Source organism: Pseudogemmobacter lacusdianii, from assembly GCF_030848395.1.
In the GTDB taxonomy this organism is placed as follows: domain Bacteria; phylum Pseudomonadota; class Alphaproteobacteria; order Rhodobacterales; family Rhodobacteraceae; genus Pseudogemmobacter; species Pseudogemmobacter lacusdianii.
The window spans coordinates 1-57671 of the sequence record NZ_JAVDBT010000018.1 but is presented as its reverse complement, the minus strand read 5'-3'; the positions used below and the strand labels follow the sequence as shown (position 1 = coordinate 57671).

Sequence of the window (57671 nt, the reverse complement as noted above, 5' to 3'; positions counted from 1 at the left end):
TATGCTGGACGCCCGATTGCGGGTGGTCCGGGCGATCCGCTGCAGATCACTCCTCAGCACGGCAGGTGGTCGCGCGCGGGACTTCTTTACATCGATCTGCCACAGCAGGTCGGCCGAGTTCGCCAGATCGATGCGGATGCGGGCGAGCTTGAAATGCTCCTCCTTCTGCATGCCGAGTCCGAGCCAGTCGCCGGCTACGAGCAGGCGGCGGTTGCGGTAGATGTAGAAGCCCTGGTGGGCGTTCCACCCATTTGGACCGGCAGCGGCAGCATGCTGATCCGGCGTGAGCCGGCTGTGGTGAGGCAGGACAAAGGGCTTGATCTCTGCCCGCTCGCCTTCGGCGTTCAGCGTTTCGGCAGAGAGCGGTTCTGTGAAATTGATGTCTTCCAAGAACGGGTCCCAAGGCTCGATGGGACGTCCGTTCATGTGGATCGTCACCGCCCCGCGTCCCTTGAGAAAGCGGTGGAACACCATCGCGAGATGATGTTTGACCGCGTCCGCCCGCTCGCGAAAGTGCCGCTGCGCGGTTTCGTCGTCAGCGGGGGCGCTGCCGACAAGCGCGTCGAGACGGTCCCAGAAGAGTATGGTGCCGCTCTTCTGGCAATCCAGACGGGCATGATCCTCGGGAGAGAGGAGATCGGGACGCTTGAGCAGTCGCCACTCCCCTGTTCCCGTCGAGGCGATGTAGTCGAGATCCCATCGACGCAGCACTGCTGCGGAACGCTCCGTTCTGCTGAGCACGGTGAGGCAGCGGCATTGGGATATTGACGCGGTCTTCATGCCGAGCCCGAAGCGACCGAGATCATCCTTCGGGCGATCGGCCAGCGGACTAAGGCTGCCCGGCTTCATCGCCTGCCGCAGGGCATCCTCCGTCATGCCACAACCATCGTCGCGAATCATGATGCGCGAATGTGGACCGGCCCAGTGCATGTCGACCCACACATTCCTCGCACGGGCCGTGATGCTGTTGTCGATGATGTCGGCCAGTGCGGTCGGAAGATCATAGCCGAACGCGCGCAGCGATTCGAACAGCTCGGTCGCACCGGGACTGGCGAGGTCATAGTCATCCGACATGCCTGAGCCTCGGTTCCTGTTGAGTCAGGACTGCTGTCGGTCGGGCGCTCAGGATTGTGGCGAGCGCCTCGCCGATCCACTTGGCGAGAAGCGGCGGCACGGCATTGCCGACCTGGATGTACTGCTGCGTGCGATTGCCCTTGAAGAAATAGTTGTCCGGAAAGGTCTGCAGGCGGGCGGCCTCACGCACCGACAGGGCGCGGCACTGCAGTGGATCGGGATGGATGAAATAATGTCCATCCTTCGAGATGTGGCTAGTGACGGTGGTCGACGGGCCCCCTGACAGCTGGACGCGGAAACGGTCCGCGAACTTGCCCGAATTCCAGTTGTCGTGGTCGGGGGCCAGATCCTCGGGGAAGTCGGATGCCTTGGGCGAACGCCCGGCGACCTCGGCAAACACAGCCGCGAAGAAGTAGCGCGCCAAGTCGCTGGCCATGTGGCTGCGCGACGCATGGTTGGGCAGATTCTCCAACCGATCGTCGACTAGCCAGCTTCGAAGGTCGGCAGGGCAGTCGGGAGAAATTCCGGTGCCCGAGCTCTCGCGCCCCGGAACGACGTTCATCCGCCTGAGGCTGGCTAGGCAGTCGCGTGCGCGCTTCTCGAAGGCCAGTTGTTCGGCTTCCGGAAGACCGGTTTCGATATCTGCCACGAAATCTATAGCAGTGGTGACGACCCTGAGCCACTCCTCGTTACTGTCGAGGCCGCGACTGAGGCCGCTGCGCAGGCGGGGGACGCCGTCGAGGACATGGCCGACCGTAGTCTTGAGCGTATGCCGGACCAAGAGATCGGCAAGCGATGAGTCCGGTATGCCTTTAGCGAGGTCGTCGCGCAGACCGACGACGATAACGCGGTGGCGGGCCTGCGGAACACCGAAATCCTCCGCTCGCACGATGAAGTCGGAGGCGCGGGGCTCGAATGGCGTCAGATCGAGCTGACGCCGTGAGCGCGGGTCAAGCGCTATCAGCCGATAGCGCGTCGCCCCGGGGCGTTCGCCGCTCAGATCGCGCAGCACCTGATCGAAGATGCGATTATGTCCGTCGACCGACGAGGACAGCATGCCCTTGACGTTCTCCATGACAAAAGCCGCGGGCTGCAGGCGGTCGAGGATCCGGATGTATTCCCGATAGAGGAAGTGCTTCTCGTCCTCGCTGGGCACATAGTCCTTCTTGCCCCGATTTCGGGAGCGGCCTACCAGCGAATAGGCCTGACAGGGAGGTCCGCCGATCAGGATCGTGCTGCCCTCGCTCTTCTTGCGGATCGCGTCCAGTCTGGCGTTGAGGCGCAGCTCGGGATCTTCCTTGCCAAGTTCGAGCTGCCAAGCCTCCTCGACCGCCGCCGCCCATTCGGCGGGGTGGCTGACGGACCAGTCGGGTTCCTCGCCCCCCTCGTTCAGGTAGGCGTAATAGGCATCGGGATATCCGTCGCCGAACTGCCGTAGAAAGCTTCGCAGCCGCAGGGTGGCCTGAGCAGACGGTTCTTTCTCGATCGAGAGGGCAATGCGGAAGACGCGTTCGCCGTCGCTCGCGGAAACGCTGGAAAATCCTTCAGCCAGCCCCCCCGGGCCTGCAAAGATGTCGACGACGGAATATGTAGACAAGAATCGTACGCTCTCTGGCCCCGGGACAAGTAACATCATGATTAGCGTTTGCCGTCGGAAATGACAGTGCATAGTCCATGGCGGACGTAGTTGATCCGGCGACCAGATCGCCGATGATGGCCGGCATAGCCAACTTTGCCGAGATCATGGCGAAGCTCCGCCGACGATGCGATCGAATTTGGCGTCGTCGCTTTGCGCGCGGATCAGATCAGATAGGGCATGGACTACGAGGGTGTTCGCCTTCGAACCACCGCATATCTTGAAAGGACGCGCATTCCGCTGACCGTCGACATCGCGTTCGGTGATGCGGTCGCCCCGAAGCTGGAGCCGATGAACTATCCCTCGCTCCTCGGCATGGAGGAGCCCAGCATCCAAGCTTATCCGCCCGCAGCCGTCATCGCCGAGAAGCTCCAAGCCATGGTCGCGCTTGGCATGATCAACGGGCGCATGAAGGATTTTCACGACCTCTGGGCCATTCCGAGAGCGCTCCTCATTTGACCTCCCGATCTGGACGCTGCCATCGCAGCGACGTTCGAACGCAGGAGGACGGCAATCCCTACCGTTCGGCCAGAAGGATTGTCCCGCGCGTTCGTCGATGATGCGGCAAAGCAGCGCCAGTGGCGTAACTACGCCGACTCTCTCGGGTTGCAGGTGGTCACGCTAGCCGAGGTGATGGAGGCTGTCACCTAGTCGGTCCGTCATGCGGGTGACTAACCTCCACCAGTACCGGGGGCTGATCGACCGCGGCACTGTGTGTCGTCAAGCAGATCCAAGGATGTGGTAGCTGCTGTCGCCGGCCCTGTAGAGAACGACCGTTGCCGATTGCGACGTCGGTTTCGAACGCATAGCTGTCCTCATACTCCAGATGAACCCACGTCCGCTATAGCCACCTCGTCATCCCAAAGCAGCCATTCCGTTTCCCACCCAGTTGTGAGCGCCAATCACTCCCTCGAATGACGACTTTCGGGCTCAGCGATCGGCTCGGCGAATGGCCGGGATGGGGCACAGAAGCAGACACCGGTTTGGGACCGATCAGTTGGCGGCTTTGGGCCGAAATGAAACATTTGTAGCCACATCGGAAAACGCCAGATTAGTTTTGTATGGCACGCGCGCATGAGCTCAACTGGCAGGGATTACTGCTCGCCCGATCTACGACGACTTTGTTGCAAATGATTGCACGTTCAGGCTGCCAGAGCAGACGTGGTTGGGATGGACCGAAAGCGCGATCTTGCGCTTAAGACAAGGTGGGCGACCCGCCCATTAGAATTGGCGAAGGATGGTTGCGGGGGAGGACCCGCCGCAGTCCTTCGCCCTAGCGAAATCAGTGAGATAACCGGCGAAGGAATAAGCTGCTTCCCGTCCCCGCAACCAAAAAACACAGACAGAGCAAAGCACACTCAAATAAGACGCATAATGGCGTTCTGAGAAGGCTTAATGAGTGAGGCCGAGCTAAGCCAACGCGTTGAACTGGCTCTACGCGCACGCGCCGCCGATCCGGCTTGGCCCCAATCCTCACCGTGAAGAAACCGTCGCGGGCCTTTCCTTTGCCTTCCCAGCTGTTAGCTGTTTCCTGTCTTCATCGCGGACTTCACCAAGGATTCAAACCTGGTGACCTCATCCTCGTTGGGGTTCTCTGCCCCAAATGCGCGCAGATAGGCGCGGGTGCGGGACAGGCGCAGCGTGAGATCTTCTCGGACGTCGAGCGTGTATTGGCCGATCTGCGTGAAATAGAGCACGCGTGCGCGCACCAATGCGTCTTCTTCCGAGAAGTTATGACGGAGGAACATGCCCTTGATCGCTTCAAGCCTTTGCTGATCGGCGCCTTCGACGACCTTCAAGACGGGTTCAGCGCGCCTGGCCCAGAGACGGACAGCCACGTCCAGATGGGGGTCAAAGAGCTCCTCATCGACCCAGCATTCAAAGACGTTAAGGATGGCTTCGGTGATCGAGCCGCTGGGGCGGAGGGCGCGCTGGATGATCGGGCCGGTGTTCTTGGTCAACCAATGCTCAAGCATCTGGTTGTAGAGGTCCTGCGGGCTTTTGAAATACCAGTAGAAGCTTGAACGAGATACGTTGAGCTGCTTGGCCATGATCTGGATCTTCACCCGGTCGATGCCATCCTTGATCAAAGTCCGCAGCGCCAGGTTCAGCCAGTCTTCATGGGTCGACCGCCCCTGATGTAGGGGATCTTGGGCCTGTCCTTCGATTGAGCTGCTCACGACCGATCTCTCCTTCCGGGCAAGGGAAACAATAGCGGGGCATTGCACGCGTTAACAAGCTTGTCACATAGATATGCTGGCGTTATATCCTAACAATCCTGTGGACACAAATGTCTACACTGTATGGTTGGGAAACAAGCAGAGGGAGGTTGGCATGGAACAGCGGCAGAGTGAACGGCAAGGACGTTCGCGGTCTCGGCGCAAGACGGGAGAGGCCGGCCCGGTTGCAACGCCCTATATCCATCTGCGCAATCCTTTCGTGCCGCAAGAGGCCTATTCCGCGGATGAGATAGCGGCCATCCATGAGGGGGCCTTGCGGGTCTTAGAAGAGCTGGGCATCCGAGTGCTGCTCGATGAGGCGCGCGCGCTTTATCGGGCCGGGGGGGCTTTGGTCGACGAGACCAGCCAAATGGTCCGGATTGGCCGCGAGATGGTCAGCGCGGCCTTGGCCACGGCGCCTCGCTCGATCCGGCTGCGCGCCGCAAACCCTGAGCGTGAGCAGGACTACACCCTTGGCTCGATGCTTTTCATGGCGGGGGCTGGTTGCCCCAATGCCTTTGACAAAGAGCGCGGCCGTCGGCCGGGGGATCTGAAGAGCTACCTCGAGACCTTGCGGCTGCAGCAGAGCTTTGATGTCATCCACATGCATGGCCCCTCGGTCGAGCCGCAGGATGTGGCAATCCATCTGCGACATTATGAGATGATGCGCGGGCAGCTTGAGAATTGCGACAAGCCGCTTTTCGCTTATGCGCGCGGGCGTCAGCAGGTCGAGGAAAGCTTTGAGCTGATCCGCTTGGCGCGGGGCTTGGATGAGGCCGCGTTCGCGGATGGCGTTTGGGCGACCACGGTGATCAACTCAAACTCGCCGCGGCAGTTGGACCTGCCGATGTCGCGCGGCATCATCGACTTCGCGCGACACGGCCAAATGTCGATTATTACGCCGTTTTGTCTGGCAGGGGCCATGGCGCCCATCACCGTTTCTGGCGCTTTGATGCTGCAACATGCCGAGGCATTGGCCGGGATCACTTTGGCACAATTGGCGAAAGCCGGGGCGCCGGTCAGCTACGGCGGCTTTTTGTCGAACGTGGATATGAAGTCGGGCTCGCCGGCCTTTGGTACGCCTGAGCACATCCGCGCCTGTATCGGCTCGGGACAATTGGCGCGCTATATTGGGCTGCCTTGGCGCTCGGCCACGGGGGCTGCGTCGAACACCGCGGATGCGCAAGCGGCGACGGAAACTGTGATGGCGCTTTGGGGCGCGGTCTTGGGCGGCGCGACGGTTACCGTGCATTCGGCCGGTTGGCTCGAAGGCGGGCTGACGCTGGGCTATGAGAAGTTCATCCTCGATATCGAGGCGCTGCAAACCGTGGCGGAACTTGTGCGCAAAGATCCGGCCGATGAGGCGGCGCTTGGCTTTGACGCGATCAAAGAAGTCCAGCCGGGCGGGCATTTCTTCTCAACCGCCCATACGATGGAGCGCTATCAGACGGCGTTCTATCAGCCTTTGGTGGCAGATCTGTCGAACCATGGCAGTTGGACCGAGGCTGGAGCGCTGCGCGCAGATGAACGCGCCACTGCGATTTGGAAGCAAAAGTTGGCTGATTTCGTGCCGCCCGCATCCAGCGAAGGCGTTGCAGATCGTATCGCAGATTTCATTGAGCAGCGCTCGGCTGCTGGCGGTGCAAAGCCTGAAGATTAAGGCTGCACCAAGGGCGGGTTTTGGCGGATCGGTGTGAGGGGCCGGCCTGCCAGTGCGCCTGGAGACAGGCGCGACAACTATGGGCATTCCGGGCTTAGGTGATCTTTCCTTCGGGCGCCCCAAGAAACATTCTATACAGATATGGCTATGTGTGCATTGATGTACACCACTAGGCTTGGACCTCGGTCCGGCGGGCACAGGGAGGTGCTTTATGAACAAGGTTTGTGGTTTGTCTCGGCGTGGCTTCTTGCAAAGCGCAGGGGTTACGGCATTGATGGCCGCCGCTCCGATGGCGGCCTTCGCACAGTCGGGCCCTAAGCGTGGGGGCACGCTGGCGATCGGTATTGAAGGGGCCTCAACAGGCGACAGCCTTGATCCGCGCAGCTTCAACTCGCCCTATTGGGGCGTTGTCTCGGGCACGATCTTCAACACTTTGGTTGAGATCTATGGTCCCTCGAATGAGCTGCGTCCCGGACTGGCCAAATCTTGGGAAGAGAGCGAGGGCGGCAAACGCTGGACCTTTGATCTCGTCGAAGGCGCCACCTTCCACGACGGCCGTCCGGTCACCTCGGCCGATGTGATCTATTCGATCATGTTCCATGATGCGGAAGATTCGCGGTCGAACTCGCGCGCGATTGCGGCATCCGTGGCCGAGGCTAAGGCGGAAAGCCCGACCCGTGTGGTCTTTGATCTGAAAGAGGCCAACTATTTCTTCCCGGCGATGCTGAGCAACTACCCGCTTTGCATCATCCCCGAAGGCACCACGACCTTCGATGGTATCGGCTCCGGCCCCTATAAGATCACCCGTTTCTCGCCCGGCGAGATGATTGAGGCGGTGCGCCACGAAGGTTACTTCAAGACCGATGCCGCTTGGGTCGATCAGGTTGTGATCCTTGCCGCCAATGATCCGGCGGCGCGGGCCAGCGCCTTCCAAAGCGGGCAGTTGCACATTGCCAGCATGTTGGAAAGCCGCACTGCGGCCCTCTTGGGCCAATTGCCGGGCAAGCAGGTGCATTCGTACCAAACCTCGCAATTTGCTGGCTTCAACCTGCGCGCCGATAGCGCGCCCTTCGACAATGCCGATCTGCGGATGGCGCTGAAGCTGGCAATCGACCGCGAGGATATCTTGGCGCGGGTCTATGGTGGTCTGGGCCGGATTGGCAACGACACGCCGATCCCGCCGAATGATCCGCTGTTCGCCGCGGATATCCCGCAAAACAGCTATGATCCTGAAAAGGCGGCGGAATATTTCAAGAAGTCGGGCTTCACTGGCACTTTGACGCTGCAAACCTCGGAAGCGGCCAGCGCGGCGGCGGTCGATATGGCGGCGCTTTTCCGTGAACATGCGGCCAAGGCGGGCATCACCATCGATGTCGTGCGCGAGCCTGCCGATGGCTATTGGAGCAATGTCTGGGGGCAGACGGCCTTCCATTCCACGCTGTGGGGCGCGCGTCCGACGGCGGATATGATCCTGACCACGGCTTACACTTCGGGCTCGCCGGGCAATGACACGCATTGGTCGAACGCGGACTTTGACGCTGCGGTGACCGCCGCGCGGGCCGAGCCGGATGAGGCCAAGCGCCGCGCATATTACACCGAGGCGCAGCGGATTCTGTCTTCGGATGGCGGCGTGATCGTCCCGGTCTTTGGCGATGTGGTCGAAGGGCTGAGCGTCGAGGTGCAGGGCTATGTGACCGGCACCCAGCCCTTGGCCAACTACCGTGCGGCCGAGCAGGTTTGGTTCGCCTAAGGCCTTTGATGGCAGTCTAACGCACCGGCCGAAGAGCGAAATCTTCGGCCGGTGCTGATTTCAGCGCCCCTGATCCAAGGGGCCTTCCCTTCCCGTCACGGTATCCCTGCGCCATGAGCACCGCCAAACGCCCCCCGTCACGGCCGATCCGAGATTTCGTGATTTCACGATCGCTGTCGGGCCTTGTCTCATTGATCCTTGTCACAGCTTTGATCTTTATCGGCACGGCAATGTTGCCGGGCGATACTGCCAGCGCGCTGCTGGGTCAGAACGCCACGCCAGCAGCGCTTGAGGCGTTGCGGCAGGATCTGCGTCTCGATGATCCGCTTTACCTGCGCTATTTCGGCTGGTTCTGGGATGTGCTGCACGGCGATCTGGGCGTGTCGCTGGCCAGTGGCCGCCCGGTGTCTGAGGTGCTGCTGCCACGATTGCAAAACTCGATGCTTTTGGCCTTGGTCGCATCGCTTTTCCTGCTGCCGGTGGCGATTGGCGGCGGGATTGCGGCGGCGATCTGGAAGGACAGCTGGTTTGATCGCGCGCTGGGGTTCACCTCGATGCTGTTTCTGGCCATGCCGGCGTTTCTGGTCGGCTATATCCTGATCTATGCGCTTTCGGTGCGGATGGGCTGGTTCCCGTCGATGTCGGTGGCGCCTTTGATGGGCGGGGTCGGCCCTTGGGTGAAGGTGCTGGCGCTGCCGGTTCTGGCCTTGGTGATCATCGGGCAAGCCCATACGATGAAGCTAACGCGGACGGCGATCCTGTCGGTTTTGTCCACCGATTACATCTTGATGGCCGAGGTGAAGGGGATTTCGCGGCGGCGGATCATCTTGCTGCATGCGCTGCCAAACGCGCTGTCGCCGATCCTCTCGATCAGCATTTTGACGGTGGCCTATCTGATCGTCGATGTGGTCGTGGTCGAGATTGTCTTTAGCTATCCGGGCCTTGGTAAGCTGATGGTGGATTCGGTCGCGTATCGAGACCTTACCGTCGTGCAGGCCTGCGGTCTGTTCTTCGCGCTGATCTTCGTGGCGATGAACTTCCTGGCTGATTTCCTGGCGATGCTGGCGAACCCACGCCAGCGCGTTCCCGCGCGGGGGGCAGTCTGATGCGCAACTTTGGCTTTATCGCCGCGGTGATCTGCTTTGCGCTTTTGGTGCTAGCGGCGATCTTCGCTCCGCTTTTGGCGCCCTATTCCCCCAGTGAGCCGGTGCATATGGCCTATGCTGCGCCGGATAAAAAGGCGCTTTTGGGCGCGGACTCGCTTGGCCGCGATATGCTGTCGCGCATCCTTTTCGGGCTGCGCTACACGCTTGGCATCGCGCTTTCGGTCTCGATCCTCGCGGCGGGCGTTGGGGTGACTTTGGCCTTCCTTGCAGCCTTCCGCAAAGGTTGGACCGACCTTCTTCTTGGCCGCTTGGTCGATGCGGTGATGTCGGTGCCGCAGATCATCTTTGCGCTGGTGGTGCTGGCGGTGGCGGGGGTGTCCTTGCCGGTGCTGATCCTGACCATGGCGGTGCTGGAGGCGACCCTCTTTTACCGCGTCATCCGCCCCGTCGCGGGCGATATCGTGGCGATGGATTATGTCGAGGTGGCGCGGCTGCGCGGCGAGGGGATCGGCTGGTATCTGTTCCGTGAGATCCTGCCCAATGCCGCCCCGACGCTGATTGCCGAATTTGGCATTCGCATCGCCTATGCCGTGCTGTTCATCAGCGGGCTGAGCTTCCTTGGCGTTGGCGTGCAGCCGCCGGATGCTGACCTTGGCGGCTTGGTGCGCGAGAACGCTTTGGCGATCTCGGTCGGGCAGCTTTCTCCTTTGGCGCCAGCGGTTTGCATCGCGCTGATCACGCTTTCGGTCAACGGCATCGTCGATTGGTTCATCCACAAATATTCAGTGCGGGGGGAGTTAGGATGATGACAGAGCCTGTTCTGCGCATTGACGGCCTGAAGATCGCGGCCAAGACGACCACGATCCTTGAGGACATCTCGTTGCAGGTGCAGCGGGGCGAGATTTTCGGCATCATCGGGGAATCCGGGGCCGGGAAAAGCACGCTGGCGATGGCGGTGGTGGGGCTGTTGCGCAGCGGTTGCCAGCGCAAGGCGGGCAGCGTCACCCTTGCCGGCAATGACCTTTTCGCTCTGCCGCAGCCCGAGTTGGAGCGGGTGCGGCGGCGCAAAGTCTCTTATGTCGCGCAAAGTGCGGCGGCGGCCTTTAACCCATTCTATCGGCTCAGCGATCAGATCACCGAACTGGCCGCACTGGAGTTGGGCACGCCCAAGGCCGAGCGGCACCGCATGGCGGCCAAGCTTTTCGCTGAATTGCAGCTGCCGGACCCCGAGAATTTCGGCAAACGCTACCCGCATCAAGTCTCGGGCGGGCAGTTGCAGCGGGCGATGATCGCGATGGCGCTGATCAATGAGCCCGATCTGATCATCTTTGACGAGCCGACCACGGCTTTGGATGTGACCACCCAGCTTGAGGTGATCCGGCTGATCCGCAAGATCGTGTCGGACCGCAATTGCGGTGCGATCTATATCTCGCATGATTTGGCGGTGGTGTCGCAGCTGGCCGATCGGGTGATGGTTTTGCGTCACGGCAAGATCGTTGAGACCGGCGAGACGCGGGCTTTGATTGAGAACCCGCAAGAGGCCTATACCCGCGATCTGGTGGCCAATAAGACCACCACCAGCGCGGCACAGGTGGCGGGTGAGGCGCAAGCCACTGTAACGGTGCAGGGTCTGGCGGCGGGCTATAGCGGCGTCTCGACCATTTCGGGGATCTCATTGGATCTGGCGGCGGGCAAGATCACCGCTTTGGTGGGCGAATCTGGCAGCGGCAAGACCACGCTGGCGCGCACCATTGCCGGATTGGTGGATCTGCATGCCGGGCAGATGCTTCTGAAGGGCAAGGCGCTGCCGGGCCGGATCGAGGATCGCAGCCCCGAGGCGCGGCGGCGGCTCCAGTATATTCACCAACTGCCCGATCTGGCGCTGAACCCGCGCCAAACCGTGCGCGACATTGTTGGACGCCCCCTGACCAAGTTTGGCGGCTTGCGCGGGGCGGCACTTGAGGCGGCGTTGCAGCAGCTGATGCGCGATGTTGAGCTGCCGGAGAGCTTTCTTGACCGGGTGCCGGGCTCGCTCTCGGGCGGCCAGAAGCAGCGGATCTGTATCGCCCGCGCCTTGGCAGCCGAGCCGGATGTGCTGATCTGTGACGAGGTTACTTCGGCGCTCGACCCCTTGGTCGAAGAAAGCATCATCCAGCTTTTGCTGCGCCTGATGGGCCAGCGGCCGCTGAGCATCCTTTTCATCACCCACAACCTGTTGCTGACGCAGCGCTTTGCGCATGAGGTTGTGGTGATGAAGGAAGGGCGGATCGTCGAGGCCCGTCCCGCCGCCGATCTCTTCGCCGCACCGCAAGAGGATTACACCCAGCGCCTTTTGGCCGCGACCCCGCTGATGGAGCGTGGCTGGCTGGAAGCGCGTCTGCACGCCAACGAAGCCACAAACTGATCTGAAACCAGCCCGGAGGGGCCAGCCTATGCGCTGGCCCTTTCGGCACCATAGCAACTTGCTCGCTAAAAATTCCTGTACATTTGTGTACACCATGCTAGGGAGGCGAGCGTTCTGAGATGAGCCAGAGGAATTGAGATGAAAGCCAAGTACCGCGTTGTCATCATTGGTGGTGGTGTTGTTGGGGCTTCGATTGCCTATCACTTGACCAAACTTGGCTGGACCGATGTTGCGATCGTTGAGCGCAGCGTGTTGACGGCGGGTTCCAGCTGGCACGCGGCGGGCGGCATTCACACCCTGAACGCCGACCCCAATATCTCGGCGCTGCAAGCCTATACGATCGATCTTCTGCCCGAGATCGAAAAGGAATCCGGCATCAATATCGGGTTGCATCTCACGGGCGGCATCTTGATGGCGCGCGACCCCGACCGCTGGGACTCGCTGCGCAGCACCTACCGCATCATGCAGTCGATGGGCATCGATGACAGCCAGCTGGTGACCCCCGATGAGATCAAGGCGATGTGCCCGCTGATCAACACCTCGGACCTTCTGGGCGGTATGACCTCGGAGCGTGAGGGCTATGTTGATCCTTCGGGCGTGGTGCATGCTTATGCCCGCGCCGCCAAGAACCGTGGCGCCGATATCATCGAGCACAACCGGGTGATCTCGCTCAAGCAACTGCCCTCGCTGGAATGGCAGGTTGAGACCGAAAAGGGCGTGATTTTGGCCGAGCATGTGGTCAACGCGGGCGGTCTTTGGGCCAAGCAACTCGGCCGGATGGTTGGGGTTGAGCTGCCCGTCACTCCGATGGAGCACCATTATCTGGTGACCGAAGCGATCCCCGAGATCGCTGAATTGCCGAAAGAAATGCCGACGGTCGTGGACCTTGATGGCTTTTCTTACATGCGCCAAGAGCAGCAGGGCATGCTTTTGGGGATCTATGAGATCAACCACAAGCATTGGCAGATGGACGGCGCGCCGTGGGATTACGGCATGGAGCTGATCCAAGAGGATACCGACCGGATCTCGGATGAGCTGGCCTTGGCCTTCCACCGCTATCCGGTGCTGGAAAACGCTGGCATTCGGCGTTGGGTCAACGGCGCCTTCACCTTCTCGCCCGATGGCAACCCCTTGGTGGGGCCGATCCGTGGCATGCGGAACTATTGGGTCGCTTGCGGCGTGATGGCGGGCTTCTTGCAAGGCGGCGGCGTCGGCAAGAGCTTGGCCGAATGGATGGTCCATGGCGAGGCCGAGGCCGATATCTTCGGCATGGATATCGCGCGCTACGGCAAGTTTGCCGAGAACCGCGAATATATCCGCCAGACCACCGGCCAATTCTACTCGCGCCGCTTCATCATGACCTACCCGAACGAGCAACTGCCCGCCGGGCGGCAGCTGAAAGTGCCGGGCGCTTATGAGGGCATGTCGGCGGCTGGCGCGGTTTGGGGCGCCAACTGGGGCCTTGAGATGCCGATGTATTTCGCGCCCAAGGACTTCGCGGAGAAGCCCAGCCTGCGGCGCTCGAACGCCTTCGACATCATCGGGGCCGAGGCTCGTAAGGTGCGCGACAGCGCGGGTCTGCTCGATATCACCGGCTACTCGCGCTATGAGGTGACGGGCGAGGGGGCTGAGGCTTGGCTTGATAAGATCTTCGCCAGCCGCCTGCCGAAACCGGGCCGCGCGCGGCTTGCGCCGATGCTGGGCGAAGATGGCCGCTTGAAGGGCGATCTCACCGTGATGAACTGGGGCGATGGCTCTTGGTGGATCATGGGGTCTTACTACCTGCGCGAATGGCATATGCGCTGGTTCGGCGATCACATGGCCGAGGGTGTCTCGTTGCGCGACATCTCGGATCAGGTGACGGGTTTTGGCCTCTCCGGCCCGAAATCGCGCGAGATCTTGCAAAAGCTGACGCATCAGGATGTGGGCGCTTTGCCGCTTTTGGGCTGCACCGCGATGGATGTGGGCCTGATCAGCGCCCGCGTGGCGCGGATGTCGATCACCGGCGAGTTGGGCTATGAGATCAACTGCTCGGCACTGGAACATGCCACCTTGCGCCGCATCCTGTTGGAAGCCGGGGCCGAGTTTGGCATGACCGAGTTCGGCTTTGCCTCGGGCAATGCTTTGCGGCTGGAGAAAAGCTTCGGCATCTGGAGCCGCGAGTTCACCCAAGGCTATACGGCGGGCCAAACGGGCCTCGATCGCTTCATCGATTGGAACAAATCGGGCTTTATCGGTGAGGCCGCTGCCCGCGCCGAGAAGGATGGCAAGCTATCCAAACAGGTGCTGGTGACCTTGGAGGTTGAGGCGCGTGACGCCGATGCCAGCGGCTATGAGCCGATCTGGCAGGGCGACAAGCGCGTGGGCTATGTCACCTCGGGTGGCTATGGCCATACCATCGGCAAAAGCCTTGCGATCGCCATGATCGACCGCAGCTGCGCTGAGGTTGGCACCGTGCTTTCCACCCATATCGTCGGCGAAGAATGCCGCGTCACCGTGATCCCAACCTCGCCCTACGATCCCGAGGGCAAGGCGATGCGGGGCTAAGGAGCGGATATGACCCGGCATTACTCGGCCATCTCGCTGCTCAAAGAGGGGCTTAACGGCCAACAAGGCTGGCGTCCCGCTTGGCGCAGCCCCGAGCCTAAGAAGCGTTATGACGTTGTCATCATCGGCGGCGGCGGGCAGGGCTTGGCCACGGCCTATTACCTTGCCAAGACGCATGGCCTGCGGAATGTCGCGGTGATTGAGCGCGGCTGGTTGGGCGGCGGCAACACCGGCCGCAACACCACGGCGATCCGGTCGAACTATTACTACCCGGAAAGCACTGCGCTTTATGACCTCTCGCTCAAGCTTTACGAGGGGTTGGCCAAGGAGCTGAACTACAACATCATGCTGTCGCAGCGCGGCATGATGCAGGTCATCTCTAGCCCCGGCGAGATGGAGATGGCGGCGCGGCAGGTCAATGCCATGCAGGTCAATGGCATCGAGGTGGAGCTCTTCGACCGCGGCGAGGTGCAGCGCCGCGTGCCGATCTTCAACTTCGCGCCGGATGCCCGCTATCCGGTTTACGGCGCGATCTTCCAGCCGCGTGCCGGTGTGGCGCGGCATGATGCGGTGGCTTGGGGCTATGCCCGTGCCGCCGACCGTCTGGGCGTCGACATCATCCAGCAATGCGATGTGCAAGAGTTCCTGATCGAGGGCGGGCGCTGCGTCGGGGTGCAAACCTCGAAAGGCGAGATCCGCGCCGATCGGGTGGGGATGGCGGTCGCGGGCAGCTCGGGCGCTTTGGCGGCCAAGGCCGGGTTCCGGCTGCCGATCACCTCATACACTTTGCAGGCCTGCGTCTCCGAGCCGGTGAAGCCGATCTTTGACACGGTGCTGCTGTCGCCGATGACCGGCACCTATGTCAGCCAGTCCGACAAGGGCGAGATGGTGATTGGCGGCGGTTTGGACCGGGTGCCGTCTTACGGGCAGCGCGGCAACCTTCCGCAGCTGGAAACCGTGCTTTCGGGCCTGCTGGAGATGTTCCCAATCTTCCGCCAGCTGCGGCTTTTGCGCCAATGGGGCGGCACGGTGGATGTGACGCCAGACAGCTCTCCCATTTTCAGCGAAAGCCCGGTGCCGGGACTTTTCGTCAATGGCGGTTGGGGCACCGGCGGCTTCAAGGCCATCCCGGCAGGCGGCACGCTTTTTGCCCATATGCTTGCCACCGGTTCCCATCATGAGATCAGCCGTCCCTTCGATCTGGCCCGCTTCCGCAGCGGTCACATGATCGATGAGGCCGCCGGCGCGGGCATCGCGCATTGAAAGAGGCTTGAGATATGCAACTCTTCACCTGTCCCTTCTGCGGGCCGCGCGGCGAAAGCGAGTTTCACTTTGGTGGCGATGCGGGGAACATCCGGCCCGAGGGCGATGTCTCGGCCGAGGTTTGGACCGACTACCTTTATTTCAAGAACAACAGCCGGGGTGCGGCGCGGCAGATCTGGATGCATCTGGCCTGTCGTGAGGTGTTCTTGATGGAACGCGACACCGTCACCCATGAGGTGATCTCCAGCGAAGCCTTGGTTCAGGAGCAACAAGCATGAGCGGTTGGCGCGTTGAAACCCAAGGTTGGGCGGTCGATCGCAGCCGCCCGGTCCGCTTCACCTTTGACGGTAAATCCGTCTCGGGCTTTGCAGGCGATAGCCTTGCCTCGGCGCTGCTGGCGGCGGGTGTCACCACCGTTGGGCGCAGCTTCAAATACCACCGCCCGCGCGGCTTTTGGTCGGCCGGCGCGGAAGAGCCGAATGGCATGGCCGATATCCTTGGCACGCCGCACCGGGTGAACGTGCAGATGACGGTTGAGCCAGCGCAGGACGGCATGGTGTTGCGCTCGATCAACGGGCGGCCCTCGGCCGAGAAGGACCGCAACGCCTTTATCGACCGCTTCGCCCGCTTCATCCCGGCGGCGTTTTACTACAAGACCTTCATGTTCCCCGATTGGCACATGTTTGAGCCGCGGATCCGGGCGATGGCGGGGCTTGGGGCATTGGACCCGGCGGCAGAGGGGCATCTGCCGACCGCGCAAGCCAATGCCTTCTGCGATCTTTTGGTGATCGGCGCTGGCCCTGCGGGTCTGACCGCCGCGCTCAAGGCCGCCGAAGCGGGCCGCAAGGTTATTCTCTGTGACGACCAGCCGGTCGCGGGCGGCAGTCTGCTCTACCGTGAGGCTTTGATCGACGGTGTGGCTGGGCCGGATTGGGCCGCAGCCGCTGTGGCGCGTTTGCGAGAGCTTGGCGCGCAGGTCATGCTGCAAACCACCGCCTTTGGCCGCTATGAGCATGGGCTGACCGGCCTTGCCGAGAGCCTTGGCCAAGGGGATGCGCCGCGCCTCTGGCGGGTGCGCGCGGCGGAAACGCTGCTGGCCAGCGGGGCCATTGAGCGTGGCTTGCCCTTTGCCAATAACGACAGACCCGGCGTGATGTCGGCGATGGCGGCGCTGCAATATCTGCGGCGCTACGGCGTGGCGGTGGGGCGGCGTATCATCGTCGCCACCAACAACGGCATCGCTTATGAGGCCGCGCAGGCTTTGGCGCTGGCTGGGGCCCATGTGACGGTGATCGACCCGCGCGCCGACGCCCCCGCTTGCGATTTGCCGCGGCGGCGCGACCGGATCGAGGCGGTGATCGGTCGGAATGGCGTTGAGGCGGTGCTGCTTGCCTCGGGTGAGAAGATCGCGGCGGATGCGGTGATCGCCTCGGGCGGCTTCACGCCCACGGTGCATCTTTACAGCCAAGCGCAGGGCAAATTGCGCTTTGATGAGGCGATCCAAGGCTTTGTGCCAGAGCGCAAAGTGACGGGGCTAAGTGTCATCGGTGCCGCCAATGGCGCTTTCGGCTTGGCCGAGGTGCTGGCGGATGCCGCTGCCGCCGTGGGGGCGGTTAGCCCCAAAGCCGAAGGCCCGCATTGGCCCTTTAAGATCGACGCCGCATGGCCTGCGCCGAAGGCGAAAGGCCGGATCTGGCTTGATTTGCAAAACGATGTCACGGCCAAAGACGTGGAACTGGCCGCGCGCGAGAATTTCGTCTCGGTCGAGCATCTCAAGCGCTACACCACGCTTGGCATGGCCAATGATCAGGGCAAAACCTCAAACCTGCCCGGTTTGGCGCTGATGGCGCAACTGACCGGCCGCAGCATCCAAGAGACCGGCACCACCACTTACCGTCCGCCCTTCGTGCCGATCCCGCTCGCCTCATTCGCGGGCATTCGCGGTGGCCAGTTGATGAACCCGGTTCGCCGCCTGCCGCTGGAGGCAGAGCATCGCAGCGACGGCGCGCTTTTCCGTGAATATGGCGGCTGGCTGCGCCCGGCATGGTTCGGCAAGGGGGAAGAGGCCGAGGCGGTCAACCGTGAGGCCAAGGCCGCGCGGGAGAGCGTGGGCCTCTTCGACGGCTCGCCCTTGGGCAAGATCGAGGTGATCGGCCCGGATGCAGGTAAGTTCCTTGATTTCATCTATTACAACACGATGTCGACGCTGAAACCGGGCCGCTGCCGTTATGGCTTTATGCTGACCGAACAGGGCGCGGTTTATGACGATGGCGTCTTGGTGCGGCTGGATGAGAACCGCTTCATCGTGTCTTGCTCGTCTTCGCACACCCAAGGTGTTGCACTCTTGCTGGAAGAGTGGCGGCAGGACAGCTTTGATCGCGCGCGGGTACAGATCCACGATGCCACCTCGCGCTACGCCACGCTGACCGTCACCGGGCCGAAGTCGAAGGCTTTGCTTGAGGCGGTTGGGCTTGGCGCGGATCTGTCGGATGAGGCTTTGCCGCATATGGCGCTGACCTATGGCGCTTTCGGCGGTGAGCCGGTGCGCATCACCCGCGTCAGCTTTACCGGCGATCGGTCTTATGAGCTGTCGATCCGCGCCGACCGCGCTTTGCCTTTGTGGCGGGCGTTGAAGGAGACGGGGCGCGCCTTTGACGCGGTGCTCTTGGGCGGTGAGGCCTTGATGGTCCTGCGGGCCGAGAAGGGCTATATCGTGATCGGCAAGGATACCGATGGCCGCACCCGGCCGATGGATCTGGGCGTCTCGGGCCCGTTTGAGAAAAAGCGTGGCGAATATCTGGGCAAACGCTCGCTGCATTTGCCCGCCGTGTCCGATCAGGCGCGGGCCTATGTTGGGCTTGAAAGCCTGACCGGCGAGGTTCTGCCTTGTGGCGCGCATGCAGTGGAGCGTAACGGCAGTGCCAAGCGCAGCATTGGCTTTGTTACCACCAGCCATTTCAGCCCGAACCTGAGCCGCCCCATCGCCTTGGGTTTGGTTGAGAATGGGGCCTCGCGCATCGGCGAGATCCTTGAGTTGCACCATCTGGGCAAAAGCCTGAAAGCCCGCATCGCGCCTGTTTGCGCCTTTGATCCGGAAGGGAAGCGTCTGCATGCTTGATCACGGCAAAAATTGGGATGTGGCACCGGATTGGGCGACGGCCGAGCTGAACGTGGCGGGCGTCACCATCCGCAGCCTTGATCTGGCCGAGACGGCGCTGGTCAGCGGCGATCTGGCGGCATTTGCTGCAACCTCGGGGCTGGACGCTGAAGGAGCCGGGGCCTTTGGCGAGGCGACCGGCGAGCGTTACACGGTCCGTCTGGCGCGTGATCGGCTGCTTTTGGTCGGGCCGCTGCCCGAGGCTGTGACGGAAAGCTGGAATGCGGCGGGCTTTGCCGTCACCGCAACCGGCGGCATGGATCATGTCTTCACCTTAAGCGGCGCTGGGCTTGCGGCTTTGTTGGCGCGTGCCACGACGGTTGATCCTGCCATCGGCTCGCGCTCGGCCATGATCGGCTTTGGCGGTGTGCCGGCGGTGGTCTATCGCCATGCCGGTTCCGACGCTTTGCGGCTTCATGTTGAGCGCAGCCTTGCCGCCTACCTTTGGACTTGGCTGCAGACCGCGCTTAAGGCCTGAACCCGAGCGCGGCTTTGGTGCACAGGGCATAGCAATGAAAAGAGGCACCTTTGCGGGTGCCTCTTTCCGTTTGAGCCAGCAGTCACAGCCGTAAGGCCAGTGATTGGGGTCAATGCGCCTCGATCTCTTGGCCCTTCGGCGGGATGCCGTTGAACAGAACGTTCAAAAGCAGCGCCGAGAAGGTGCCGACCAAAATGCCGCTGCCAAAGATCTTGTTAAAGATCGGTGGCAATTGGTTGTAGATGCCGGGGGCCACGACAGGGATGGCCGACAGCGCAAGGCTGACCGCGACGATGTAGATGTTGCGGCGATTGTTGATGAAATCCGCGCGACCAAGGATCTTGATCCCCGTCGCCGATACCATCCCGAACATCACAACCGCTGCGCCGCCGATCACATAGCTGGGGATCGAGGCACTGATGAAGGCGACCTTCGGCAAACAGCCCAGCACGATCAGCATCGCACCACCCGTGGCCACCGCAAAGCGGCTGAGCACGTTGGTGATCTGCAAAAGCCCAACGTTCTGGGCATAGGTCGTATAGGTGAAGGTGTTGAAAATCCCCCCGATGATATTGCCCAGACCATCTGTGCGCAGGCCGCGCGCCAACCGGTCCTCGGAGATTTTTTGGCCTGCCATATCGCCCACTGCGACGAACTGGCCGACCGCCTCGATCATCATCACGACCATGACTGCACAAAGTGCCACGGTTCCCCATAGGTTGAAAATCGGCCAGCCGAAGTGGAAGGGGGTCACAATATTGACCCAGCCCGCATCGCCCAAGCCGGTGAAATCAACCCGGCCCGCGATGATCGAGACGATGAAGCCCAAAGTGATCCCGATGAGAACGCCCAGATTGGCGACAAAGCCTTTGCAGAAACGGGTGACCACCAGAATGGTGATCAAGACCAAGGCTGCGACCGCAAGGCCGAAGGGCTCGCCGTATTTCGGATTGGGGATCGGGCCATCGGCGGTCATGATCGTGGGCATGCCGCCTGCGGTCCAGTTCACCCCGACGCGCATCAGCGCGATGCCGATGACCAGCATGACCGTACCGGTGACGACCGCGGGGAAGAAGCGCACCCATTTGCTGAAGAACTTAGCCGCAATCAGCGTGAACACACCCGAAGCGATCACCGCGCCAAAGACGCCTTGAATGCCAAGCTCGGGATCGTTGCCAGTGGCGATGATGGCCGGAACAGCGGTGAAGCTGATCCCCATCATGATCGGCAGTCGGGCCCCGACATTCAGCAGGCCCAAGCATTGGATCATGGTGACAATGCCGCAGCAAAAGAGGTCTGCACTGACCAAGAATGCGATCTGATCCTTGGGAAGCCCCAGCGCGTTGCCCACCAAAAGCGGCACCGCGACAGCCCCCGCATACATCACCAAAACATGCTGAAGCCCCAAAGCGAGCAGCTTCGGGGCCGGCATTCTTTCTTCAATCGGATCGATTAGACGACTGTCTCCGATCCCTTCCGCTTCTGTGACTAGGGTCATTCACTATCCTCCCGTGGATGTAGGCGCAGCGGCATTTTTTGCGTCCGCTGTCATTTTTCAGTCCCATAATGGGCGATTGACCATTTATTGAGAAGCCAGCACAATCTTCTTAATGCATTAGCTAAACTGATGAATGTTACGCTTGGGGAGGCCAAATTTGGAGCCGACACTCAAACAACTTCGCGCCTTGGTCGCAGCCGCAGACGCAGGACAATTCACTCGCGCTGCGGAACGCCTCAACATATCTCAGTCCGCTGTTAGCTTGTTAATCAACCAGCTTGAGGAGAATCTTTCGCTGCGCTTGTTTGACCGCCACACCCGGCTTTTGCGCCTGACCGAGGCGGGGGTTGAGGTGCTGGCGGTGGCGCGGCGGACTTTGGCGGACATCGATAGCCTTGTTGAGAGTGCGCAAGATCTGAACAGCTTGCGGCGGGGCAGGGTCTCGGTTGCGGCGGGGACGCTGCAAGCGGCGCTTCTGTTGCCGCGGCTGATCCATAGCTTTCGGCAAAGCCATGAGCAGGTGGATGTCTCGCTGCATGACGTGCCCGAGCGCTCGGTGATCGATATGGTGAAAAGCGGCGCGGTGGACATCGGTCTTGGCACCGTGCCTAGCGACGACAGTGAGATCATCGGCAGCCCATTGATGACTGAAGCCTATCTTGCCGTGCTGCGCCCCGAACATCCTTTGGCACAGCGCAAGCAATTGCGATGGCAAGATCTGGCCGGTGAGACATTGATCCGCCCCCAGCTTGGCAACCCCATCCGAGATAGATTCGAGACCGAATTGGCGCGGGCTGGCCTGTCGCTGCCCTTGCACCGTGCCTTCCAAGATGTGGCCTTGCCGCTGACCATTATCGGCATGGTGGATGCGGGACTTGGGGTTGCGATCATGACGGCCACGGTGATTCCTTTAGCGGAATCGATGGGGCTGAGGACGCTATTGCCTTCGGATCCGCATATCACCCGCGACATCTCGTTGATCATTCGCAGCGACCGCTCGCTGTCGCCAGCGGCGCGGCAGTTCAAGGATTTCTTGCACCGCAGCATGCAGGAAAAGGCCCGAAAGCAATCGAAACACGCCGCCGCATCAAATTGTTGACAATCTATTTGGGAAGTGATTTGCTTTCCCTCGAGTAGAAGCAAAAGGCTGCTAACCTGCGGCGTTAATTGCTCATTTTTCGAATTGAGATCGAAAGGTGAGTGATGCCGTGCTTTTTGCAGACTTAAGACAATCCACCCGCACTCCTGAATTCGCACCGGCTGCTGGTCAGCCCGCGCTGTCTTTTGTCGTCTCGGCTTCCGTTTGGAAGTCGGGTGGATCGTCGCTGCCTGCTCGGAACCTCATTTCACCAAACAGGAGGTCGAACCCGTGATCATAGATCTAAGCTGCTACCCAACTGATCTTGTTGATCTCGCCTGGCGCCATGATGGCGAGCCTTTCACCGGAGAGCGGCTGCTCAAGATGATGGACGGCCCGTTCTATGTGAATGGCAAACCCCGGCGGATTGATAAGGCATTCATCCAACCGCCGCAGGGCAACACCATCTACACCGATGGCATTTTGGAATCGGAAGGCAAGGCGGCGATCCGCCAATACATGGCCTATACCGAGAAGATGGTCACCGAGCATCCGGACCGCTTCTTGGGCTGCTTTGTCTATAACCCGCGCTACGGCACCCAGAACGGGGCCGAGGAAATCGCGCGTTATGCCAAAGAGTTCGACTTCAAGATGGTCCAACTGCAGGCGAATATGCACGCCTATCGCCCGGACCGTGCTTTGGACTGGCTGCGCCCGGCGATGAAGGTCTGTGCCGACCTTGGCCTTATGGTCAAAGTGCACACCGGCGACGGCCCCTACTCGATCCCGACCGAGTTCTACCCGATCATCCGCGAGTTCCCGGAAGTGAACTTCATCCTTGCACACTTCGGCGTGCAGACCGGCGGCGTCTACGTCTTCGAGCCCTTCCAGATGGCGATGGATGCTCCGAACGTCTACGTCGAATCCGGCTGGTGCTTGCAGTCGCGGATCGTGGAATTTGCCAAGGAACTGCCGACCCATAAGATCCTTTTCGGCACCGATACCCCGCCGAATGAGCCCGGCATGTGGCTGCGCCTTCTGGAAGTGTTGTGCCATGAGCCCCCGCAGGGTCTGCGCCTCGATGAGGTGACCCTCGAAGACTATCTCGGCAACAACGTTGCCCGGATGATCGGACTTGAGACCACTCCGCCCCCGGCAAGTGTGGCCGAAGCCGAAGCCTACCTGAGAGCGCACGGCGTTCAGCTCGAGACGGCCTAAGCAGCGCATCAGGTAAACCCAACAGGAGACGAGCATGATTATCGACACGCACCTCCATCCCACGAATCTCGTGGACGAGGCCTGGCGTCACACCGGTGAGCCCTTCACGGGCGAGCGGATGCTGAAGCTGATGGACGGTCCTTATATGATCAACGGCAAGCCGCGCCGGATCGATATGGGCTTCATCCAGCCGCCGCCCGGCAACACCGGCTATCGTGACGGCAACCGCATGGGCCGCGAGGGTATTCGCGACTACATGGCCTATTGCGCCGAGCTGTGCCAGAAATACCCTGATCGGTTCATCGGCAACTTCAACTATAACCCTCGCTGGGGACCGGAAAACGGCGCGGCCGAGCTGGAATTCCACGTTAAGGAATACGGCTTCAAGATGCTGAAGCTGCACGCCAACATGCATGGTTACCGTCCCGACCGCGCGCTGGAATGGCTGCGTCCGGCGATGAAGAAATGCGCCGAGCTGGGCGTAGTGGTTCTGATCCACACCGGCGACGGGCCCTATACGATCCCGACGATGTTCTACCCGATCATCCGCGAATTCCCGATGGTTAACTTTATCATCGGTCACTTCGGGATCCAGACGGGTGGCAACTATTCGTTCGAATCCTTCTGGATGGCGCATGACACGCCCAACGTTTACTGCGAGTCCGGTTGGTGCTTCCAATCGCGGATCGTGGAATTCGCCAAGCAATTGCCGCGCAACAAGATTGTCTTCGGCACGGATTCGCCGCCGAACGATCCCGGCATGTGGCTGCGCGAGTTGGAAGTGCTCTGCCACGAACCGCCGCATGGCATGAACCTCTCGGAAGAGGATCTCGAGGGTTATCTTGGCAACAACATCGCCAAGCTGGTCGGCCTGACCCCGACCCCGCCGCCGGTCAATAAGGCTGATGCCGAGGCGCGCCTGAAAGACACCTATGCCAATGTCGATAAGGCCACCGGCAAGAGCCTTTTGGTCTCGGCCTAAGGTGATCTGAGCATCGTGCCGCCGGTTTGACCGGCGGCACATCCCCGACCAGCCCCGGAGCCTATGATGTCCCAGTCCGACTTCCACCGCCAAGATGTGCGCCATTATCTGGCCAGCTATCGCGCGGCCCATCCTGAAGATGTGCTGACGTTGAACGGGGCGGTTTCGCAGGATCAGGATGCGACGGCCTTGGTGTTTGGACTGGCCGCGAAAGGCCGCGCGCCCTTGATCGAGATGACCAATGTCGAAGGGCTCGGGGCAAAGGTGCTGACGAATATCTTCGGCTGCCGCACGCGGATTGCGCGGATGTTTGGCACCGATGTTGCGGGTCTGCATGACGCCTATCAGGCCGCCGCCCGCCGCGCGGTTGAGCCTGAAGAGATGACCGACGCACCTGTGTTTGAGCAGGTGATCACCGAGAATATCGATCTGAACGACCTGCCGATGCTGAAGCATTTCGCAACGGATGGAGCGAAATACATCACCAGCGGGATCATTCTGGCCGAGCATCCCGAGACCGGGGTCGGCAATCTCAGCTACCACCGCTCGATGATCAACACGCCCGACACGCTGGCCACCAGTCTGCATTCGCGCGGGCATCTGTGGCGGCTTTTGAACATGGCGAAAGAGGCTGGAAAGCCGATGCCCGTTGCCATGATTATCGGCGCGCATCCTTTGTTCATGATTGCCGCCTCGGCCCGGTTGGCCTTTGGCGAGGATGAGCGCAGCATCGCGGGCGGGCTGCTCGGAGAGCCGCTGAAAGTGGTGCGCACGCCGAAATACGGGCTGCGCGTTCCTGCCTATGCCGAAATGGTATTGGAAGGGGTGATCGACCCCGAAGCCCATGTTGCCGAAGGCCCGTTTGGCGAGTTCACTGGCTACTCCTCGGATCGCTCGACCAACAACCTCTTCCGGGTTGAGACTGTGATGCGCCGGCGCGACCCGATCCTTGTCAGCGTGACGGGCGGCAATTCGGCCGAACATCTTAACCTTGGCCGCGTCCCGCGCGAGGCTGAGATGGCCGAGAAAATCAAACAACGTTTCCCCAGCGTGACGGCGATGCATTACCCCGCCTCGGGCACGCATTTCCATGCCTATGTCGCCTTGAACCAGCAGCGTTTTGGTGAGGCGCGTCAGGTGCTTATGGGCATTCTTGGCTGGGATCCCTATTTGAAGACCGTGATCGCGGTGGACAGCGATGTTGATATCACCCGCGATGAAGAGGTGCTCTGGGCGATGTCCACGCATTTCCAGCCGCACCGCGATGTGATGATCATCGACTCGCTGCCCGGCAATGCGCTGGACCCTTCGGCCTCGGGCATTGGCACCACCTCGCGGATGGGTTTGGATGCGACGCGTGGGCCCGATTTCCACGGTGTCCGGGCGGTGATTGATGACGCGGCGCAGGCGCGTGCGGCAGCGCTTTTGAAGGCTGCGGGCGTGTCATGAGCCGAAATGGCGGTGCTCCGACCAGACCGCGCCTGATCGTCGGGATCTCCGGCGCATCCGGGGCGATCTATGGCAGGCGGGTGCTTGAGGTGCTGCGCGAGATGGAGATCGAAAGCCATCTGGTGATCTCGCAAGCGGCACGCCTGACGATTGCCCAAGAGACCGATTTCACCCCCGCCGACCTTGAGGCGATCGCTTCGGTGACGCATTCCAACAAGGATGTTGGTGCGTCTTGCGCAAGCGGGTCGTTCCGCACCTTGGGGATGATCGTTGCGCCTTGCTCGGTTAAATCCCTGTCCGAGATTGCGACGGGCATGACCACAAGCCTTTTGTCACGCGCCGCCGATGTCTGCTTGAAAGAGCGGCGGCGGCTGGTGTTGATGCTGCGCGAGACGCCGTTGCATTTGGGGCATATCCGCTCGATGGCGGCGGTGACGGAAATGGGCGGGATCATCTACCCGCCGGTGCCTGCCTTTTACGCCCAACCCACCAGTATTGCCGAGATGGTGGATCACACCGTCGGCAGGGTGTTGGATCTCTTTGATCTCGACAGCGGGCTTTCGCATCGCTGGGAAGGTCTGCGCCGGGGTCTTTAAGAGGAAGCCCAGCCTGCGCAAAAAGAAAGAAAACCCCGCCGATTTGACGGGGTTTTGCTTTTGTGGATGAGGGGTTGGCGGGGGGCTTAACCCCCGCTCTCCGACAGGCAATTGCGCAGCTCGGCTTCCAGCGCGGCTTTGTCCAGCTTGCGGCCGATAAAGACGATGCGGCTTTGCTTTGCCTCATCCGCCCGCCAGGGGTGATCGGGCCGCAGATCGATCAGCTCATGCACCGCTTGCAGCACGAAGAACCGCTCATCGCCGGCCATCCAAAGGATGCCCTTGGTGCGGAAGGCGGTCTCGCTGTTCTCCGAAAGGTGCCGCTTCAGGAAGGTGAGCAGCCGGTCTTGGTTGAAGGGCTGGTCAAAGGTGAAAGAGACCGAGGTGACGCTGGGGTCATGGCTGTGATGGTGATGATGGTGGTGACCATCCAGATCCAAAAGCTTGGCCCGCTCTTCGACATAGGAGGGGGTGAAGCCGCTGATCCCCAGAATGCCGCCAAGATCGACCTTGCCATATTCCGCCCGCAGAATGCCCGCGGTTTGGTTCAGCCCGCGGATATCGGTTTCAAGCAGAGCAAGCTCATCTTCATTGGCCAGATCGATCTTGTTGATGATCACCCGGTCGGCCGCGACAATCTGGTCCACCGCCTGATTGCTGCTACCGTCCAGCTCTTTGTCATGCAGATGCTGGCCGATATGTTTGGCATCGACCAGCGCCACAATGGCATCAAGCTGCACGGCATCGGTGACTTCGGGATCAATGAAGAAGCTGGTGGCGACCGGAGTTGGATCGGCCAGACCGCTGGTCTCGACGATCACATGATCGAACTTATCCTTTTGCGCCAAGAGCTTCTTCATGACCTGAATAAGGTCGTTGCGCACATCTACGAAGCAGCAGATGCAGCCGTTCTTCATCTGGAAGATCTCTTCATCCGAGGCCAAGACCAGATCGGAATCCACATCAATCTCGCCGAATTCATTCTCGATCACCGCGATGCGGTGACCGTGACGCTCGGTCAGGATGTAGTTGAGAAGGGTGGTTTTCCCCGCGCCCAGAAAGCCTGTGAGGATCGTGACCGGGATCTTGGAGTTCTGAGCCTCATAGACCTGCATTTGCGCCGTCCTTCTGTTTGGCCCGCAGGCCGTTCAACACGTCCTCGGGGGTAATGGGGTAGTGGTGGAAGCGAACGCCGATGGCGTCATAAACGGCATTGGCAATGGCGGGGCCGATGGCGATGATCGGATCCTCGCCAATGCCCTTGGCGCCCCAAGGCCCGCCGGGATCCGGGGCAGCCTCAAGGAGGACCGTCTCGATATCGGGCATATCCATCGAGAGCGGCATTTTGTAATCGACCAGCCCCGCGTTCAGCGAGCGACCGTTGCTGGTGTCGATCACATAATTCTCGGTCAGCGTATGGCCGATGCCTTGCTGAACGCCGCCCTCGACCTGGCCTTGGGCTGCGATCGGGTGGATGATCTTGCCGACATCATGCACCGGCATCACCTTTTTGCATTCGATGATGCCGGTTTCGGTATCCACCTCAACCTCAACGAAATGCGCGCCGAACGAATAGGATTTCGTCGGCATATAGCTGCCTGTGGCGATGAGATGCTCGGCCGGGATCCCGCGCGAGGGGCCCATCGCCTCAAGGATGGTCAGGCTGGTGCCGGGTTTGCCGGTGACGGTGATGATGCCATCAACCATCTCAAGGTTTTCGGCCTTTTCCTGCAGCTTCTCGGCCGCGCGGACCAAGACGCGGGCGCGCAGCTCGGCGGCTGCCATCTTCGCCGCGGTGCCCACCATATAGGTGGTGTGGCTGGCAAAGGCCCCGATGTCCCACGGCACCACATCCGTGTCACCATGCACAACCGAGACGGAGGAGAAGGTCACCCCCAGCTCTTCAGCCACGATCTGCGCCAAGGCGGTATGCGCGCCGGTGCCGAGACCCGCGGCCCCGGTCAAAAGCGTGATGCTGCCGTCTTCGTTCATCTTCACAGTGGCATTGCCCTGCTCTTTGATGCCCGGATAGGCGCTAGAGCCATGCATCTCGCAGCCGATGCCATAGCCTTTGCGGGCCGAGGGCCGACCTGCCACCAGCCGGTCCGGCGCCCCTTTCTTGGCGGCCCAATTAAAGGCTTCGACCCCGTGGCTGATGCAGCTTTCCAAACCATGCCCGATGATCGGATGGCCCGAGGGAGCAATGTCGCCTTCGCGCACGGCGTTGCGCAGGCGCATTTCAGCGGGATCGATGCCCAGCTTCTCGGCGGCCTCATCCATCTGGATGTCGAGCGCATAATAGGTCTGCACCACGCCATAGCCGCGGTAGGCCCCGGCGATGGGGGTGTTGGTATAGACCGCGCGCCCGTTCAGCCGCACATTGTCGCAGCGGTAAAGCGAGGTCGCCGAGGCGGTGCCGACATTGGTCACACCGGGGCTGTGAGAGCCGTAAGCGCCGGATTCAAAGACAACTTTCATCTCGCGCGCGACTAAGGTGCCATCTTTGCGGAAGCCTTGCTTCAGCCAAAGCTTGAACGGGTGCCGCGAACGGCCGGCCACGAAGGTCTCGCGCCGGGTGAATTCCATCTTCACCGGGCGGCGGCATTTCTTCGCCAGCAAAGCGCAAAGGAACTCATGCTGGAAAAGATCCTGCTTGGCGCCGAAGCCGCCGCCCATATGATCCACCAGCACGCGCACTTTGTTCAGCGGCAGACCCAGCACTTCGGCCAATGCACCGCGCACCATGAAAGAGGTCTGGGTCGAGGTCCAGAAGGTCAGCTTGTTGCTGCCATCCCAATCTGCGACGCAAACATTGGGCTCCATATAGGTGGGCGTCGGGCGGCCACCGGCGAATTCGCCTTCAAGGATCAAATCCGCCTCGGCAAAGCCTTTATCAACATCGCCGCGCTCAACATGCACCGGCGGGATGACCAGATTGCCACCCGGACCCACATCATGGATCAGGGGCGCATCGGGCAGTTGCGCGGTGTCGATGTCATAGACGCCGGGCAACGGCTCGTATTCCACTTCGATCAGGTCCAGTGCCTCATCGGCGATCTCTTCGCTGGTGGCTGCGACGGCGGCCACGCCTTCACCCCAAAAGCGCACGCGATCGTCGAGGATATATTGATCCTTGGTGCAAGAGGCCGAGCGCGGATGCGGTGAGCCGTAATGCAAGACGCGCGGCACGTCGTGATGGGTGAGCACGGCCTTCACGCCGGGATAGGCCAAGGCCTTTGAGACATCGATGCTTTTGATCTTGGCATGGGCGATCTCAGAGCGCTTGATCTTGCCGAAAAGCATGCCCGGCATATGATAATCGCCGGTATATTTGCCCTCGCCAGTGACCTTTTCGATAACATCATCGCGTTTGACGCTTTTGCCGACGATGCGGAAATCTTGCTTGGTCATGGATCAGGCCTCCACTTTGGTGGCAGGCAGCGCCATGCCTGTTTCGGCCATGCGCTTGCCGGCAGTGCGGATGGCGTCAAAGATTTTGGTGTAACCGGTGCAGCGGCAGATATTGCCCGACAGGCCGAAACGGATTTCCTCATCCGTGGGCAGTGGGTTGGACTCAAGCAGATGCTTGGCCATGATCAAAATGCCCGGCGTGCAGAAGCCGCATTGCGAGGCGCCATGCTCCATAAAGGCCTGCTGCAACGGGTGCAGATCATCGGGACTGGCCTGCAGGCCTTCAATCGTGGTGATCTGCGCGCCCTGCGCTTCGACCGCCAAGATCATGCAGGCGTTGATCGGTTTGCCATCCAAGATCACCGTGCAGGCGCCGCAATCACCGACATCGCAGCCCTTTTTGGTGCCGGTCAGCCCAGCTTCTTCGCGCAAAGCGTCCAAAAGCGAGCGGTGCCCTTCGACGGCAAAGCTGCGGCTTTCGCCATTCACCACCAGATCCAAAACTGTCTTGGTCATGCTGCGACCTCCAAGACTTGTTGAACGGCGCGGCGGGTCAAAACGCCCACCATCTCGCGGCGGTAGTCGGCCGAGCTGCGCACGTTGCTGATGGGGGTGCATTCAAGCATGGCCTGCTGGGCAGCAGAGGTGACGGTTTTCGGATCAAGCCGGGTGCCGACCAAAAGCGCCTCGGCTTGCGGCGCACGCAGCACCACCGGGCCAACCGCACCAAGTGCGATCCGGGCGGCGGTGCAAATGCCGTCCTTGGTGTCAAGCGAGACAGCAACGCCAACCGTTGCCAGCTCCATCGCTTTGCGCCGACCATGCTTGATATAGGCGCGATAGCTGCCGGGTTGGGGCGGCGGCACGGTGATTGCGGTTGCGATCTCGCCCGCGCGCAGGACCGAGCGGCCGGGACCTGTGAAAAACTCGGCCAGCGGGATGATGCGCGCGCCATCGGGATGCCAGGTCTCGATCGAGGCGCCATCCGCCACCAAGGGCGGGATCGTATCGGCCGAGGGAGAGGCGCGGCAGATATTGCCGATCACTGTGGCCCGGTTGCGCACTTGGATCGAGGCAAGCGCGCAGAGCGCGTCATACAAATTGGGGTAGAGCTGGGCGAGGCCGGGATGAGCCGCCAGCTCACCCGCCGTGGTCATCGCTCCGAAGCGCAAGCCTTGGGCGGCCGAGCAGGTGATACCGCTAAGGCCGGGAACTTTCTTGATATCGACAAGATGCTTGACGGTGCGCAGACGCTCGCGGATCTCGACCAGCAGATCTGTGCCACCGGCAAGGATGAAGGCGCCGTCACCCAAACTGGTCAGAAGGCCCGAGACCTCCTCAAGTGAATTCGGCGCGTGATATTCGAATCTTCGCAATTCGCCCTCCTCTGGCTGTTGGTCACAAGCAACGTTCACTGCCTGGCCGCTTACCGATTGGGGCTACGCCGGGGGTTGTCCTTTTCCTGTCCTGTCAGGTCGGTCCTTCGGCATGTTCGCGAAGGAATTCCCGCTCCAAAGCAAGGAGCAGCTCGGTGTTGACCGCTTCGGCCTGCGCGCCATCGCCGCGCAGCAAAGCTGCCAAAGTTTTGGTATGGGCCGCGACGCCCGAAAAGGCGGATTGGCGGCCGGTTTTGCGCGCGCCCAAGAGCGGCTGGCAATCGATCAGATCGCGCACGAAGCGGGCCATCATCTCATTCCCGGCAAGCTCAGTGAAAGCGACGTGGAAGGCGCGCGACATCTGCCGCGCCTCGCTCAGCTGGCCTTCGTCATAGGCCGCAGCCTCATGGCGCAAGATGGTTTGCAGCCGGTCGCGGCCCGGTTCATCCAAGCTGCCAGCCAGCATCCGCAAGGCCGCGCCTTCGTTGACGATCCGCGCTTTCATGATCTGCTGCGTCGTGTCGGGTGAGCATTGCATCACCCGCGCGCCTTGGTGTCGGGTCAGATGGACCAAGCCCGCTTGCGACAGGCGCAGCAAAGCGTTGCGCACAGCCTGACGATTGGCCCCCGCCATCTCGGAAAGCTGGCGCTCGACCAAGCGCTGACCGGGCTGCAGGCGATGTGATTGAATCTCGTCATGCACCAGCCAATAGACCCGATCCTCGGCCTCAGGACCGCTTTTGCGGTCGTGTTGAGCGGAAGGCTCAATCAGTGGAGCGTGAGATTCAATGTGCTGTGTCATGGACTTCAGGATTGTCAACAATCCTACAGTGTGACTAAACTCTGAGATTGTCAACAATAATGACCCAACTGCTACATCCGGTTTTTTCGGCTTACCCGTTCCCCCTAAAACACCTGAATTTGAGGCGGCCCATGAACTTGGCGAGAACGTCAGCCCTGCCTTTCTTTGAACGCCTGCCAGCCTTGTCAGACCCTTGGGAGGCCGCTTTGGCCTTTGGTCCGGGCACGGTGATGGCGGTGCTCAGTGCCACTTCTGGCCCGGCTTCCCGCAGCCCCGGTGCCGCTATGGCAATTGCGGCCAGTGGCCGGTTTGCCGGGGCTTTGACCTCGGGCTGCATCGAGGCGGATCTGATCTTACAGGCCCGCAAGGTGCGCGAAAGCGGTGCGCCTTTGCATCTGCGCTACGGCGAGGGCTCGGCTTTCATGGATCTTAAGCTGCCTTGTGGCGGCGCGATTGAGGTGCAGCTCTTTATGATTCGTGATGTCGCGCCGCTGACCGCGCTGTCGGCGGCCCGCGCCGATCGGCGTGATGTCACACTGACGCTTCTTGCCGACGGGCAACTGCAGCTTTCAGACAAGGTTGAGGCGCCCTCGACAGGCTTTGCGATGCATTTTGGGCCCGGGCTGCGGTTCCTTATCTTTGGAGCCGGGGCCGAGGCGATGGTCTTTGCCGATCTTGTCCGGACGCTTGGCTATGACCACCGGCTGATCTCGCATGATGCGCAATCCTTGGCGCTGGGCCGCCAGTCGGGCTGCGATGTGCTGGCGCTGACGCTAGGCTTCGAGATCCAAGAACTGGTGTCCGACAGCCGTTGTGCGGCGGTGCTCTTCTATCACGATCATGATTATGAGACCGAGATCTTGCGCCAACTTATGGAAGGTCCGGCCTTCTACATTGGTGCGCAGGGCAGCCGGGCGACCCATGCCAAGCGTCTTGCGCGACTGGAAGATCTGGGCATCGATGAGCGGCAGCTGGCGCGGGTGCAAGGACCGATCGGGCTGATCCCATCGGCGCGCGATCCCAAAATTCTTGCGATCTCTGCCCTTGCCGAGGTGCTGATGCAGGCGGAGGCTCTTGGGCCTTAATCTGCGGCGTGGACCGCAACGGCGTCGCGCAAGATCAGTTCTTTGAACTTTTGCGCGGCCGGCGGCAGGCTGCGCTGGCGGTGTTGCAGCACTGAAATCTCGCGGGTGACGCGTGGCTCAATCAGCTCAATCGTGCGGACATGCACCGCCGAGGCCAGTTGCCGCGCATTCTCGGGCAGAACCGAGATGCCAAGTCCTTCGGAAATCAGACTGATTGCCGTGGTCGAGAACCGCACCTCATAGCTGGGCCGAAAGCTGGGGGAGACGCGCAGCATTGCCCGATCGACAATCTCGCGCAGCGGGTTCTCGGCGGCGAGCACGATCAGCCGTTCTTTCTCAAGATCCTGCCAGCGGACATGTTTCATCTGGGCAAAGCGATGATCCGCTCGGCAGGTCACCATCAGCCGGTCTGAGATCACCGGAGTGGCCTTAATCTCGGGCTCATCATCCGGCAAGGTGCCGATGGCCATATCCACTTGACCCGATTTCAGCGCGGTGCGGATCCGCTCTTCGGCCATATCATGCAACTGCACGGTGACACCGGGGTGCTGCTTGAGAAACCTTGCCATCAGCACCGGCACGATGGTCGCCGCCAGCACGATCGAGGCGGCGATCGCCACCTTGCCATGTTTCAGCGCGGCACTGTCGCGCACATTGCGTGTGGCCATTTCAAGATCTTCAACCGCTTTGCGCGCCTGCGGCAGGAAATCCTTTCCAATCGACGTCAGGCTGACCATCCGCGTGTGGCGGTCAAAGAGGGTGACGCCCATCTCCGCCTCAAGCTCGCGGATCAGAATGCTGACAGCGGATTGGGTGAGGCTAAGTTTATTGGCCGCCAGATTAAAGCGTCCCAGATCCGCAATCGCGATGAAGGCGCGGATCTGGCGCAGCGTGATATTCATCCCAACACCTGCCTTAAGTTCCCATCACGTCAAGGCGGGCTCCATCGCGGCAGCGGGCGCGGACCTTTGACCGGCCATCATCAGGCCAACCTCTTCTAGGCGGCTGCGATCGGCGGGAACTTCGCCCAAGATCTCGCCGTGGAACATCACCAAGATGCGGTCGCAGACGGTGAAAAGCTCTTCCAACTCAGTCGAGATCAGCAAGATCGCGCGGCCTGCATCGCGCTGTTTCAGCATTTCTTGCAAGATGAATTCGATCGCGCCGATGTCGATGCCGCGTGTCAGCTGGCTGACAAGGATGAAGTTCGGATCGCGGGCCAATTCTCGGGCCACCACCAACTTTTGCTGATTGCCGCCGGAGAGATTGGCCAAGAATTCTTCCTCATCGGGTGTTTTGACGCGGAAACGCTTGATCAAATCGCGCGCAAAACTGGCCGTCACGCCGCGCTGCAACAGGCCCTTTTTCGCGAAGGGGCTTTGGTTGTAGCGGTGCAAAATCGCATTTTCGGCCAAAGTGAAGGGCAGCAAGACCCCCATTTTGTGGCGATCTTCCGGCACATGCGCGAAGGAGAGTTGGTTGATTTCGGCCGGAGAAAGGCCGGTGATGTCCTTGCCTTCCAGCGAGACCTTGCCTGCATCAATTGGCAAAAGCCCTGAGATGGCCAAGGAAAGCTCGGTCTGGCCATTGCCCGAGACGCCAGCGATGCCGACAATCTCACCAGCTTTGACTGAAAAGCTGACGCCTTTCAAAGCTGGCAGTCCCAGATCGTTGCGGCACGACAGCCCGTCCACGGACAGAACCACCTGACCCGGATTTGCCGACCCTCGGGGCAGTTCCATCAAGACATCGCGGCCGACCATCAACCGGGCCAGCTCGCGCGGGTTGGTGTCTGTCACGGCCGTGGTGTGGACGACCTTGAAGTCCCGCATCACGCTGATCTGGTCGCTGACCCGCATCACCTCGTCCAGCTTGTGCGAGATGAAGATGACGGTTTTGCCATCTGCGACCAGATCGCGCATCAGATCCAGCAAGCGGTCGGTTTCTTGCGGGGTGAGGACGGCCGTGGGCTCGTCCAAGATCAACAGATCGGTGCCGTGGAATAGCACTTTGAGGATTTCCACCCTTTGCTGCTCACCAACTGAAAGATCCTCGATCACCGCATCGGGACGCACGTCCAGACCATAGCGGTCACTCAGCGCGGTGATACGCTGATGCACGGCTTTCATGTCATTGATCAGCCGCAGTGGCGTGCCCTGACCCAGAACGTAATTCTCGGCCACCGTCAGATTGGGGACCAGCATGAAATGCTGATGCACCATGCCAATGCCATGACGGATCGCTTCTCGCGGGGAGCCGATGTTCAAGGGCGCGCCCTTGTAATGGATCGAGCCTGAATCCGGCTTTAGAATGCCGCAAAGGATGGACATGAGCACACTTTTGCCCGCGCCATTCTCGCCCAGCAGGGCGTGGATCTCGCCCGGCTTCACCTCAAGCGTCACGCCCGCGCTGACTGTGACGGGCCCGAAGGATTTGTAGATCTCCTTCATTTGCAACAGATAGGGGCTGTTCATCGGTTTATCGTCCGTCATAGGCGATCCCCAATTTCCGAGGCGAGGCATTCTTGCCGCCAACCATGACCAGCGCGATGACGGTCATCACATAGGGCAGGGCTTGGAAGACTTGATACGGGATGTTCAGCATCGGCTGCGCCTGCAGTTGCAGCTGCAAAGCATAGAACAGGCCGAACATCAGCGAGACGAAGAAGGCCCCGGTCGGTGACCAGCGCGCAAAGACCACGACCGCCAAAGCGATGAAGCCCCGACCCGAGGTGATGCCTTCGACGAATTGGTTTGAGTGGCCCAAAGTCAGGAAAGCGCCGCCCAAGCCCGCGAGTCCGGTGCCAATCAGCACCGCGCCGTAGCGGTAGGCCGCCACGCTGCGCCCCGCGACATCTACCGCTTTGGGATGATCGCCCACCGCCCGCAAGGTCAGCCCGAAGGAGGTGCGATATAGCAGCACGGCAGCCAGAAGGGTGACAAGTATCGTGCTGTAAACGATCATGTTTTGGCGAAAGAGGGCTTCGCCCAAAAAGGGAATGTCGCTTAGGTAAGGGATTGCGATTGGCGGGGCGATGTCCACGCCGCGCCCGGTTGAGACGTAGTAGGTGCGGAAGAGAAAGGCCGTCAGCCCCATGCCCAAAAGGTTGATGGCAGCGCCGACGACGATCTGATTGGCCTTCACCGTGATGGTGAAAAAGGCAAAGATCAGCCCAAAGGCCATGCCCGCCACGATGCCAGAGCCCAGGCCCAGAAGGATGCTGCCGCTGGCGAAGGTGGCGGCAAAGCCGCAAAACGCGCCCATCAACATCGTGCCCTCAAGCCCGATGTTCAAAACGCCCGCGCGCTCGGAGATCACCTCGCCGATCGAGGTGAAAATCAGCGGGGTTGCCAGTCGCCATGCGGCACCGACCAGCGTTGCCAGAAAGCCGATTGTGATGAAATCCAACATGTCCCGCTCCTATCCTCTGCGCCGCGAAAAGAAGCGCAGGGCCCCAAAGGTGACGACCGAAAGGATCACGATGCCTTGGATGATCGAAACCAGAACCTGCGGCACCTGAGAGCTGATCTGCATCAGCTCGGACCCCGAGCGTAGCACGGCAAAAAGCCCGCCCGAGAAGATCGCATACATCGGGTTGTTGCCCGCCAAGAGCGCGACGGCGATGCCTTCGAAGCCGTAACCGGGCGAGATGTTTTGATAGAGCCGATGGGTGACGCCCGCGATCTCAAAGGCCCCCGCAAGGCCGGCCATGCCGCCGCTGATGCAAATGGCGATCATCATATTGCGGCCGGTGTTCATTCCAGCATAGCGGGCCGCATGCGGGTTGATGCCCACGACGCGCACTGCGTAACCGGCGCTGGAGCGGTAGAGGTAGACGTAAAGCACCAAAGCCAAGGCAATCGCGATCAAAATGCCGATGTGCAGCCGTGCTCCCGAGATCAGGTCAGGCACCCAAGCCTCGCGCAGTAGACGTGCCGATTGCGGATAGGCGGCTTTGGTGTCCTTCATCGGCCCGGTCACCAGCCATGAGGTGGCGATCAGGGCGATGTAGTTGAGCATGATGGTGGTGACGATCTCGCTGGCCTGAAAGCGCACCTTCAGATACCCCGCGATCCCGCCCCAAAAAGCGCCACCCAGCGCCCCCGCGATAAGCACCAAGGGCACATAAATCCAAGAGGTTAGACCAGGAAAGCTGACCCCCACCAAAGTGGCTGCGACCGCGCCCGCATAAAGCTGGCCCTCGGCGCCGATATTCCACATGTTACATCGAAACGCGACGCAAAGCCCGGCCCCGATCAAGATCAGGGGAATGGATTTGAGCAAGATCTCCGTGATCGAACGGAAGTCTTGGAAGACCCCGATGATCATCACATTGATCACGTCCATTCCTTGATAGCCATTCAGCTCAAGCAGAACCGCGCCAAAGCCCAAGGCGGTTCCCACAGCAATGGCAGAGAGGCTTAACGCGAAAAGCGCACGTGCTGCTGCCCGTGCGATCCGCCGCATGAGGGGGGGAGAAGCTGGTCCGCCCGGTTCGATGTCGCTCATATGATTGTCGCCCCAAAGGCTGTCGTGGCCCGGGTCAGAGGCCACGACAGGTCTGTGTTAGTTAGAGTAGGTCTGGATCTTGCCGGCGGCGATTTCAGCGGCGACCTCGGCCACTGCGGCCTTCACCTCATCGGGAACCACGGCGGGGCCATCTTCGCGGAAGGTGAAGCTCATCACCTTCTCGTCTTTCAGGCCAAAGACGACGTTGGTTTCTGGGGGATTGCCCTCTTGGATCCCGCGCACAACTTCGACCACACCTTGGGCGTAATCTGCGACGTAAAGGCCAAGGATGTTTTCCGGCGCGACTTCGGTGAAATCGCTGAAGATGCTGAAGCTTAGCACGCCCGGACCGGATTCGGCGATGCCTTGATAGGCCCCGACCGTTGCACCCGAGGCGTTCGGCACAACAAAGTCAGCGCCTTGGGCGATCATGCTCAGCGCCGATTCTTTTGCAGCGGTGGTGTCGGTGAAGTTGCCGATATAGGTCTCGCTGACCGGGAAGTCGGGGTTGACGTGTTTCACGCCGTTCTTGAAGCCGTCAAAGGCCTGTTGGATTGGCGGAATTTCCATCCCGCCGACCAGACCGGCCTTCTTGCCCATCATGGCCGCGGTGACACCCATCAGAAAGAAGGGCTGGCTGGTATCGGTGTTCAGGCCGATGACCTTGCCTTCCTTGATGTCGCTTGAGGAAATCAGGAACCAAGTGTCGGGATAATCCTCAGCGACGCTCAGCGCGGCATCTTGGAATTCGAAGCCGTGGCCCAGAATGACTTGGTAGCCTTGGCTGGCGTAGTCATGGAAGGCTTTTTCAAAGGAAGCCGGGTTTTGCTGCAACTCGACATAGCTGACCGAGGCGCCCAACTGCTCTTCGACGCCCTTCAAGGCGTTATAGCCGATGCGGTTCCAGCCCTCTTCCGAGACGCTGCCGGGAACCAAAAGGCCCATCTTCAGCTGTTCTGCTGAGACCGTACCCGGCGCCATCAATGCCATGAATACAAAAGGTGCAGCGCCCAGCAAACGGGCACGTCGAGACATACGCGATTCCATCGTTTTCTCCTCCCTAAAGTCTTTTGTTTGATCGTAGCGCCGCCAGAAGTCCGACTGCGCCGCCGTCAACCCGGCTATGCCGCCGGGTCGTGCTCGGCCAAGGCGACCGAGGTCTCAGAGACCAGCCGCCCTTGCGCGAAGACCATTATATGGTCCGCCCCGCCAGCAACCAGCGTATCGGTAGCGTCGCAATCGGTGACCACAAGGTCGGCCCAAGCGCCGGGCTTCAGCCCGTGATCGTCTTGCAGGCCCATTAATGTCGCGGGGGCCGCGGTGATCATGTGATGCGCATCGGCCAGCTCATCGGCATGAAGGTGGCCGGCCAGCAGGGTCCAGCGGGCGATCTCCAAAGCATCGCCGGTCCCGGTTGGGACGAAGGGATCTTGGATATTGTCCGAGGCCGCCGCGATGGTCACTCCGCCGCGCTTCAACTCGGCCACGCGGGTCAAGCCGCGCGGAGGCAAAACGTCTTTGTCGCGGCCTTGCAGATAAAGGTTCGCCGCCGGCAAAGTCACCGCGCCCACTTTCAGATCAATCATCCGTTGCATGATCTTTTCGAACTCGGCCCGCGGCAATGCGCTAAGCACCGAGACATGGCTAAAGACGGTCCGACCTTGCATGCCATAACGCTCGACTGAATCGAGCGCCGCGTCGAAATGCAAAGCGGCGGTGTTCAGATGCTCGTCCAAATGCAGATCGACCGGCTTGCCCGCCCGCGCGGCAGCGGCAAAGAGCTTGTCGATATAGACATCCGGCGCTTCACTGACGGCGGGCGTGCCCCCAACAACGTCACCCAGCGCGACAGCTGCGTCGATATTTGCATCCAGCCAGTCAAAATCTTGCTTGGGATGCGCCAGCATGAACGAAACCAGTTGCAAGGTCATCGTCCCGCTCCATTCGTCTCGGAGCTTTGCCAAGGCCTCGATGCCTTGGAAGCGCGCATCTTTATCGATGTTGATATGGCTTCGGATCGCGGTCGTGCCGCGCGACAGGCAGCGCTGCATGGTGCGACGGGCGCGGCGATAAATGTCCCCGGGCTCGGCGGTGCGCGCGTAAACGGCAAAAGCCTCGCGCGCGCCTTGTAACGTCCCCGAGGGGTTGGGGGTGAAGGGCAGCGTCAGGGTTTTATCAAGATGCTGGTGCATATCGATAAAGCTGGGTGAGATCAGCATGCCAGAGACATCAACCCGCAGCGTATCGGCGCCGGTGTCCAGCTTTGTGCCAATATTCGCAATGCGGCCATCGGCCGAGATCAGAATATCAGCGACAGCAGACGCACCGCCGGTTTGAACGATCTTGCCGCCGGACAAAAGCACAGGGCGGCGTCCTTTTGAGATTTCGGTCGTGAGTGCCTTGAACTGCGCAACCATCTCTCGCCCCTTCATATGCACGTGCGTCGCGACTAGAATAGGAACGGGTATTTTGTTTGGGCAAATTCATTATTCATATTTATTGATATGATAATCTGAACAATCAAAGGTCCGTCGGATCTTCGTTCAATCATTTGAAATCGTTATGATAGTAGGAGCTGAGGCCCGTGCGGCGCAGGTTTGGAACAGCTGCCGCGGATCGTTCCGACCCCGCTGAGGGCGGGCGAGCGATCTTCTGGGGCTGTGAAGGCGGCGACCGCCGGTTGTGGCGCAGGTTGGAACAGGCGCAGGCAGGCCAGTTCACGGCGGCTTAGCGGCTCAGCTGTTCGGAAGCATCTGTCTGCGCAGCGCCAGAAATGTACCAGACGTATCGCAGGATCAAAGGGTTTCATTCCGCCTTATGGGGGGAATGAAACCTATGAACCTGCGCAGGCGCGACGGGCGTGCCGAGATCAGTAAAGCTCTTCGTCTTGGCAGTTGACGGCAAGCTCAGCCACGCTGGAGGCGTTGGGCAGCGCCAAGACCGTGGCGATCAGGGCTGCAAGATCCTCGGGGCGGGTCATCTCTTGGGCGGGACGCTCAGTCAATGCCGTGCCCATATCGGTTGCGACAAAGCCGGGGCAAATCGCGGTCGCGCGAATGCCATGTTCAAAACCGGCATGGCGCAGTCCATGTGCCAGTGCGAGCGCTGCATACTTCGTCACGGAGTAGCTGCCCGACAGCGCCGATTTCACCCGCTTGGCCGAAAGCGAGGCAAGGATGATCACCCGGCCCTGACCATCCGCCTGCAGATCGCTCCATGCGGCACGCGCCAGACGACGGGGGCTGTGGGTGTTCACCTCCATCATCTGCGCCATCTCATCATCGGTGATCGAGATCACATCCTTGGGCACAATCGTGCCAGCATTGGCGATCACGGCGCGGATCGGCCCCAGGGCTTTGCGCGCGGCCTCAATCCAAGCGGTCTCATCCTTGCCAGTCGCGGCATCATAGGCAAAAGCATGCACCATCGCGGGATCGAAGGCTTTGGCCCATTCGGGCATTTGACCGCCTCGCACCCCAAGCGAGACCCTCCAGCCCCGCGCCAGAAGCTCTTTTGCAATCGCAGCTCCAATCCCGCGATTTGCGCCTGAGACGATGGCGACGTCGTTCTTAGTCATGTGTTTGTCCTGAGTTTTTGGAAGGCACGTCGCAGGATGTCGATGACAATGTCATGCTCCTCTTGCGACATGAGATTAAGAAAGAAGCTCTGCGATTGGCTTTTGACCAAGGCCTCAAGCGCATCCGCAGCGTCCAATCCTTGCGAGGTGATATATAGGCCCGTTGCCCGGCCGTCCTGCTCATCGGGGCGCTTTTCGACAAAGCCGCCGGTGACAAGCTCATCGACGATCTTGGTGCCAAGGGATTTGTCGATTTGGCTTGCCTGCGCAAAGGCGCCGATCCGCAGGCCTGGGTGTCGGGCGATCATGAAGAGAGCGGTGATCGCGCCCTTGCGACGGCTAAAGCTCATATCCTTCAAAGAACGATCAATATCGCGGCTCACCGCCATTTCGATCAGGCGAATGTAAAAGCTAAGCTGATCATCAAGGAACCCAAACGAGGGTGGCAACTGCGGATCGACATCACGGCTTTCTTCATCATGCTGCGTCATCGCGGTTTTCCCTTTGCATGTCCTGAGGTCAAGCTAGGTAAATGGTGGAGCACATCAACGATTATCTCGGCACGCTGTGATGCTGCTTAAACTTTGTGCCGGAGGAACGAGGTCCGGTGTGAGCACGGACGGAAGACAGAGTTGCGCGCTAGTCTGCTAGGGCAGGTGGCGGGGTGGCCTGTTGGGTTCGGGCTCTTTCGCGCAATTTGGTTGGGCGAATGTGGTAAAACTCGCGGAACCAGCGCGAGAAATGCGAAGCCGAGGAAAAGCCCGAGGCGATCGCCACCTCGAAGATCGGTTGCTCGGTGTAAAGCAGCAACTCGCGCGCATGTTCTATCCGCAAAGAGATGTAATAGCGCGTCGGCGTGGTGCCGAGATGTTGGCGGAACTGTCGTTCGAGCTGACGCGGGCTGATCCCCGACATCTCGGCCATATCCTCCACATGCATCGGCGTTTCGATGTTGTTTTGCATCAGGCGAACCACCTTTTGGGTGGGCAAAGGCAAAGCGGCCATCTGCTGCAAACGGCCGCCTTGCTGGTTCTCATTCGAGTCGCGAATCCGCTCATGGTGGAACTGGTTGGCAACCGCGCGGGCCAGATCGCGGCCATAGCGCTCGCCCACGATATGCAGCATCAAATCCATCGCCGCCGTACCGCCAGAGCAGGTCAGCCGCTTGCGGTCGATTTCAAAAAGCGTGCCGGTCGCGGTGACATTGGGAAAGTCTTCCTCAAAGGCGATGCGATTTTCCCAATGGATCGTGGCACGGTAGCCGTCCAATAGCCCCGCCCGGGCCAAAAGATAGCTGGCGGTCGACAGCGCGCCAATCGGGATGCCCTTATAGGCCGCGCGGCGCAGCGCAGCGAGATAGGGTTTTTCGCGCATCGGGCTGACGCGCATGCCGCCGCAGATGAACAAAGCATGCGCCTGTTCCAAGGCTTCGGTCACCGGCTCACCGGGAAAGGGTATGTCGCTTGAGGCCAGCACAGGTCTGCCGTCGATGCTGGCCAGACGCCACCGAAACGCTTCGCGCCCCAAGAGCCGGTTCGCTGCGCGCAAAGGCTCGATCGCAGAGGCAAGGCTCATCATCGACAGATCGTCTGTCATCAGAAAAAGGAAGGACAGAGGTTCGGTCGCGCGTTCAAACAACATGGGGGCGGTCACTGGAGCGATAGAGAGAGGAGTGGATGTCGGTTTTACGGCCTTGCCGAAAAGGCTGCTCTGATATCGATAGGGCAGGCCGGGATGTTCTGCGTGGGAAAGTCTAAGTCGGCGGACCCCAATGTGAGGCGAATTTGCCAATCTGATAAGCCACATCGGCGCGGGCAAGCTCTACGATCCCTTCGGGCGTTGGGCAATGTGCTTTGGCAAAAGTTTTGTGCTGTTTCGGGGCGGGATGACATTCATCCGACATGATTGGCCCTGTCGCATAAGTCAGCGATGCGCGGCAGATGATCGACTTGTGACCCGTGGGCGCCTTGCCGGGTCAGTTGTCTTTTTGGCGTTCAGGGCTGGAATGGGCCGTTGATCGGCCTATGCTGACAGTGAAAATTTGAGGGAAGCCACATATGGCGATTGAGCCAGAAGCACCGCAGGCAGTGGTCAATGATTTTATGGCGATGATCGTCGAGATGAACCCGGTCCTCGACCGCATGACCTATGTGTTTTGCAGCATCGACCCGGCGCAGCTGACCAGTGACATCGTTCTGTCCTCTTTGGCTTTGTTCCATGAGGAAGAGGGGCTAAGCCTGATCCTGCCCTCGGCCAAGGCGCGGCTCTTGAAGCTGCCATCGGGGGGGGCGCCAATGTCGCGCATCACGCTGACGGTTTTCTCTGCGCTTGAAGGCGTGGGACTGACCGCTGCCGTCGCCACTGCTTTGGCCGAGCATGGCATCGCTTGCAATATGGTGGCCGCCTATCATCATGACCATGTCTTTGTGCCGGCAGATCAGGCGCAAGAGGCGATGGTGATTTTAGGCGCACTTCAGGCCGCAGCGGCGGAAGAAAACGCCCGCTGATCCGATGCGAAAAAAAGGGCGCCCTGTAGGACGCCCTTTGTCGAAGATGAGAGCGAGGCTCAGTTGCCGCGCAGACGCTTGCCTTCGGGATCGAAGGGCGGCTCGGCCAGAACCACAGCTTTGTGCGGCAGGCCAAGGATTGCGACCTCGACTTCATCGCCAGCTTTCACCTTGTCAGCCTTGAGATAGGCAATCGCCAGCGACTTGCCGACCGAATAGCCGTAGGTGCCCGAGGAAACCTGACCCACCGGCGTGCCATCCATCGCAAAGATCGGCTCGCCGCCGGTCGCGTCGGCGTCGTTCGTCTCGATCGCCAGCATCATCATCAGATCGCGCGGCGCGTTGTGGCGGATCTTCTCCCAAGCGGCTTTGTTGAGGAAGTCCTTGTCATCGCGGATCAGCTTGTCGAGCCCGCTTTCCTGCGGCCAGTATTCCGGGCTGTAATCGCGGCCCCAAGAGCCATAGCCCTTCTCAACCCGCAGGCTCATCAGCGCGCGGCTGCCAACCGGGCCAGCGCCATGGGCTTTGCCAGCTTCCAGCAGCGCCTCGTAAAGCTTCAGCTGGTCGGCTTGGTCGCAATGCAGCTCCCAGCCGAGATCGCCGGTGAAGGAGACGCGCAGAGCCACGCATTCCACGCCAGCCACGGTGATGCGAGCCGAACGCATGAAGGGCATCGCCTCATTCGAAAGGTCGGCATTGGTCAGTGCGGCAATCAGCGCGCGCGACTTCGGACCGGCAACGTTGAAGCCGCACATCTCGACTGTCTTGCTCTCGAAGGTGGTGCCTTCGGGCAGCGGCACGGCGCGGAAGAAGCGCTGGTGGAAGCGCTCGGCCATGCCCGAACCGATCACCATGAACTCCTCGTCGCCAAGGCGGGTGACGGTGAAGTCACCGGCGATGCCGCCGCGCTTGCCGATCAGCGGGGTGAGGCAGGAGCGGCCCACGAGCTTCGGCATCCGGTTGGCGAAGACGGCGTTGAGCCAAGCCTCAGCACCAGCACCTTTGACCGAATATTTGGCGAAGTTCGAGATATCGATGATGCCTGCGGCTTCCCGCAGCATCTTGGCTTCGCGACCGACCGGAGCCCACCAGTTTTGCCGCACAAAACCGGCGGTCTCGTGGTCGGGTTCCCCTTCAGCCGCAAACCAAAGCGGGTGTTCCCAGCCGAAGTTCAGACCGAAGATCGCGCCCATCGACTTTTGCAGCTCATAGGCCGGGCGGACGCGGACCGGACGGCCTGCTTCACGCTCTTCATTGGGGAAGTGGATTTTGAAGCGGTGCGAATATTGGTCTTCGACCCGCGCCTTGGTGAACTTTTTATCCGCCCACGCGCCATAGCGCGCCATATCCCAGCCGAACATATCCAGCGAAGGCTCGCCCTCGACGATCCATTCGGCGGCGAGTTTGCCAAGGCCACCCGATTGCGAGAAGCCGGGGATGATGCCGTTGCAGCAAAAGTAACCGGTCAGCTCCGGCACCGGGCCAAAGAGGGCCGAGCTGTCCGGCGACCAGATCATCGGACCGTTGATGACACGCTTGATACCGGCGGTGCCAACAGCCGGCACGCGGTCGATGGCGCGCATCATATTGGGCTCGATGCGCTCAAGGTCGTCGGCGAAGAGCTCATGGCCAAAGCCTTGCGGCGTGCCCTCTTCGGCCCAGAATTTCATGTTCTTCTCATAGGCACCGATCAACAGGCCTTGGCCTTCTTGGCGCAGGTAATATTCGCCGTCGCGGTCGGCGACCGAAGGCAGGCGGCGGTCCATGCCGGCAATCTCACCGATGGTCTCGGTGACGAAATACTGATGCTCGGTCGGGATCAGCGGCAGATCGATGCCGGCCAGTTTGCCGACTTCGCGTGCCCACAGACCAGCAGCGTTGATCACCCACGGCGTTGCGATATCGCCCTTTTCGGTGCGCACGATCCAAGAGCCATCGGGCTGCTGCTCGGTGCCGATCACCGGGGTGAAGCGGTGGATCTCGGCGCCCAATTGGCGTGCGCCGGTGGCATAGGCATGGGTGACGCCCGAGGGGTCAACGTTTCCGCCATCGGGTTCATACATGATGCAGCGGATGCCGTCGAAGTTGACCAGCGGATGCAGGCGTTCGGCCTCATCACGGGCGATCTCGTAGAAGTTCATGCCATAGCGGCGCGCTTTGGCGGCTTGGATCCGCAGCTGATGCTCACGCTCTTGGGTCTGTGCCAGATAAAGCGAGCCGGGCTGGAAGATGCCGCAGCCTTGGCCAGTTTCGGCTTCCAGCTCTTTGTAGAGCGTCATCGTGTAGTGCTGAAGACGCGAGATATTGGTGTTGTCGTGCAGACCGTGGATGTTGGCAGCGGCGTGCCAAGTGGAGCCGGAGGTCAGCTCGGAACGCTCAAGCAGAACCACGTCTTTCCAGCCCAGACGGGCCAGGTGGTAAAGGATCGAGCAGCCGATAAGCCCGCCGCCGATGACAACGGCTTGTGCATGGGTACGCATGTGTTTGGTCCCTAAGAATTTGTAATCAACGTGAATTTGGCTGGCCCCGATCAGGGCTCACCAAATCCGATGTCTTCGCGGCGGCGGGCCACATAAGCGTCAAGCTCTTCGCGGATCGCTGGATCCATGGCGGGCTCTTCATATTCCTCCAGCGCGCGCTGCCAAAGGGCGGTGGCGCGGGTCAAAGCGTCCTTGGAGCCTGCCGCTTCCCAGGCGCCGTAATTCGTCCAATCCGACAGCATCGGCTGGTAGAAGGCGGTCTCATAGCGTTGCAGCGTGTGATCGGTGCCGAAGAAATGCCCGCCCGTGGGGACCGAGCCGATGGTCTCAAAGCCCAGCTCATCTTCCGAGAAATCAATCGGACGCATGACTTCCATCATGTTCTGCAAGATTTCCACATCAAGGATCAGCTTTTCATAAGAAGCGGTCAGACCGCCCTCCATCCAGCCCGCGGCGTGATAGATCATATTGGCGCCGCCGCCGACCGCACCCCAAGTGGCCATCGAGGTCTCGTAAGCGGCCTGCAAATCGACCGTATTCGAGGCATTGGCGTTCGAGGTCCGGTAAGGGATCTTATAGCGCCGGGCCAACTGGCCAGAGATCAGGTTCGCCTTGGTGTTTTCCGGCGTGCCGAAAGCGGGGGCGCCCGATTTCATATCCACGTTCGAGGTGAAGGCGCCATACATCACTGGCGCGCCTTTGCGCACCAATTGGGTCAGCGTCACACCGAACAGCGCTTCGGCGTTTTGCTGCGCCAAAGCGGCCGGAAGCGAGACCGGGGTCATCGCGCCCATCAGCGTGAAAGGCGTGATCGAGACCGGCTGGCCATGCTCGGCCATGGCGATCAGGCCATCGGCCATCTCACCGTCCAAAAGCCGCGGCGAGTTGACCGAGATGATGGTGATGACGCCGGGGTCTTGCGCCATTTGCTCGGGCGTGATGCCGCGGGCAATGGTCATCATATTGATGCCATCCATCGCCCGACCACGGCCAATCGCGGTGCAGTGGAACGACAGATCCGACAGCGTGAGATTGACGCGATAGGTGTCGAGGTGGCGGTTGTTCGCGGGCAGCTCTTGCGGCGCGGCCACCTGATTGCCGATGATATGGATGCAGTTGAAGTGATGCGCGAGACGGGTGAAGTTCTCGTAATCCTTCATATTCCCGGTGCGGCGGCCGTTGATGCAATCATGCACATTCGGCGGGCCAGCGACCAGACCGAAGACCATATGTTTGCCCCCGATGGTCAGCCGTTTTGAGGGCGTGCGGCCGGTCAAGGTGAAGCTGGCGGGCACGGTCTTCAGTGCCTCGGCCACGATCTCTTCGCCGACACGAATGGTGCCGGTCTCGCGGTCGACCAAGGCGCCGGCCTTCTCAAAGAGGTCCATCACCTTGGTGCTGAGCACGCGAATGCCCAGCTCCGACAGGATCCGCATCGAGGTGCGGTGGATCGCCTCGATCTGCTCTTCGCCCACGATTTGCAGCGGCGCAAAAGGCAGTTCCAGATCGCGCCACGGCAGTTGCAGGATACGCCCGCCTCCGCGTGAGGTTTTAGCGCGGCGGGCGCCTCGGCGGGAGCCAGAGGTCTCTTCGGCGGTCATGCCGGTTCTCCTTAGGTCGTCAATTATCAATGGGGGCCGAGATCAGATCCATGAGCGAGCGGCCGCCCTGCGGAAGGATCTGGTCGGCAAAGGTGCAGACAAAGGTCTGGTGCAAGAACGTATTGCAGCTCTGAGCCATGATCGGATTCCTTGGGACTGCGCCGGCTGCGCAACATCAGATGACGGATGCCACCTTAAGTCTGGCGCCGAACCTAGTGGCAGCGGGCGCATGTTCCGCTACGCCTGATCGACAGTTAATTGCACAAATCCGTCACCTGCCGCGACGGTCACCCGCTCTGCCGCGAGTGTCGGGGGTGGGGGAATGATCCAGCCCGCGACGGTTTGCTTGCGTCTGACTGGGGCTGGAAGGCAATGAATAAGCCGCCGCGCCAGCTCGGCGCGACGGCTTTGTCAGCTTTATGCCCCGTTAGGGGGCTTTGTGTGGTGGCTATCGTTTGGCCTTAAGCCAAAAGGTGATCGACCAGCTTTGCGACGCCAAAGCGCACTGGGTCCGTGGCGGGCAGGCCATGCTCTGCCTCGGCCTCGGCCAAGACGGCAAGCGCCTCGGCTTCGGGAAGGCGGGCGGTGTTGATGCAAATGCCAGCGCAGCGGATATTTGGCGCGACGCGGCGGCTGAGGATCGTGGTCAGCTCGATGATCTCACCGATGCTGGCGGTTTTATGGCCGGGGAAGCCGGAAAGCTCGGTCCGGCCCGCTTCGTGGCAGACGACAAAAGCCTCGGGCTGGGCGCCATGCAAAAGGCCCAGCGAGACCCCGGCATAGGCGGGGTGGATCAGCGCGCCTTGGCCCTCGACCACGTCCCAGTGATCGGCGGCGGCGGCGGGAGTCAGCTGCTCAACCGCACCGGCAAGGAAGTCGGCGACGATGGCATCGACCGCGATGCCGTGGCCGTCGATCAGCACCCCGGTTTGGCCGGTGGCGCGGAAGGTTGCCGGAACCTTGCGGTCTTGCAGCTCGCGGTGGATCGCAAGGGCCGAGTATTTCTTGCCCACTGCGCAATCGGTGCCGACCATCAGAAGACGGCGGCCAGACCGGGGGAGGCCGTTCCCAATCGGGAAAGGCCCGCCCGAAAGCCGCACATCATGCAGCTGCCGCCCGGTGCGATCGGCTGTGGCGGCGAGGTCAGGATTGCTGCGCAGCGGCACATGCAGGCCCGAGGCGATATCAAGCCCCGCCTCCATCGCCTCCACAATGCGCTTGGCCCAATGCGGCGGCAACTGGCCACCGGGGGCCGCAGTGCCGATCACCAGCGTCTTGGCACCTGCTGCGGCGGCTTGTGCCAGATCCATGTCCGGCAGGCCCAGATCGGCGGCGCAACCCGGCTCACGCAGTTGCGCCAAGCAGCGCTCGGGGCGCCAGAAGGCCAGCCCGGCGCCGGTCTTGGCCAGCTCGGCCACAGGCGTGTCGCCCAGATAGATGAGATAGGGGGCGGCGATGGAAGGAAGGGTCATATCTGCTCCTGGTCTTAGCCCCAAAGGGCGGGCGCGCAGCGCGTCAGCTGTCCTGCGGCATAGGTCATGGCGGGGGGGCGGTCCTGGGCCAGCAAAAGCGGGCCATCGAGGTCGGACCAGTCGGAAAGGCCGGCGATCACATAAGCCGGGGCCATCGAGAGCGAGGTGCCGGCCATGCAGCCCACCATCACCCCCATGCCAGCGGCGCGGGCGGCATGGACAAGGGCCAGCGCCTCGGTCAGCCCGCCGGTCTTGTCGAGTTTGATGTTCACGCCTTGGTAAAGGCCGATAAGCTGCGGCACATCGGCGGCGGTGTGGCAGGATTCATCGGCAAAGATCGGCACTGGGCAGTCAAGGCCGCGCAGTTGTGCGTCCTGACCGCGCGGCAGCGGCTGCTCGATCATTTTCACATCCAAGACGGCGAGATCGGCCCCATGACGGCGCAGAAGGTCCAGGGTCCAGCTTTGGTTGGCATCAACGATCAGCTCGGCATCGGGGCGGGCGCTGCGGATCGCACGGACACGGTCGATGATGTTCTCGGCATCCAGCTTGACCTTCAGCACCCGGTGGGCCGAGGCCTTGGCCGCGCGCGCCATATCATCCGGAGTGCCAAGGCCGATGGTCTCATCCACCTCAAGCTGGTCCGCCGCGGCGGGCAGGCCTGCCAATTGCCAGATGTCGGTGCCGCTTTCCTTGGCGCGCAGATCCCAAAGTGCGCAATCCAGCGCATTGCGGGCAGGGCCGGGCGGCAAGGCACCGCACAGAGCCTCAATCGGCGTGCCTTGGGCGAGCGCCTTGGTGAGGCCGTCGAGCTGCGCGGTCACCGCCTCGATGGTCACATCGAAGACCACCGGCAGCACGCCCTCGCCCTGCGCCTGCACGCCGTTTCGCGACAGGCGCACATGGACGCAGTCAAGATCGGTGACGGTGAAGCCTGCAAAGCGGAACGGCTGTTTCAGCGGCCATTTGTCAATGGAGAAATCAAAGCGGATCATTCGCGGAAGCTTTCTTTGGCCGGAGTGCCCGCGTTGCGGCGGCGAAAGCCCATCGTCGGCGCGGCCAGCATCACAAGCACAAAGACCCCGGTGGCGATCTTCAGGTCTCCGGGCGGCAGACCGGCGGCAAGGCAGACTGAGATCAGTTGGTAATAGACCACGGCGCCCACGAAAGGTGCGGCCAATTGGCGGCGCAGGGTGGTGCGGCCCAAGATCGCCTCGCCAATCATCAAAGCGGCAAGCGCGTTAATCAACACGCCAAGGCCCATATTCACATCAGCAAAGCCTTGGCTTTGCACCATCAGCCCGCCACCGAAGGCCGAGAAAGCTCCGGCCAGACCGATGCCGCCGATGGTGGCGCGCCAGACGTTGATGCCCTGCGCTTCGGCCATGTCGGAATTGGCACCCACGGCGCGCATCGCGGTGCCGCGCTCGGTGGTGAACCAGAGGTTCAGCACCAGATAGGTGACCAAGGCCAGCACGCCGACCAGCACGATCTTGGTCCAGCTGGCCGAGAGCGACAGGGGCGAGAGCCAGTCATAGACCTTGGGCTCTGAGAAGATCGGCTGGTTCGCCTTGCCCATGATCCGCAGATTGATGCTGTAGAGCATGGTGGTGATCAGGATGCCTGCAAGCAGCGTGTGGATCCGAAAGCGCAAATGGATGAAGGCTGTGGCGCAACCGGCCAGAAAGCCCGCCGTCGCCGCGATCAAAAGCGCGGGCAGGGGTGGTACTCCGGCGATCAAAGCCACAGCGCAGACGCAGCCGCCCAAAGGATAGCTGCCTTCCGAGGTCAGATCGGGGAAGGAGAGGATGCGGAACGGCAGCATCACCGCCAGCACCACGAAAGACAGGATCAGGCTTTGCGCCAAAGTGACGGGGATCAGCGCGATCCAAGCGTTCAGGATGTCCATCGCTTAGGCCCCCAGCAGCATACGGTCAGATTTGACCGAGAAATGGCCGATCAGATCGGGCACCGTGGCGCGGGCCTTTTCCTCGCCCGAGAGCTCGAGCAGCACCTTGCCAGCATCCAGCATGATGATGCGGTTTCCGTATTCCAGCGCATGGGCCATGTTATGGGTCACCATCATCGTGGTGAGCTTGAGCGCGGTCACCGCGCGCAAAGTGGCGTTCAGCACCAGATCCGCCGTGCGCGGATCCAGCGCCGCGGTGTGCTCGTCCAACAGCAAAATGTCAGGCTCGCCCGAGACGGCCATCACCAAAGATAAGGATTGCCGCTGCCCGCCGGAGAGAAGCGAGACCGGGGTGTCGAGCCGGTCCTCAAGGCCAAGGCCGAGATAAGAGAGATGTTCACGGTAAGTCTCACGCCGGGCGCGGGTCAGGCCACGGCGCAGGCGGGCGGGGTTCTGGCGCATCTCGGCCAGCAGCATGTTCTCGGCAATGGTCATTGACGCGGCGGTGCCCTTCATCGGGTCTTGGAACACCCGGGCGACATGACGGGCGCGGGCATGGACCGGCATCGCGGTGACATCGGCCCCGTTGATGTGGATCGAGCCTTGATCCAGCATCAGCGCCCCGGACACGGCGTTCATCATCGTGCTTTTGCCTGCTCCGTTGGAGCCGATGACGATGGCAAAGTCTCCGCGCGCAAGCGTCAGCGATAGCCCGTCCAGTGCCACCTTTTCATCAGGCATGCCCTGAAAGAACACCCGCCGGGCATCCTTGATTTTCAACATGATTAACTCCGATCCGGGGTTGGGGGGCTGCGCGCCCCCCAGATGGCGTAAAGCCTTAGCCGCTTAGTCGACGATGCAGTCGCAGCCGTCGAAGCTGGCCGGGATTGCCAAACCAAGTGCCTCCATCGCCTTGCGCGAGATGACGACGCTGTGGTCCTCGGCGGCGGGGTTTTGCGGCGGGATGGCGGCCAGATCCTCGCCCTTCAAGGCGCGCAAGGCGACGCGGCCAGCCAGATGGCCGATCTGCTCGTAAGAGACGCCGAAGGCCGCCGGGATCACGCCTTCATGCACAAGGCCGGGATCGGTGTTGATCAGCGGGATGCCAACCTCATTCGCGGCGGCAGCCACGGCCGAGATCGCGGGCTGGATCAGGCTGGAGCCGGGGCCGTAAAGCACATCAGCTTGGCCTGCCAGCGCGGCGATACGGGGTTGGATGTCATTGGTGTTGTCGATGCCGATGGCAATGATTTCAAAGCCATGCGTTGCGGCATGGGTCTTGAAAAGCTCAACCGTGGCCACGTCATTGGCCTCGGCCGGGTTGAAGGGCACGCCAAAGGTCTTGGCTTCGGGGTAAAGCGCACGGGCAAAGGCCAAAGCGGCGTCGAGATCCAGCGCGTCGGTGGCGCCGGACATATTCGCCTCGCCCGCCTCCCAAGATGGCGCAAGTCCAGCCGCGACCGGATCGGTCACCGCTGAGTAAAGCAGCGGAATGCCCTTGCCGCCCATTTGGTTCTTAACGTTCTGCGACACCGGCGTGGTGATCGCCAGCACGAGCGCGGGATTGCCGCTGTCGATCTTGGCAATCATCTGCGGCAAGAGCGTGGTGTCGAAATTGACATGGTCAAGGGTGAAGACCACATCGGTGCCTTCAACCATGCCCGAGGCAAGGATCTCGGCCTTGAAGCCATCCGCGACGGCATTCAGCTGCGGATGCTCGCCGAAATTGGCGATGGAAAGGGTGATCGGCTCGGCCAGAACACTCGAGGCCAAAAGTGCAAAGGGCGCTGCCAGCAGCGCAGGGCGCAAATGTCGGGACATAATCTTCTCTCCTGTTGGGCAGCGCCCTTTCTGTCGGAGGGCTCCCGGCGAGAACAGTATCACGGTTTTCCGATAGGAAAAGAGGGATTTTTCCGATCGGAAAAATTAGCGGCTAGCGCTGTTGCGGCAATTGGCTAGGATGCTGTTTATGGAGATCCCGCCCCAAGCCAATCGCCCGAGTGAACAGCCTGCCAGCGCCCCGGCGATAGCGGGTGCTGAGCAGCAGCGGATCGCTTTTGGTCAGCATCTGCGCAAGTTGCGGCAGGATCGAGGGCTGACGCTGACCGAATGTGCACAGCTGACAGGGCTGGCGATCTCGACCCTGAGTAAGGCCGAGCGCGGGCTCATGGCGCTGACCTATGACCGGCTCTCACAGATCGCCACTGGCTTGCAGATTGACCTCAACGCGCTCTTTCTGCCCGAGGGTGAAAGCTTCGTGCCGGGCAGCGTTGCCGTGGCGCGGCGGGGCGAGTTCCAGCTGCAAGAAACGCCGAACTACTCTTACGAGATTCTGTTCTCCGAGATGTGGGGCAAGGCGATGACGCCGATGACCGGCCTTGTCCGGGCCCGCAGCCGGATGGATTTCAAGGGTCTGATCCGCCATGACGGGCAAGAGTTCGTCTTCGTGATCTCGGGCCAGTTGGTGCTCTATTGCGAGGGGCGCGAGCCGATTGCGCTGGGCCCCGGCGAAAGCGCCTATTTCGACAGCAGTATGGGCCATGTCTATACCACGGCCGGAGAGGAAGACGCCCGGATTTTGGTGGTCTGCTTTGGCCAGAACCTGCCCGAATTGCGCTAATTTGGCTTGAGGCCCGCGCGATCACTCACCCGATTTCGTCCCACCGAAGTCTCGGTTTTGCGTCTGATCCTTTGATCTGAGAGATTAATGGACAGACATGTCCATTTGTTGCATCTTGCCCTCGTACAATACGGCGCGCAGCCCCGCGCTTTGTCACTTTAAAGAACAGCCTTTTCGACAGGGGAAGACCTTTGAGCACCAAGAGCAAACATGTCGTCATCGTAGGGGGCGGCATCATCGGCACCTCTACCGCTTATCACCTGCTGCAAGCCGGGGCCAAAGTGACCGTGCTTGAGGCGGCCACCATTGCCAAAGCAACCAGCGGTGCAGGTGCGGGCTTCGTGGCGCATTGGTCGGCGGGGATGATCCCGATGGGGGCCGAGGGGCGCGATCTGCAGCAGTATGGCCTTGATTTCTATGGCCAGTTGAGCCGCCTTGGCCAAGAGATCGGCTATCGCCCGAATGGCACATTGATTATGGCCTTGCACGAGGAGGGCCGCGAGACCCATCTTCGCGCGATCTTGGAATCGCCCTATGCGCCCAAGGAGATGCAGGATCTGACGGGCGCCGAAGTGGGCGAGAAGATGAAGGGGCTGGTCGATGGCTCCAAGGTCCATTCGGCTGCCTATAATCCCTTGGGGATTCAGCTCGATACCTCGCTGACACTAAAGCTTTTGGTGGGCGAAGTGGCGCGTTTGGGTGGCGATTACCGCGAGATGACCAAGGTTTTGGGGATCCACGACCACGCCTCGGGTGTCACGATTGAGACCGATCAGGGCAAAGTCGAGGCCGATGGCGTTATTCTGGCGGCGGGCGCTTGGAATGACGTTTTTGCGGCTGATCTGGGCTGCCATCTGCCGATGTTGAAGCTTTTGGCGACGCGGATCACCACCCAAAGCTGTGGCCTACCCTCGGATCTGCCCACGATCCAATGCCGCGATCTTGGCCTTTGGCTGCGCGAGACCTTTGGCGCGATCATGTGGGGCACAGGCGGCCATTATCACCCCTATTACAAGCTGGGGCAGGAGTGGATTGAGCCTGGCCAGCCAAAGCTGGAAGAACTGGCGCTGAAGATGTTCCGCGAAGACACGCCGCGCCTGCAAGAGATCTTCCCGACCCTGCGCGGCACTGAAGTTGCGGCTTGGGCGCAGGGCCTGCCCTGCTACACGCCGGATCGCAACCTCTACCTTGGGCCGGTGCCGGGCACGACCAATGTCATCCTTGCCGGGGGTGACAATGAAAGCGGCGTGACGCATGGCCCGGGCATGGGGCGCGTTGCCGCTGAGATGATGTTGGGCCAGAAGACGCTGATCGACGCCACGCGCTTCCGGTTGGATCGGTTTGAGCCGGGCGCTTTCAGCACGGAAGCCGAGGTTGAGGCCGCTTTGGCGAAGAAGCCGATCTTCGCTTCGACCCAAGCGCATTAACGCGGGGCAGGGCGGTCTGAACGCCGCCCACTTCCCTTATGGATATGCAAAAGGCCGTCTGAAACCAGACGGCCTTTCTTATTGTGCCTTGAATGCGGCGGCGGGGTCAGACCCGTTCCAGCGCCACGGCGATGCCTTGGCCCACGCCAATGCACATGGTCGAAAGCGAGCGTTTGCCGCCGCCGAGTTGCAACTCCAAAGCCGCAGTGCCGGTGATGCGCGCGCCCGACATGCCCAGAGGGTGGCCCAAGGCGATGGCGCCGCCGTTGCGGTTCACACGCGGGTCAGCGTCTTCGATGCCCAACTGGCGCAGGGTCGCCAGACCTTGGGCGGCAAAGGCCTCGTTCAGCTCGATCACGTCGAAATCGGCTTGGGTCAGCCCCAGCCGTGCCATCAGCTTTTGGCTCGCTGGCGCTGGGCCGATGCCCATGATGCGCGGCGCGACGCCCGCGACAGCACCGCCCAAGATGCGGGCGATCGGGGTCAGTCCGTGCTTCTTTGCAGCCTCGGCCGAGGCGATGATCAAAGCCGCAGCCCCATCATTGACGCCGCTGGCATTGCCTGCGGTGACCGAGCCATTGGGGAACAAGGGCTTCAGTTTCGCCAAAGCCTCCATCGAGACCGCGCGGGGATGCTCGTCGGCCGAGACGACCACCGGATCGCCCTTGCGCTGCGGGATGGTGACCGGAGCGATCTCGCGCGCCAGACGGCCATTGGCTTGCGCCGCGGCGGCTTTGGCTTGGCTGGCGACGGCCATTGCGTCCTGTGCTTCGCGGCTGATGCCATAGTCATCGGCAACGTTTTGGCCGGTTTGCGGCATCGACTCGGTGCCGTAGGCCTTATCCATCGCGGGGTTCACGAAACGCCAGCCAATGGTGGTGTCATAGACCGCATTGCTGCGGCTGAAAGCGGTGTCGGCTTTCGGCATCACGAAAGGCGCGCGGCTCATGCTTTCAACGCCGCCTGCAATATAGATCTCGCCCTCACCGGCGCGGATCGCGCGCGCGGCCAAGATCACTGCATCCATGCCCGAGCCGCAAAGCCGGTTCACCGTGCTGCCCGCGACCGAGATCGGCAGGCCTGCCAGCAAAGCGGACATGCGCGCGACGTTGCGGTTGTCCTCGCCCGCTTGGTTGGCGCAGCCGTAGATCACGTCATCGATCGCATCCCAATCCACGGACCCATTGCGCGCCATCAAAGCCCGCAGAGGCTCGGCTCCAAGATCATCCGTGCGGACCGAGGAAAGGCTGCCAGCATAGCGGCCAATCGGCGTGCGGATATAGTCGCAGATATAGGCTTCGGTCATCGTGCTCGTCCCTAATCGAAAAATGCCAAGGGGAAGGGTAGCGGCCCAAAGCCCCTTTGGGAAGAATTCAGCCCCGAGCATCGCCGGGGCTGAAGAATGGCTTTAGGACAGCACAGAGACTGCCCTTTGGTCAAAGGCCGATCAGCCTTTGATCACGCCTGCACGGGCGATATCTTGCAGGGCCAGCTCAGCCGCTGCCAAAGCCTGATCGATATCCGCCTCGGTATGAGCGGCGCTCAGGAACATGTTGTGCTTGGGGTGCAGGTAGACGCCGTGGTTCAGCGCGGCGAGGCAGAAGGCATTGCCGATCTTCAGATCAGCGTCACCTTCGAACAGCACCATCGGCATCACCGAGGGGCCGGTCTGACGCAGCTTCAAGCCATGCACTGCGGTCACGCGGTCAAGACCGGCGCGGAAGCGATCACCCATGCGGAAGGTATGGGCCAAAGCATCGGTGTCGCGCAGGATCTTGATCGTCTCAATCGCGGCGGCATGCGAGGCCGCACCATACCAGAAGGAACCGGTGGTAAAGATCTTGCCTGCACCTTCGCGCGCGCGCTCGGAGCCGACAACTGCCGCCAAAGGCCAGCCATTGGCGATGGCTTTGGAATAGGCGGCAAGGTCGGGCGAGACGCCGTAAGCGGCCCAGCTGCCACGCACGTCCAGACGGAAACCAGCGCGCACATCGTCAAGGATCAAGAGAGCGTCTTTCTTGTCGCACAGCGCGCGGGCGGTCGACAAGAACTCAACCGTCGGCATTTCTTGATCGCGGCCAAGGTCATGCCGGAAAGCGGTGATCATGATGCCGGCGAGATCGTCGCCAGCTTCAGCCACGGCTGCCTCAAGGCTCGCCGGGTCATTCCATTCACAATAAAGGATATGGGCGCGGTCTTCAGCCGTCACACCGACGAGCGAGGGCGAGCACCACGGAACTGCACCGTGATAGGCGCCGCGCACGACAACCAATTTGCGGCGCTGGGTGGCGGCACGGGCAACGGTGACGCAAACCGTGGTCGCGTCCGAGCCGTTCTTTTGCAGCATTGCCCAAGCGGCATTGTCGAGGGTCGAGACCAGAAGCTCGGCCAGTTCGACCAAAGCTTCGGTCGGGCCATTGCCGGAATCGACGCGGGCCAGTTGGGCCAGCGCGGCTTGGTCGACACGCTCGTTCTGGTAGCCAAGAACGTTCGGGCCCCATGCGCACATGAAGTCGATGAATTCACGGCCATCGACATCGGTCACCCGGCAGCCTTGGGCGCTTTGGAAAAATTGCGGATAGCCCGCGGTGATCGAGCGGGTTGCCATATGGCCCCACATCCCATTCGGGATCACTTTGGCGGCGCGGGCGGTCAGTTGAGCGTCACGGCTGGTGGACATGATATGTTCCATCTTCTGAACAGAGGATCCCGGCGCATTTTTGCGCCGGGATTTGTTTTTGATTTATTCGCCGATGGAGATTTCGGCCAGCGGCAGGTTG

Annotated in this window: 47 protein-coding genes (1 of these 47 running past the window's edge); 20 read left to right on the top strand and 27 right to left on the bottom strand. The window is 61.2% G+C overall.

From position 1 onward, the window contains the following. Both Q9295_RS16210 and Q9295_RS16205 read right to left on the bottom strand, forming a co-directional pair. Positions 1-1074: the 5' portion of an ATP-binding protein gene (locus Q9295_RS16210; protein WP_306681633.1), read on the bottom strand. The gene continues 438 nt to the left of window position 1, outside the view; only the first 1074 of its 1512 coding nucleotides appear in the window; it begins with the start codon at positions 1072-1074; its stop codon lies beyond the left edge, outside the window. After that, entirely contained in the window at positions 1064-2707 is a 1644-nt protein-coding gene (locus Q9295_RS16205) for a DNA cytosine methyltransferase (RefSeq protein ID WP_444860518.1), read from the bottom strand. The genes Q9295_RS16210 and Q9295_RS16205 overlap by 11 nt, the downstream gene beginning before the upstream one ends. 183 nt (positions 2708-2890) lie before the next feature. Here Q9295_RS16205 and Q9295_RS16200 point away from each other — a divergent pair, with 183 nt between their 5' ends. Next, entirely contained in the window at positions 2891-3169 is a 279-nt protein-coding gene (locus tag Q9295_RS16200; protein WP_306681631.1) for a nucleotidyl transferase AbiEii/AbiGii toxin family protein, read from the top strand. A gap of 1061 nt (positions 3170-4230) precedes the next feature. Here the strand turns inward: Q9295_RS16200 and Q9295_RS16195 are convergent. Beyond that, on the bottom strand, positions 4231-4890 hold the full coding sequence (locus Q9295_RS16195; protein WP_306681630.1) for a TetR/AcrR family transcriptional regulator: 660 nt from the start codon (positions 4888-4890) through the stop codon (positions 4231-4233). Between the two features lie 154 nt (positions 4891-5044). On the opposite strand from Q9295_RS16195, the gene Q9295_RS16190 reads away from it, so the two are divergent. The 10 genes from Q9295_RS16190 (at position 5045) to Q9295_RS16145 (ending at position 19294) form a co-directional block, all read left to right on the top strand. Next, positions 5045-6589: a trimethylamine methyltransferase family protein gene (locus tag Q9295_RS16190; protein WP_306681629.1), complete on the top strand. Its 1545-nt coding sequence runs from the start codon at positions 5045-5047 to the stop codon at positions 6587-6589. Positions 6590-6800: 211 nt separating this feature from the next. Next, positions 6801-8339 (top strand): ABC transporter substrate-binding protein, encoded by a 1539-nt coding sequence (locus tag Q9295_RS16185; protein ID WP_306681628.1) that lies wholly within the window; start codon positions 6801-6803, stop codon positions 8337-8339. A gap of 158 nt (positions 8340-8497) precedes the next feature. Next, positions 8498-9445 (top strand): ABC transporter permease, encoded by a 948-nt coding sequence (locus tag Q9295_RS16180; RefSeq protein ID WP_306681627.1) that lies wholly within the window; start codon positions 8498-8500, stop codon positions 9443-9445. Beyond that, the gene (locus Q9295_RS16175; RefSeq protein ID WP_306681626.1) at positions 9445-10251 is read left to right on the top strand and encodes an ABC transporter permease; all 807 of its coding nucleotides are present in this window, start codon (positions 9445-9447) and stop codon (positions 10249-10251) included. Before Q9295_RS16180 ends, Q9295_RS16175 begins: the two co-directional genes overlap by 1 nt. Then, complete coding sequence (locus Q9295_RS16170; protein ID WP_306681625.1) at positions 10251-11849, top strand: ABC transporter ATP-binding protein; 1599 nt, start codon at positions 10251-10253, stop codon at positions 11847-11849. The genes Q9295_RS16175 and Q9295_RS16170 overlap by 1 nt, the downstream gene beginning before the upstream one ends. 138 nt (positions 11850-11987) lie before the next feature. Then, positions 11988-14396 (top strand): GcvT family protein, encoded by a 2409-nt coding sequence (locus Q9295_RS16165; protein ID WP_306681624.1) that lies wholly within the window; start codon positions 11988-11990, stop codon positions 14394-14396. A 9-nt stretch (positions 14397-14405) separates the two neighbouring features. Further along, positions 14406-15659 carry a sarcosine oxidase subunit beta family protein gene (locus Q9295_RS16160; RefSeq protein WP_306681623.1) on the top strand — a complete coding sequence of 418 codons (1254 nt, stop codon included), beginning with the start codon at positions 14406-14408 and terminating at the stop codon, positions 15657-15659. Between the two features lie 14 nt (positions 15660-15673). Continuing rightward, on the top strand, positions 15674-15937 hold the full coding sequence (locus tag Q9295_RS16155; protein ID WP_306681622.1) for a sarcosine oxidase subunit delta: 264 nt from the start codon (positions 15674-15676) through the stop codon (positions 15935-15937). Then, positions 15934-18777, top strand: coding sequence for a 2Fe-2S iron-sulfur cluster-binding protein (locus Q9295_RS16150; protein ID WP_306681621.1), 2844 nt, complete (start codon positions 15934-15936; stop codon positions 18775-18777). Before Q9295_RS16155 ends, Q9295_RS16150 begins: the two co-directional genes overlap by 4 nt. Next, a complete protein-coding gene (locus tag Q9295_RS16145) occupies positions 18770-19294 on the top strand; it encodes a sarcosine oxidase subunit gamma family protein (RefSeq protein WP_306681620.1) in 525 nt (174 codons plus the stop codon). The genes Q9295_RS16150 and Q9295_RS16145 overlap by 8 nt, the downstream gene beginning before the upstream one ends. 109 nt (positions 19295-19403) lie before the next feature. Here the strand turns inward: Q9295_RS16145 and Q9295_RS16140 are convergent, their stop codons facing one another. Then, a complete protein-coding gene (locus Q9295_RS16140; RefSeq protein ID WP_306681619.1) occupies positions 19404-20726 on the bottom strand; it encodes a nucleobase:cation symporter-2 family protein in 1323 nt (440 codons plus the stop codon). Positions 20727-20925: 199 nt separating this feature from the next. Here Q9295_RS16140 and Q9295_RS16135 point away from each other — a divergent pair, with 199 nt between their 5' ends. The 5 genes from Q9295_RS16135 (at position 20926) to Q9295_RS16115 (ending at position 26115) form a co-directional block, all read left to right on the top strand. Next, positions 20926-21891 (top strand): LysR family transcriptional regulator, encoded by a 966-nt coding sequence (locus tag Q9295_RS16135; RefSeq protein WP_306681618.1) that lies wholly within the window; start codon positions 20926-20928, stop codon positions 21889-21891. A 270-nt stretch (positions 21892-22161) separates the two neighbouring features. Then, positions 22162-23088: an amidohydrolase family protein gene (locus tag Q9295_RS16130; RefSeq protein ID WP_306681617.1), complete on the top strand. Its 927-nt coding sequence runs from the start codon at positions 22162-22164 to the stop codon at positions 23086-23088. A 34-nt stretch (positions 23089-23122) separates the two neighbouring features. Further along, positions 23123-24070: an amidohydrolase family protein gene (locus Q9295_RS16125; protein ID WP_306681616.1), complete on the top strand. Its 948-nt coding sequence runs from the start codon at positions 23123-23125 to the stop codon at positions 24068-24070. A 66-nt stretch (positions 24071-24136) separates the two neighbouring features. After that, positions 24137-25519, top strand: coding sequence for a UbiD family decarboxylase (locus Q9295_RS16120; protein ID WP_306681615.1), 1383 nt, complete (start codon positions 24137-24139; stop codon positions 25517-25519). Then, entirely contained in the window at positions 25516-26115 is a 600-nt protein-coding gene (locus Q9295_RS16115) for a UbiX family flavin prenyltransferase (RefSeq protein WP_306681614.1), read from the top strand. Before Q9295_RS16120 ends, Q9295_RS16115 begins: the two co-directional genes overlap by 4 nt. Before the next feature lie 86 nt (positions 26116-26201). On the opposite strand, the gene Q9295_RS16110 is transcribed toward Q9295_RS16115, so the two are convergent. The 5 genes from Q9295_RS16110 to Q9295_RS16090 form a co-directional block, all read right to left on the bottom strand. Then, complete coding sequence (locus tag Q9295_RS16110) at positions 26202-27230, bottom strand: CobW family GTP-binding protein (RefSeq protein WP_306681613.1); 1029 nt, start codon at positions 27228-27230, stop codon at positions 26202-26204. Next, complete coding sequence (locus Q9295_RS16105; protein WP_306681612.1) at positions 27217-29526, bottom strand: xanthine dehydrogenase family protein molybdopterin-binding subunit; 2310 nt, start codon at positions 29524-29526, stop codon at positions 27217-27219. The genes Q9295_RS16110 and Q9295_RS16105 overlap by 14 nt, the downstream gene beginning before the upstream one ends. A 3-nt stretch (positions 29527-29529) precedes the next feature. Further along, the gene (locus Q9295_RS16100; protein WP_306681611.1) at positions 29530-30042 is read right to left on the bottom strand and encodes a (2Fe-2S)-binding protein; all 513 of its coding nucleotides are present in this window, start codon (positions 30040-30042) and stop codon (positions 29530-29532) included. Further along, positions 30039-30902, bottom strand: a complete 864-nt coding sequence (locus Q9295_RS16095; protein WP_306681610.1) for an FAD binding domain-containing protein — start codon at positions 30900-30902, stop codon at positions 30039-30041. Before Q9295_RS16095 ends, Q9295_RS16100 begins: the two co-directional genes overlap by 4 nt. A 94-nt stretch (positions 30903-30996) precedes the next feature. Further along, positions 30997-31704, bottom strand: a complete 708-nt coding sequence (locus tag Q9295_RS16090; RefSeq protein ID WP_306681609.1) for a GntR family transcriptional regulator — start codon at positions 31702-31704, stop codon at positions 30997-30999. A 131-nt stretch (positions 31705-31835) separates the two neighbouring features. Between Q9295_RS16090 and Q9295_RS16085 the strand changes: the two genes are divergently transcribed. Continuing rightward, complete coding sequence (locus Q9295_RS16085) at positions 31836-32789, top strand: XdhC family protein (RefSeq protein WP_306681608.1); 954 nt, start codon at positions 31836-31838, stop codon at positions 32787-32789. Here Q9295_RS16085 and Q9295_RS16080 read toward each other — a convergent pair. From Q9295_RS16080 to Q9295_RS16040, 9 genes are all read right to left on the bottom strand, one after another. Then, positions 32786-33691 (bottom strand): LysR family transcriptional regulator, encoded by a 906-nt coding sequence (locus Q9295_RS16080; protein WP_306681607.1) that lies wholly within the window; start codon positions 33689-33691, stop codon positions 32786-32788. The two genes, Q9295_RS16085 and Q9295_RS16080, sit on opposite strands and share 4 nt — an antisense overlap. Before the next feature lie 24 nt (positions 33692-33715). Continuing rightward, a complete protein-coding gene (locus Q9295_RS16075) occupies positions 33716-35281 on the bottom strand; it encodes an ABC transporter ATP-binding protein (RefSeq protein WP_306681606.1) in 1566 nt (521 codons plus the stop codon). Beyond that, positions 35268-36200: an ABC transporter permease gene (locus Q9295_RS16070; RefSeq protein ID WP_306681605.1), complete on the bottom strand. Its 933-nt coding sequence runs from the start codon at positions 36198-36200 to the stop codon at positions 35268-35270. The genes Q9295_RS16075 and Q9295_RS16070 overlap by 14 nt, the downstream gene beginning before the upstream one ends. 9 nt (positions 36201-36209) lie before the next feature. Beyond that, entirely contained in the window at positions 36210-37298 is a 1089-nt protein-coding gene (locus tag Q9295_RS16065) for an ABC transporter permease (RefSeq protein WP_306681604.1), read from the bottom strand. A gap of 57 nt (positions 37299-37355) precedes the next feature. After that, complete coding sequence (locus Q9295_RS16060) at positions 37356-38333, bottom strand: BMP family protein (RefSeq protein ID WP_306681603.1); 978 nt, start codon at positions 38331-38333, stop codon at positions 37356-37358. Between the two features lie 86 nt (positions 38334-38419). Further along, positions 38420-39715 (bottom strand): amidohydrolase family protein, encoded by a 1296-nt coding sequence (locus Q9295_RS16055; RefSeq protein ID WP_306681602.1) that lies wholly within the window; start codon positions 39713-39715, stop codon positions 38420-38422. A gap of 452 nt (positions 39716-40167) precedes the next feature. After that, positions 40168-40875, bottom strand: coding sequence for an SDR family NAD(P)-dependent oxidoreductase (locus Q9295_RS16050; RefSeq protein WP_306681601.1), 708 nt, complete (start codon positions 40873-40875; stop codon positions 40168-40170). After that, positions 40872-41366 (bottom strand): MarR family winged helix-turn-helix transcriptional regulator, encoded by a 495-nt coding sequence (locus tag Q9295_RS16045; RefSeq protein ID WP_306681600.1) that lies wholly within the window; start codon positions 41364-41366, stop codon positions 40872-40874. The genes Q9295_RS16050 and Q9295_RS16045 overlap by 4 nt, the downstream gene beginning before the upstream one ends. Before the next feature lie 148 nt (positions 41367-41514). Continuing rightward, positions 41515-42516 carry a GlxA family transcriptional regulator gene (locus Q9295_RS16040; RefSeq protein ID WP_306681599.1) on the bottom strand — a complete coding sequence of 334 codons (1002 nt, stop codon included), beginning with the start codon at positions 42514-42516 and terminating at the stop codon, positions 41515-41517. Between the two features lie 416 nt (positions 42517-42932). Here Q9295_RS16040 and Q9295_RS16035 point away from each other — a divergent pair, with 416 nt between their 5' ends. Further along, the gene (locus Q9295_RS16035) at positions 42933-43382 is read left to right on the top strand and encodes an ACT domain-containing protein (RefSeq protein ID WP_306681598.1); all 450 of its coding nucleotides are present in this window, start codon (positions 42933-42935) and stop codon (positions 43380-43382) included. Positions 43383-43441: 59 nt separating this feature from the next. Here the strand turns inward: Q9295_RS16035 and Q9295_RS16030 are convergent, their stop codons facing one another. The 7 genes from Q9295_RS16030 to Q9295_RS16000 all read right to left on the bottom strand — a co-directional run bounded on the left by Q9295_RS16030 (position 43442) and on the right by Q9295_RS16000 (position 52665). Further along, positions 43442-45862 carry a GcvT family protein gene (locus Q9295_RS16030; protein WP_306681597.1) on the bottom strand — a complete coding sequence of 807 codons (2421 nt, stop codon included), beginning with the start codon at positions 45860-45862 and terminating at the stop codon, positions 43442-43444. 50 nt (positions 45863-45912) lie between these two features. Next, positions 45913-47463 carry a trimethylamine methyltransferase family protein gene (locus Q9295_RS16025; RefSeq protein ID WP_306681596.1) on the bottom strand — a complete coding sequence of 517 codons (1551 nt, stop codon included), beginning with the start codon at positions 47461-47463 and terminating at the stop codon, positions 45913-45915. A gap of 461 nt (positions 47464-47924) precedes the next feature. Continuing rightward, entirely contained in the window at positions 47925-48935 is a 1011-nt protein-coding gene (locus Q9295_RS16020) for an N-acetyltransferase DgcN family protein (protein WP_306681595.1), read from the bottom strand. A 14-nt stretch (positions 48936-48949) separates the two neighbouring features. After that, positions 48950-49930: a dipeptide epimerase gene (locus Q9295_RS16015; RefSeq protein ID WP_306681594.1), complete on the bottom strand. Its 981-nt coding sequence runs from the start codon at positions 49928-49930 to the stop codon at positions 48950-48952. After that, positions 49927-50844 (bottom strand): ABC transporter permease, encoded by a 918-nt coding sequence (locus tag Q9295_RS16010; RefSeq protein ID WP_306681593.1) that lies wholly within the window; start codon positions 50842-50844, stop codon positions 49927-49929. Before Q9295_RS16010 ends, Q9295_RS16015 begins: the two co-directional genes overlap by 4 nt. Before the next feature lie 3 nt (positions 50845-50847). Further along, positions 50848-51627 carry an ABC transporter ATP-binding protein gene (locus Q9295_RS16005; RefSeq protein ID WP_306681592.1) on the bottom strand — a complete coding sequence of 260 codons (780 nt, stop codon included), beginning with the start codon at positions 51625-51627 and terminating at the stop codon, positions 50848-50850. Between the two features lie 63 nt (positions 51628-51690). After that, entirely contained in the window at positions 51691-52665 is a 975-nt protein-coding gene (locus Q9295_RS16000) for an ABC transporter substrate-binding protein (protein ID WP_306681591.1), read from the bottom strand. A 148-nt stretch (positions 52666-52813) separates the two neighbouring features. Between Q9295_RS16000 and Q9295_RS15995 the strand changes: the two genes are divergently transcribed. Beyond that, the gene (locus Q9295_RS15995) at positions 52814-53464 is read left to right on the top strand and encodes a helix-turn-helix domain-containing protein (RefSeq protein ID WP_306681590.1); all 651 of its coding nucleotides are present in this window, start codon (positions 52814-52816) and stop codon (positions 53462-53464) included. A gap of 191 nt (positions 53465-53655) precedes the next feature. Continuing rightward, positions 53656-54891: an NAD(P)/FAD-dependent oxidoreductase gene (locus Q9295_RS15990; RefSeq protein ID WP_306681589.1), complete on the top strand. Its 1236-nt coding sequence runs from the start codon at positions 53656-53658 to the stop codon at positions 54889-54891. A 106-nt stretch (positions 54892-54997) separates the two neighbouring features. Here Q9295_RS15990 and pcaF read toward each other — a convergent pair whose 3' ends face one another. Continuing rightward, on the bottom strand, positions 54998-56197 hold the full coding sequence (gene pcaF, locus Q9295_RS15985) for a 3-oxoadipyl-CoA thiolase (RefSeq protein WP_306681588.1): 1200 nt from the start codon (positions 56195-56197) through the stop codon (positions 54998-55000). Positions 56198-56338: 141 nt separating this feature from the next. Continuing rightward, the gene (locus Q9295_RS15980) at positions 56339-57571 is read right to left on the bottom strand and encodes an aminotransferase class III-fold pyridoxal phosphate-dependent enzyme (RefSeq protein WP_306681587.1); all 1233 of its coding nucleotides are present in this window, start codon (positions 57569-57571) and stop codon (positions 56339-56341) included. Between the last annotated feature and the right edge of the window lie 100 nt (positions 57572-57671).

Coding starts and splice junctions, on each gene's coding strand:
- Q9295_RS16050 (WP_306681601.1), bottom strand. CDS start 40,875: ATGACTAAGAACGACGTCGCCATCGTCTCAGGCGCAAATCGCGGGATT.
- Q9295_RS16105 (WP_306681612.1), bottom strand. CDS start 29,526: ATGACCAAGCAAGATTTCCGCATCGTCGGCAAAAGCGTCAAACGCGAT.
- Q9295_RS16035 (WP_306681598.1), top strand. CDS start 42,933: ATGGCGATTGAGCCAGAAGCACCGCAGGCAGTGGTCAATGATTTTATG.
- Q9295_RS16100 (WP_306681611.1), bottom strand. CDS start 30,042: ATGACCAAGACAGTTTTGGATCTGGTGGTGAATGGCGAAAGCCGCAGC.
- Q9295_RS16085 (WP_306681608.1), top strand. CDS start 31,836: ATGAACTTGGCGAGAACGTCAGCCCTGCCTTTCTTTGAACGCCTGCCA.
- Q9295_RS16000 (WP_306681591.1), bottom strand. CDS start 52,665: ATGTCCCGACATTTGCGCCCTGCGCTGCTGGCAGCGCCCTTTGCACTT.
- Q9295_RS16045 (WP_306681600.1), bottom strand. CDS start 41,366: ATGACGCAGCATGATGAAGAAAGCCGTGATGTCGATCCGCAGTTGCCA.
- Q9295_RS16160 (WP_306681623.1), top strand. CDS start 14,406: ATGACCCGGCATTACTCGGCCATCTCGCTGCTCAAAGAGGGGCTTAAC.
- Q9295_RS16165 (WP_306681624.1), top strand. CDS start 11,988: ATGAAAGCCAAGTACCGCGTTGTCATCATTGGTGGTGGTGTTGTTGGG.
- Q9295_RS16145 (WP_306681620.1), top strand. CDS start 18,770: ATGCTTGATCACGGCAAAAATTGGGATGTGGCACCGGATTGGGCGACG.
- Q9295_RS16025 (WP_306681596.1), bottom strand. CDS start 47,463: ATGACCGCCGAAGAGACCTCTGGCTCCCGCCGAGGCGCCCGCCGCGCT.
- Q9295_RS16010 (WP_306681593.1), bottom strand. CDS start 50,844: ATGGACATCCTGAACGCTTGGATCGCGCTGATCCCCGTCACTTTGGCG.
- Q9295_RS16040 (WP_306681599.1), bottom strand. CDS start 42,516: ATGTTGTTTGAACGCGCGACCGAACCTCTGTCCTTCCTTTTTCTGATG.
- Q9295_RS16110 (WP_306681613.1), bottom strand. CDS start 27,230: ATGCAGGTCTATGAGGCTCAGAACTCCAAGATCCCGGTCACGATCCTC.
- Q9295_RS16005 (WP_306681592.1), bottom strand. CDS start 51,627: ATGTTGAAAATCAAGGATGCCCGGCGGGTGTTCTTTCAGGGCATGCCT.
- Q9295_RS16150 (WP_306681621.1), top strand. CDS start 15,934: ATGAGCGGTTGGCGCGTTGAAACCCAAGGTTGGGCGGTCGATCGCAGC.
- Q9295_RS16115 (WP_306681614.1), top strand. CDS start 25,516: ATGAGCCGAAATGGCGGTGCTCCGACCAGACCGCGCCTGATCGTCGGG.
- Q9295_RS16075 (WP_306681606.1), bottom strand. CDS start 35,281: ATGACGGACGATAAACCGATGAACAGCCCCTATCTGTTGCAAATGAAG.
- Q9295_RS16200 (WP_306681631.1), top strand. CDS start 2,891: ATGGACTACGAGGGTGTTCGCCTTCGAACCACCGCATATCTTGAAAGG.
- Q9295_RS16030 (WP_306681597.1), bottom strand. CDS start 45,862: ATGCGTACCCATGCACAAGCCGTTGTCATCGGCGGCGGGCTTATCGGC.
- pcaF (WP_306681588.1), bottom strand. CDS start 56,197: ATGACCGAAGCCTATATCTGCGACTATATCCGCACGCCGATTGGCCGC.
- Q9295_RS16120 (WP_306681615.1), top strand. CDS start 24,137: ATGTCCCAGTCCGACTTCCACCGCCAAGATGTGCGCCATTATCTGGCC.
- Q9295_RS16125 (WP_306681616.1), top strand. CDS start 23,123: ATGATTATCGACACGCACCTCCATCCCACGAATCTCGTGGACGAGGCC.
- Q9295_RS16140 (WP_306681619.1), bottom strand. CDS start 20,726: ATGCCGGCCCCGAAGCTGCTCGCTTTGGGGCTTCAGCATGTTTTGGTG.
- Q9295_RS16020 (WP_306681595.1), bottom strand. CDS start 48,935: ATGACCCTTCCTTCCATCGCCGCCCCCTATCTCATCTATCTGGGCGAC.
- Q9295_RS15980 (WP_306681587.1), bottom strand. CDS start 57,571: ATGTCCACCAGCCGTGACGCTCAACTGACCGCCCGCGCCGCCAAAGTG.
- Q9295_RS16055 (WP_306681602.1), bottom strand. CDS start 39,715: ATGGTTGCGCAGTTCAAGGCACTCACGACCGAAATCTCAAAAGGACGC.
- Q9295_RS16155 (WP_306681622.1), top strand. CDS start 15,674: ATGCAACTCTTCACCTGTCCCTTCTGCGGGCCGCGCGGCGAAAGCGAG.
- Q9295_RS16060 (WP_306681603.1), bottom strand. CDS start 38,333: ATGTCTCGACGTGCCCGTTTGCTGGGCGCTGCACCTTTTGTATTCATG.
- Q9295_RS16190 (WP_306681629.1), top strand. CDS start 5,045: ATGGAACAGCGGCAGAGTGAACGGCAAGGACGTTCGCGGTCTCGGCGC.
- Q9295_RS16080 (WP_306681607.1), bottom strand. CDS start 33,691: ATGAATATCACGCTGCGCCAGATCCGCGCCTTCATCGCGATTGCGGAT.
- Q9295_RS16205 (WP_444860518.1), bottom strand. CDS start 2,707: ATGTTACTTGTCCCGGGGCCAGAGAGCGTACGATTCTTGTCTACATAT.
- Q9295_RS16070 (WP_306681605.1), bottom strand. CDS start 36,200: ATGTTGGATTTCATCACAATCGGCTTTCTGGCAACGCTGGTCGGTGCC.
- Q9295_RS16170 (WP_306681625.1), top strand. CDS start 10,251: ATGACAGAGCCTGTTCTGCGCATTGACGGCCTGAAGATCGCGGCCAAG.
- Q9295_RS16065 (WP_306681604.1), bottom strand. CDS start 37,298: ATGAGCGACATCGAACCGGGCGGACCAGCTTCTCCCCCCCTCATGCGG.
- Q9295_RS16090 (WP_306681609.1), bottom strand. CDS start 31,704: ATGACACAGCACATTGAATCTCACGCTCCACTGATTGAGCCTTCCGCT.
- Q9295_RS16175 (WP_306681626.1), top strand. CDS start 9,445: ATGCGCAACTTTGGCTTTATCGCCGCGGTGATCTGCTTTGCGCTTTTG.
- Q9295_RS16135 (WP_306681618.1), top strand. CDS start 20,926: ATGTTACGCTTGGGGAGGCCAAATTTGGAGCCGACACTCAAACAACTT.
- Q9295_RS16015 (WP_306681594.1), bottom strand. CDS start 49,930: ATGATCCGCTTTGATTTCTCCATTGACAAATGGCCGCTGAAACAGCCG.
- Q9295_RS15995 (WP_306681590.1), top strand. CDS start 52,814: ATGGAGATCCCGCCCCAAGCCAATCGCCCGAGTGAACAGCCTGCCAGC.
- Q9295_RS16185 (WP_306681628.1), top strand. CDS start 6,801: ATGAACAAGGTTTGTGGTTTGTCTCGGCGTGGCTTCTTGCAAAGCGCA.